Origin of the sequence: Burkholderia alba (assembly GCF_034721475.1) — a bacterium.
Taxonomy (GTDB): Bacteria; Pseudomonadota; Gammaproteobacteria; order Burkholderiales; family Burkholderiaceae; genus Burkholderia; species Burkholderia alba.
On sequence record NZ_JAWJWL010000014.1, the window covers coordinates 56562 to 113538 of the forward strand.

A 56977-nucleotide genomic window follows, 5' to 3' on the forward strand; every position below is an offset into this window, starting at 1 on the left:
GAGCGCAATTCGCCGGTCCAGCCGTGCCGCTCGCGCAGCAGCCGCGCGATGCTGTAGCCGCGGCCGTCGGCGAAACGCGGGAATTCGACGCCGATCAGCGTGATCCGGTCGAAATCCGCGACCAGGTCCGCCGGTTCGCTGTCGGGCGCGAGCCACACGCCGAGCTCGTCGCGCGGCTTCGCGGCGACGAGCGCGTCGCGCTCCGCCCGCCACAGCGCGAAAGGCACCAGCACCTTGCCGGCCGGCAGCGCCGCGACCGCGGGCAACGCGCCGTCCTCGGCCGCGCGAACGACCTGCCATGCATCGTCGATCACGGCGCGGTTCTTGATAATCGAAGCCATCTGCTAATTCCTTGTACCCGGTTGGTTACGCGTGCGCGGTCTGGCGCGCGGCGTAGACGCGGTCCTTGAACGGCGCCAGGCCGATGCGGTTGTATGTGTCGATGAAGCGCTCGCCGTCGGCGCGCGCGTCGACGAACGTGTCGATCAGCGTCGTGATCACGTCCGGCACCTCGTACGCGGAGAACGACGGACCGATCACGCGGCCGAGGCGCGCACCGTCCGCGCCGGTGCCCTGTTCGCCGCCGAGCGACACCTGGTACCACTCCGCGCCATCCTTGTCGACGCCGAGAATGCCGATGTTGCCGACGTGATGGTGGCCGCACGAATTCATGCAGCCCGAGATGTTCAACGACAGGTCGCCGAGGTCGTACACGTAGTCGAGATTGTCGAAGCGTGCCTGGATCGCCTGCGCGATCGGGATCGACTTCGCGTTCGCGAGCGAGCAGAAATCGCCGCCGGGGCACGCGATGATGTCGGTCAGCAGGCCGATATTCGGCGTCGCGAAGCCTTGCGCCTTCGCGCTCTCCCACAACGAGAACAGGTCGCGCTTCTTCACGTTCGCGAGAATCAGGTTCTGTTCGTGCGACACGCGCAGCTCGCCCAGCGAGTACACGTCAGCCCAGTTCGCGACCGCTTCCATCTGCGCGTCCGTCGCGTCGCCGGGGGCGATCCCCGTCGGCTTCAGCGACAGCGTGACGGCCGCGTAGCCCGGCGCCTTGTGCGGCGCCACATTGCGCTCGACCCAGCGCGCGAACGCCTTGTTGTCGAGCAGATGCTGCTCGAACGACGCATCGGTGTCGGCAAGCTTTTCGTACTGGGGCGGCTTGAAGTATTGCGCGACCCGGTCGAGCTCGGCCTGCGTGAGCGTCGACGGGCCGTCCTTCAGGTGCTGCCATTCTTCCTCGACCTGCTGCGCGAACTTCGCGGGCGACAGCGCCTTCACAAGGATCTTGATGCGGGCCTTGTACAGGTTGTCGCGGCGGCCGTAGCGGTTGTACACGCGCAGCACGGCCTCGCAGTACGTGAGCAGGTGCTGCCACGGGAGATTTTCGCGAATGATCGCGCCGACGATCGGCGTCCGGCCGAGACCGCCGCCCGCGAGAATGCTCGCGACCACGTCGCCCGCCTCGTTCTTCTTCAGGTACACCCCGAGATCGTGGATCTGCACGGCCGCGCGGTCTTCCCGCGAACCCGACACCGCGATCTTGAACTTGCGCGGCAGCCACGCGAATTCGGGGTGGAACGTCGACCACTGACGCAGGATTTCCGCCCACGGTCGCGGATCGATTTCCTCGTCCTGCGCGATGCCCGCGAACTGGTCGGCGGTGATGTTGCGGATGCAGTTGCCCGAGGTCTGGATGCCGTGCATCTGCACCGAGGCGAGCTTGGCGAGAATCTCGGGCGTTTCCTCGAGCTTGATCCAGTTGAACTGGATGTTCGAGCGCGTCGAGAAGTGGCCGTAGCCGCGATCGTGCTCGCGCGCGATCCGCGCCAGCATCCGGAGCTGGTCGCTGCGCAGATTGCCGTACGGAATCGCGATGCGGTGCATGTAGGCGTGGCGCTGCATGTACAGGCCGTTCTGCAGCCGCAGCGGGCGGAATTCCTCTTCGCTCAATTCGCCCGACAGGCGACGGCGAACCTGATCGCGGTACTGCGCGACGCGCTCGTCGACGATTGTCTGATCGTACTGGTCGTACTGATACATTCGGGGACCCCAGGGTTTCTTGTTGACCGCACGACGTCCTAGCCACGCCGCGCCCGAATCCTCTGCTCCGCCTTGCCCGAGCCGGCCTTCGGCCGCCCGCTCATTTGCTAATGACGAAAACAGATATCCATATTTGAAAAACTCTGGTGAATCGTAATAAACTCCCTATATATTTCAAACGACTAAAAAATTCTGTCTATATGCGGAAGGGTTATAAATGAACCTGCACCAATTTCGCTTTGTGCGCGAGGCCGTCCGTCAGAATTTCAACCTCACCGAGGCGGCGAAGGCGCTCTACACATCGCAACCGGGGGTGTCGAAGGCGATCATCGAGCTAGAAGACGAGCTGGGCGTGGAAATCTTCACGCGGCACGGCAAGCGGGTGCGCTCGTTGACCGAGCCGGGCCGGATCATCTTGGCCTCGGTCGAGCGGATCCTGCTGGAAGTGGAAAGCCTTAAAAGGGTCGGGAAAGATTACGCGGCGCAAGACCAGGGCAACCTGACGATCGCCGCGACCCACACGCAGGCCCGCTATTCGCTGCCGGCCGCGATCGCCGAATTCAAGAAGCGCTTCCCGAAGGTCCATCTGTCGATCCTGCAGGGCAGCCCGACCCAGGTCGCGGAGATGGTGATACACGACCAGGCCGACCTCGCGATCGCGACCGAAGCGATCGCCAACTACAAGGAACTGGTGTCGCTGCCCTGCTTCCAGTGGCACCACGCGGCCGTCGTGCCGGCCGATCACCCGCTGCTGGAGCGCAAGTCGCCGTCGCTCGACGATCTCGCCCAGTATCCGCTGATCACCTACGACGACGCGTTCGCGGGCCGCAAGAAGATCAACCAGGCGTTCGCGCTGCGCGGACTGTCGCCCGACATCGTGCTGGAAGCGATCGACGCCGACGTGATCAAGACCTATGTCGAACTGGGGCTCGGCGTCGGGATCATGGCCGACATCGCGTTCAACCCGGAGCGCGACCGCACGCTGCGCGCCATCCCGGTCGGCCATCTGTTCGGCAGCAACGTGACGCGGGTCGCGCTCAAGCAGGGCGCGTATCTGCGCAGTTATGTGTATACGCTCGTCGAGCTGCTGTCGCCGACGTTGAACCGCAAGCTGATCGAACAGGCGCTCAAGGGCGAGGCCGATACCTACGAACTGTGATGCGCCGGCGAACCGGCGTGGAGACTGCCGCATGACGCTTTCCCTGTTGCTGCGCCGCGCCGCCGCGGGTACGGCGCTCGCGCTCGCCTGTGCGAGCGCGTCGGCCGATCTGAAGGTCGGCATCGACCTGTCGACGACCGGCCCCGCCGCCGCGATCGGCCTCTCGAGCAAGAACGCGATCCTGATGTGGCCGAAGACGCTGGCCGGGCAGAACCTGCAGGTGATCCTGCTCGACGACGGTTCCGACCCGGGCGCCGCGGTGCGCAACATCCGCAAGCTGCTGAGCGAGGACAAGGTCGACGTGATCGTCGGGCCGAACATCACACCCGCCGCGCTGGCCGCGCTCGACCCCGTCGCCGATGCGCAGACGCCGATGCGCAGACGCCGATGGTGACGCTGATCGGCTCCGGCTCGATCGTCGAGCCGCAGGAAGGCAAGCGGGTGTGGGCGTTCAAGATGGCGCAGAGCGACCGCGCGATGGCCGATGTGATGACCCGCTACATGGCGAATCACGGTGTGAAGACGGTCGGGTTCATCGGCTTCGCCGATAGCTACGGCGACAGCTGGCTCAACGAATTCAGCCGTTTCGCCGACCTGCGCAAGATCCGGATCGTCGCGACCGAGCGCTTCAACCGCACGGATGCGAGCGTAACGGGCCAGGCGCTCAAGCTGATCGCGGCGAAGCCGGACGCGGTGCTGATCGCGGGCGCCGGCACGCCGACCGTGCTGCCGCAGCGCACGCTGATCGAACGCGGCTACAAGGGGCCGATCTACCAGACGCACGGGATCGCGACCCCGGAATTCCTCAAACTGGGCGGCAAGGATGTCGAGGGCACGCTGTTTCCGACCCAGCCGGTCGTGGTCGCGCGCACGCTGCCGGCCGATCATCCGGCGCGGCAGGCAGCGCTCGCGTTCGTTGCCGCATACGAGGCGAAATACGGCGCCGGCTCCGTCACGCAGTTCGCGGGCGACGCGGCGGGCGTCTACCCGCGCCTCGCGGATGCCGCGGCCCGGGCGCTGAAGACCGCGCAGCCGGGCACGCCGGCCTTCCGCGTCGCGCTGCGCCGTGAACTCGAGCGGGCGCACGAGCTGGTCGTGCCGAACGGCGTCGTGAACGCCAGTCCGTCGGACCACGTCGGACTCGACCAGCGGGCCAGCGTGATGGGCATCGTGAAAAATGGCGCGTTCGTCTATCTGAGCCAGTAGCCGGTTCGCGGGGCAGGCTTGCCCGCATGGGCGTTTTCAGCGATAATCCGCGTTTTCGCCGCGCACAACCGCATGCGCGACGCAGAGCAAGCCCAGGTGGTGAAATTGGTAGACGCAGGGGACTCAAAATCCCCCGCCGCAAGGCGTGCCGGTTCGATTCCGGCCCTGGGCACCAATACATAGTTCCGGGAAGCTCCCGGAAATCCCGAAACCCGCGACAGCACAAAGCTTCGCGGGTTTTTTCGTTCCGGTAAAGTCCCATGTGGTGCGTAGACAGCCGGGGCAATATAGGGGGCAACCGACTAGAAATTGCCTTACCCTCCAGGAATTGCCCCCGTGCCACTAACCGATACAGCCATCCGGAACGCCAAGCCTGCCGACAAGCCCGTGCGCCTGTTCGACGGAGGCGACCTCTATCTAGAAATCGCCCCGAGCGAGGGCAAGTGGTGGCGGCTCAAATACCGGTTTGGGGGCAAGGAAAAGCGTTACTCGCTCGGCGTCTACCCTGAAGTTACATTGGCGACCGCACGGAAGAAGCGCGACGAAGCCCGTGAAAAGCTCGCTGCCGGCATCGATCCGGGTGGGTTAAGACTCTGTGGAAATCAACACCTCACCACCCCAATGGCGGAAAAAGCGCCCAATGCCATGTTCGCCTGCCCGATGCGGCGGGAAAAAGCAGAACCACAGCCGACCAGCGCGGTTGCTCTCGTCAGCCTGATTGGCCGCTGCGAGGGTCACCAATGTCGCTCGGCAACTGGCCTGACGCGACCAGCGCATCGATGCGACGGCGCAGCATCGTACCGTCGGGCAGTTGCATGCCAGATCGGACGATCTGCGTGATCTCGACATCTGTGATGCGGGTGCAGTGCCAGCCGGTGATCGAATACGGCCTGAGCGCATCGCCTACGGCAAGGATCGCTCGGTCATAGTCCTGCGGGCTCACCTTCCACGGGGCAATCTGCCAGTTTAGAAACAATTCGTGGAGACCGCCCAGGAGAGACATCAGTGGAGCGGGCCACGCCTCCGGTTGGTCAAGCGTGAGTAGCACGCGGGTCATCAGGCCTTCTCTGGGTTCGTCGCTGTCGATATGGCAAGTTTCCTGATGAGCTTACCGTGCGCAAAGGCGCCAACGATTTGCCAGCCGGCTCGGATGTGTGGATGGCCGTTAAACACATCGAAGCAGCCGTAGAGCTGAGGCCGGGTTCAAGGTCCGGAGAGGGTCGTGTACGGAAATTCGAGGCCGCCGTGCGTCACGGTGTCCGCCGACCAGCTTCGATTTCCGGATTCGGCCAACTTCAGCCGCTCGCTTTCGGGCTCAATTGGCCATTGAAGTGGCCGCTCCGCTCAAACAGGAGCCGCCGGTCCCAGATGACGATGTCGATTTGTTGATTTCCACCGAGTCTTAACCCACCGGGGATGCGGCCATCAACACTCGTCATCGACTCGCCATCTCATCACCCGCCCTGGGGAGAAACCGACGTCGGCCAGCTCGCAAAGATTTTACGCAGGCTTGTCCAGATCATGATGTCACCCGCCGCAGCCGATATCGCCCGGCACCAGCTTGGCCGATGGAATCTCGCCGAACGTCGCCAGCGCTGGGCCTGCCAGACTTTCCGCATTGATGACGGTGTAAATGGCGCCCTGTCGCTTGCCGCGCCCGACTATCTGCGGCACCGGCAATGCGTCCTCGGACTGCTTGGCGATTACCTGCGTCTCGCGCCGGCAAACCGAGCACCGCTGGAGGAACTGACGACGTTAATCGCACGTGAAATCCCGATTTCGCAACTCGCTCGCTGGCCTGCAGCCGCAGTCGGCTGGGTGCCACCGGCATCGAACCTGTCACCACGTCCTCGAAGCCTGCCACGCGAGCGGCAACGAGCAAGAAAACCGGTAAGACCGCCTCCCCTGTTCAGCACGTGAGAGTCTGCGTGACGCTATACGACTTCCGCTCATTCGCAGTTTATTCGTTCATATTCGCAGTTATTTCGTTCTTCGACAGCAGGTGTCCGTGCGCGGCGGGTTTCAACCTGCGCAGGCTGCTGCGCGCGATCGCCCGCCTGGGCATCAAGCCCGTCTGCCTTCGTGCTTTGCTCGTCGTCGTCGCGGCCGTGGTTCATATGATTGTTGCCCTTAACCCAGACGCGGTCGAGTCGAGATCGACACGGACTTCACGACGCCGTACGCGTTGGTCTGCAAACCCGTGCAGTTCCGGATTCTGTCGACCAACGGCGAGCGCGTAATTTTGCATGGCCGACTCATTAGTTCATGGCCACCTTCCTATCTTTGGCTGAGCGCGCCCAGTCAGCAGCGATATTGCGCAGTGCCTGACAGATGAGCTTCATTGCTGCGTCGTTGGATGGAAAGCACCCCACGTTTTGATTGTCTTGCACAGTTGAGAATTGATATCTCTGAGTCGATCACGACCCGTGTCGATCATGACGGGAGTTCGACAAATATTTAATCTCCACATCATCGGAATGGAGTGCGATCACACTTATGCTGGGTGAGGATTTTGATATTTATATTACACGATGATGATATTAAAATTCTCTTCGCCAAGAACTGAGATATTTAATTTATATTGGAGTATGCCATGTATCTAAAAATCAGATCGGATTTGGTTGGTATGGCATTGAATTTCTATTTTCTCGTTGTCGGTGCGGTAGCAGTTGCCGGCCTGACTTACCCAGTCGCATCTTCGGCCAATCCAAATGATGTAATCACATCCCAAAAAGATTTGAAAGATGGATATAGCGGATACCACGGCGTAACCTACGGGAATGTCGATTCCGTATTGGGCGGCATAAAAAAAACGCCGACAGGAGGAAACGACAGTCCGGAATGGAAAGCTTGGTATTTGGGCGAGAGCCAGGATGTGGCGGCGGCATATGCTGGCGCACCAGACTCTATGTGGGAGACGGATCCCAAGAAAGCAGAGAAAGTCGCAGGAGCAGTAACGCAAGCAAAAATTCCTGGCAAGGTCAAGGAGATCACAATTAATGTGGATGCAAAAAATCCCGCTGATATCAAAAAGGCGTTGGGATTGGACGTCAACAAGCCATTGATGGATCAGCTTGGAGATAAAAATGTCCTGAGAAAATGGGGGGTAGATGCCGCGGTCCTGCGTATTCCGTTAGTCGACGGAGGATATGAAGTCGCCGTTCCGTGGTCCACTGCTGAAGGAATCAGGCCGACGGTGATCAAGCGATTCGATGGTAATGACATGACCGGCGGACGGGATCTTCAAAAGTACGTTCAAAGCCTCGACAAAAAATGCTGAACGGGACTGTGAATAATAATTCTGACTGAATTTCATCATTTTAATATTTCACATCGTAATGAGGCGCAAAATGAACGAGAAGTCAAATTCCAAACCATATATTTCTTCGAACAAAATCAAATACCTTGCGTGCACCGCCATCATTTTTTCATTATCCGGCGCCGCGATTGCTCAAAGTGATCCATACAAAATAGTAAAGAAATCCAGCAACGGCGATTGGATTGTGGGCGGGAAACTGCTCTCTCAGTGCACGATGTCGGCTGCAAATTGGGGATCCGGTACCGCAATATACGACGATTGCCCCGCAAAGGGCTATCAAGTAACAAGCCCGGCTTATAGAGATCCGTTCGTCAATACGGATGCTGAAGTAATGGATATTTTTAACGTGGTGACAGATGCTTTTTCAGTCGTGATGGGGATCGCGGAGGTTCCTGGTGCGATCAACCAAATTATGAATTCGAGCATCTCCACACGTGGCATCATTGCTCAGGCGGCCAACGCGGCAAGCAAGGGGAAGACAGCGGCTGGCGGTGCCGCAGCTGACGCAAATGCAGCCGCAGCGGCAATATTCGTGCGAGCTTCCAAGATTTCAAAGAAATCAATGGATGCTGGAACAACCCCACATAGCGTGGAGACCTCGATGAGACGAGCGGCCCTGAAGGGCTGCAGCTAGTCGGGAAATGAGATCCGCTTCGAGCGGATCTCATTTCGGATATTTTCCGCGCTGCTGCAAGAGCCTGAGCATCCCGATCGGAATTCGCCGGCACTGTTTTTTCCAATGGCTCAGGCAGACCACTGGGCTGGGCACGCCTGAGATTGAGGCCCGGCTATCGCTCACCGGGACGCCCGTTCATCTATTGACACTCAAGAATTGGACCCGATCGCAATCGCGCGTTCGCGGAAGTATCGGCTGACCTGCCGCTCTAGTTCGTCCCGTTCCGTCTCTGCGGGTGATCCCTTGTCGCGCTTCATGGATGCAGGGGCCTCTCGGCCGAGTAACTGGTTCGTCCAGTTGTACAGCGACACCCTGTCGACGTCCAGCTTTTGTGCCACCGCCTGTGCACTTCCTTGTCGTGTACAGAGTTCGTATACCGCGGCTTGCCTGGAGGCCAATGAAGCGGCCGGCCGACCTCGCTTGCCAACCACGTATTTCCTGCTTTCAGGTTAGCGCTCGCGAACCTACGCCGTCAGTACCTGGCGGCAGGGATAGCCTAATGTCCTGAGGGTGAAGCTGAAGCAGCGCCCGTGATTGACGTAATGCTCGAGTGCCAAGTTCTTCTGTTCTTCTGAGTACTTCGGCTTTACGCGAACACACTCTTTCTGCAGATTGCCACTCTTCTCGAATTCTTCACACCACGCCTTAAGAGAATTCTTCGTCGGGTAACCCAACTGGCGAATTGTCGCCTTGATGCGCTTCCCGAGTTTCAGGTATAGCTCGACCGCCCGAACGCGGTCTTCGTATGAATACATGGACTACCTCCAAAGTAGTCCAAGATTTTGTCCGCATCCCCGTTGGGTCAGTTCTGCACGGACATCAACAGGCAACGATATTGCCCGGCTGCTGAAGGACGCTCTCGTCGATGTACCGCACGCGTATAACTCGTGGGACGACTACGAACGGATCGCCAAGGACCGCATGCTCGCCCATCAACTGCAAGCCGAGCGGATTGACGGCATCAGCGGCGCGCGAGCTTGCCGTGGGGCATTGGTTCGAGGTCGAAGACCACCCCGTCGTCGCTACGCTGGGTTCCGACGAACGCCGGTTCGTCGCCACGTCGATTCACCACCGCGCCGATAACAACCTGCCCAAGGAACTGGAAGACCAGGTGCTGGCGCTTTTTGAGGCCAGCGCACCGTTGTTCGATGCGCCCACACCCTCGAGCGCGACACTGTCACCCGACACGCGCTACCAGAACACGTTTTCCTGCGTGCGCCGGGGCGTGCCGCTCACGCCCGCCTATGATCCTGCGGTCGATCTGCCGCCGGCGCATCTACTGACCGCGCTGGTCGTCGGCCCGGACGGCGAGGAAGTGTTCTGCGACGAACTCGGGCGCGTGCGGGTCCAGATACAGGGGCTCGATCCTGCCGACCACGCGCATGCGCAAGGGGCCGGCACCAACGGCAACGACGGCGACAGCGCCCCGGTCCGGGTCGCGTGCGCGCTCGCCGGGGCGGGCTTTGGCGCGAACATTCCCGTGCGCATTGGGATGGAAGTTCTCCTGGGCTGTATCGGGGGAGACCCCGACAAGCTCGTCATCATCGGGGTACTCGCGAGCGGCCCGAACTCGCCCGCGACGTTCAGCCATACAGGCGCCCTCCCCGGCAATCGTTATCTGTCTGGTATCAAGACAAAAGAGATAAAGGGGCAGAGATACAACCAAGTTCGCTTCGACGATACTTCGGGCGAAATCAGCAGCCAGATCGCCAGCGAACATGCCCATAGCCAGCTCAATCTAGGGTCCCTGACACACCCGCGTACCGATGGTCACGGCGAAGCACGGGGTGAAGGCACGGAGCTGCGCACTGATGCCGCCGCCGCGATCCGGGCGGCCAAAGGCATACTGTTGACCACCTACGCGCGGAATCAGGCAGCAGGCCACCAGCTCGACCGCGATGAACTGGAAAAGCTGCTCGGCGAATGCACCGAACTGTTCAAGGCATTGGGCGATTACGCCGGACAACATGGCGGGCAGGCGGGCGACACACAACCTCAAGCTCAGATCGCCGCGACGTTGAAGAACTGGGACCCCAGCACGCCTGCTGACTCCGGCACATCCAGCCTATCTGCCGGGCAGTCTGGCATCGTGGCGATTGGGGCGGAGGCCGGCACGGTCAACGTGACGCCCAAAACCCACATCACTTATGCAGGCGAGAACATCGATCAAGTGGCGCAGCAGCACGTGCAACTGACGAGCGGCCAGCGCCTGAATGCCTCTGCCGGACAAGGCATGCACCTGTTCACACGCGGCGAAGGCTTGCAGGCGGTGGCGGGCGAAGGGCCGATGCTGTTGCAGGCCCAGGCCGACAGCCTGACGGCGAATGCGCAGAAAGACATCACTCTAACGAGCAACGAGGGAACCGCGACCGTCACCGCGCGCACGATCCGCTTCGTAGCCGACGACGGCAGCTACATCGAGATCGGCAACGGCGTCACGATTGGCACCAACGGTGATATCAAGCTGTTGTCCGCTTCGCATCAATGGGGCGGCCCATCGACGCAGCAGGCATCGAAGACGCCCTTCAACAACCAGCCGACCGACCAGCAGTTTCGTCTACACTTCCCGGACCATACGTCCGACGCGCCAGCGCTGGCCGCCAATCAGAAGTACCGCATTGCGCTTAATGATGGCCGTATCCTGGAAGGCCACACCGATGCGAGCGGGCTCACAAACCTCGTGAAGGACGAGGTGATGCGCATCGCCAAGATCGATATTTTGAAGCCGTCGCTCTGAGGCGGCTGGGGAGAAACGTATGGCTGAAACCAACAGCGATTACCACGTGGCCGCCCAAGGCGCGGGCGTCACCATGTCGAACCGCCCCGACGCGAGAAACATTGCCCTTCCGGCAGATTTACCGGGCATCGTGATCTTCATTCACGGGGTGAACGATCCAGGCGCAGTGTATTCCGTTGTCGAACAGGGCTTGTGTCAGGGACTCAATGATCGGCTATCGCGAACCGATTTGAAGGGAGGTAGCTACGGTAATGCATATCGTGCAGCGGCGAAGAAACCCAAAGCCGATGTCCAGATCAATGACGCTCGATTACTGAATGACCCTGACTCCTATCTATATCAGCGCACCGAGATCGCCGATGTGACCAAGAGCCTATTCATCCCCTTCTATTGGGGTTTGCGTGCCGATAATAAGGACATCGCGAAACTGGACAATCCGGGGGGCGTGACGAGTCGGACCGCCGACACCAACGGCAACCTAATGACGCGTGGCCAGTATCAGGACGTCAAGGGCAATCGGCTTGATGCGCACTTCGGGAAGGCCGGTGGCTTCTTTGCGAATGCGACGAACAACATCCCCGATATGTATGGCGAAGGATTCAAGGCAGACGGGAAGACACAGTTCGTGACCAAGAATGCCCTCGGGGGCAACACGGTCTATGCCGCTGATGCCCCCGATCGCCGCTACTTCGTGTTGGCCGCTACTCGTCTGGCGAATTTGATCATGACGATCCGGACGATCAAACCCAAAGCGGTCGCCGAGGCCCACGGGATGAATCCCGCGAACGAAACGATCACGATCATGGGGCATAGCCAAGGCACGATTATTACGCTGCTGGCTCAAGCCATCCTGAAGCAGCAGGGGCAGCGCTGCGTGGACTGCATCATCATGGTCGATACGCCGTATAGTCTCTACGCGACTAATAAGTGTAATCAGACCGGCCACGCCAAACTCAAAACCTTGGTCGATATCGTCAATGTCGTGACGCAAGAGCCGTACACGATTCCTGACCTGGCCGAGATGCTGACCAGTCACGAGAAGCACGGCGGCCGAGCTGGCGCCGGTTGGACGAAGACGCAAGGCAAGCGTTTGGACGAGAGCGGCAAGCACTGGATCACGTTCGACGAGCGTGACAATCGCGGCAAGGTGTACCTGTATTTCTGTCCTGAAGATACTGTTGTAGGCCTGGCGGACATCCACGGGATCGGCACGTTCGGCGTCCCTGACGAAGTGCCGGCTGACGGTGCCGTACTCAAGGTCAGCCCCGGTAAAAAGACCATGCCCGCGATGACCGTGCTGGGACAGCAGAAATCGGGGCAGCGATTTTTACAGCGAATGTGGACGCGCATGGAGCGGGAGCAGAGCGGAAGCGGGAAATTCGAGAAGGTCAAGGTCGGTTTGGCTCCTGCTCGCGTGCCGGTGCGCGAGCAGTTTGAGCGATTGACGCCTGGCCCCGATACCGATGGTTCGATGTCCGGTACCGCAATTGAGATGGGCAAGAACGCGGCGCTTCAGTCGTCGTTCAAACGCAACGACATTCGGTTCATTAACGGCGAAGCACTCAAGCCGCCCTGCGAGCCTGATCTGTACGGTGGAGAAATCGTGCGAGGCGGCCCCCGGCCTGGTCATGCCGACGTCGCTGGCAAGATGGCCCCAGACGATGTGACGAAGAATGTCGCGCTAGGAAATCAGTACGCGAAGTTGAACTGGAAGACCGTAGAAGGCTTTGCGATGGACGCGCCTGGCGACCTGCCACGGCTCAAAGCGGAATTCAATGCCAACAAGGCGGTGGACGATCAATCGCAGAATTGGCGGCTTAAGCAAGCGACCGTCCCAATCTTGGGGCCACTCGGCCCCAAGGTGTCCTATGGGGTCGAGCGCGAAGAGACGCCGAACGAGGCCCGCGAGCGAATGAAAACCGACCGCGATGCCTATGAGGCGAACAATTACCATTCTGGCGTCCTGCATAGTGCCAAGAACCACCGCTGGGTCACGGCGATGGACGTCGCGATCGGTCAAGCCGTGACGCTTGACGATCCAATCTGGCGAGATCTGTTGATTTTGATGGCGGATTGGAAGATAACGCCCGAAACACTAACCAAGATAACGAAGAATGCGAATTACCATCGATTAACCTCGGACACCCAGGATTTCATTCAAGCCTGCAGCGACTACTATATGAGCGGCGTGTTTCCTGAAAAATACGTGTCCGCTACGCTCCCACCGCTGGTCACGAGCGAGTTGACGGCGAAGGCAGCGGCCGCTCAACAACAGGCTATAGACGACTACTACAAGCAAGAAGCGCAGAAAGCACAAATGATGTACGGGAACAAGACGATCGGAGAAGTCTTCCAAGGGATATCAAGATGATCGCAAAACCCCGTATTTGGCCGTATATAGTCGTGTTCTTGGGAGTCTCGATTGTCTGGGCCATCCTCGTGATCGCGAGACATTACAATTATTGGGAAACGACAGGTCAGGAGATGCCGCATATGGGTAGTAGTATTAGAAACGGAGTACTGACGGTAGCTGCGCTCGTTGTATTGGCGTATGGCCTGAGCGTGGCGTGGCTGCATCGGACGTCAACGTCAGCCCCCGCTACGCCTGATTCAACTACGAGCCAGCAAGAGAGTGCTCCGATGGCCGTGCAAGGCTTCAACGGCTCGCCCGCGATGCTGTCGCAAACGGGACAGAAATATGTCTTGGAGGTGCGGGGCATGGGCGTCGTTACAGGATGGGAAACCAATCAGGAAATTTGGCAAAAAATCGAAGCAAAAAAAGACAATCATGCGACGTATATGTCACGGAATCCTGATGATTATCCAGAAAGCGATGGAGATAGACTCGGTAATTTGGGTGTGGTCACCGGTACGAGCTTCAATCTTGCTGCCCGCCACGCTGTCGAATACTGGCCGATACCGGTTATTGTGTGGGGGCCCCCGAAAGATAAAGGAAGTGCCTTCCGGGCAGCAATGAGTATCGCAGGGGCGAGACAACAGGCCAGCTTGGGCGTAACGTTGTTGCTCTGGCAGGAGGACGCCAATACGAGCGATGGTGCGGGCATGATCGAAAAACTATTCACGTTTTTCGACACGCATCCGGACGTGCCGGCGGCACTGGTGTTCAGTCGCGACGGTTCAATGATGCGTTCGCTAGTAGAAGCTCCCGGTAGCGGCGGTGCGCCTCAGGCCGGGCACATTATCCCGGCACTGCCGGACAGCATCGGTGCAATTCTGGTTTCCCGCTCGGATCGAGTCGATAAGCTGATTCGTCCCTACGTTGTCGAGCAAACCAATCACATCAACAAAAACAGCACTGACTACGACATTATCAAGTTATGGAATTTCTTCTGGGACAAAAACGATGATCGTGGCTCAGAGAGTTTCAACGTACAGTTTCGGAAACAAGAAAAAGCTGCTGGCGTGAAGTACCCGTCGCCGCTCGGCGTGATGTCGTCGAGCTGGTGGCAAGCGCAATTGCCCGAGTTCTGGAAAACCATCGGCAACAAAGGGCCCGGCGAATTCACGCCCACACCGTACATCCCCGTGCGGTGGACCACCTGGCAACTGAAGCAGTTCGACGACGCGCCCCTGCTGGGTTATCTGCATCGTCCAGTGGACGTGAAGCTCACCGACGACCACGGCCAAGCCCTTAAAACAACCGCTCAGGTAATAGCGATGAAGGCCGGCTGGGAACAGGCGATGGCCACGCTGGCAGACGATCAGGAGCCGAAACGCGTGTTCTACGATACGACGGGCGACCCGCTCTCCGTGATCCCATTGAATCAAGCGCTGGCGCAGATTGGCCCCTCTGCGCCAAGCCTGAGTGAGATCAAGGAGGGTTACGACATCGGCGCGCGCATCGGCAACACGGGCGTAAGTTCGCCGCTCGTGCAAATCGGCCTGGGATTGATCGCGAGCTACCAGGACGGTGGGGCCAGCGCGACCGTGAACCAACGCCCTAACGGAACCGCGAGCATCATCATGGTTAGTCCGCCTGACACGACCATCAAGGCCGCATGGGACAAGAAAACCAACAGCATGAATCCATTCAAGTAAGTCAGCACTGTTGACCGGATATGGAAAAACCTAGTCTCGACGACGATCCTGGTGCAACGCCCCGTCGCGCGCATCCGGCCATCGCACGACGTGCGGTGGCTCGACCACGACAGCCTCCCCACCCCGCCCTGCGCGGCAACCCGGCCGTTGAGCAAGCCGCGCGATCGCCGGTCATCGGAAGCAGGCGCCCGGCCTCATCGACGCAACAACCATCCCCTACGCATCCCGCTCCACCGCGCCCCTCACCTGTTCGTCGAACCAGTCGATGAACGCATTGAGCCGGCGCGACCGGTGCCGGCGATGCGGATACAGCGCCGAGACCTCCATCGATTCCGCGCGATGCATCGGCAGCACCTCCACCAGCGCGCCGCCGTCGAGCAGATGCTGGACGTCGAAACGCGGAATCTGAATCAGTCCGAGCCCCGCCAGCGCCGACGCGATATACGTTTCCGCGTTGTTGACGACCACCCGGCTCGGCAGTGCGAGTTCGACCGCCTCGCCGTCGGCGACATACTCCCACGGCGTTTCGCGCCCCGTCGTCGGCGACGCGTACCCCACCGACCAGTGGCGCTGCTGCAGCAAATCCTCCGGCCGCGCGGGCACGCCATGCTCGCGCAGGTAGCCGGGACTCGCGCAATTGATCATCGCGATCCGGCCGATCGGCCGCACCACAAGACTGCTGTCGGTCAGCCGCCCGACGCGGATCGCGCAATCGACGCCCTCCTGCACCAGATCGATCGAGCGGTCGGTCGAGCCGAGCGACAGTTGCAGTTTCGGATAGCGGCGGAACAGCCCCGGCAGCGCCGGCGCGATCAGGCGGCGGGCGATCCGGCTCGGCACGTCGACGTTCAGGCGCCCCACGACGTCGCGCTCGCTGCCGCGGAACAGCCGGTCCAGCTCGTCCGCCTCCGCGAGCAGCCGCCGGCCGCGCTCCACCAGCAGCGCGCCGTCCGCGGTCAGCTGGACCTGCCGCGTCGTGCGATGCAACAGCCGCGCGCCCACGCCCGCCTCGAGCTGCTGCACGGCGGCCGACACGGTCGCGCGCGGCAGGCTCAACGCATGCGCGGCCTTGATGAAGCTGCCCATCTCCGCCACCTGCAAGAACACTCTGAGCTGTTCAAGCTTGTCCATGACACCGGCCTCCTTGCGGCGTCGCGCCGTGAATGGGCAAAACACGGCCGAGCACGGCCGGACAGGCAATCGCACGCCCCCGGAAAGAAACGTCGCGCCGCCGGCGACAAACCGCGTCGCGCGGCGCCGCCGCGCCGGTCGCTTACTTGGTCGTGTAGCCGCCATTGATGAGGATCGTCTGGCCGGTGATCCACCAGCCGTCCGTCACGAGATGGCGGATGAACGGCACGACGTCCTCGATGTCGGTGAGCCCGGTCTTGCTGCTCGGCGACAGCGCGGCGGCCGTCTTGTGATACGCGACCGCATCCGCGCCTTCCGCCGGATAGAAGAACGGCGTATCCATCGGGCCCGGACCCACCGCCGTCACCGAGATGCCGCGTGCGCCGTACTCCTTCGCCGCCGCCCGCGTGAAATGCTCGACGGGCGCCTTGCCGCCCGCATAGGCCGCGTAGAACGGCGTGAACGCGCCGAGCAGCGACGTGACGAGCGTCACCAGCTTGCCGTTGTCTTCCAGATGACGGCCGGCTTCCTTGATGAAGAAGAACGCCGTCTTGCTGTTGACCGCGAACATCTCGTCGTACTCCGCCTCGGTGATCTCCGTAAACGGCTTCTTGAGGACCTTGCCGACCGTATTGACCGCAATGTCGATCCGGCCGAAGCGGCGCTTCGCGTCGTCGAACAGCTGCTCGACCGCGGCCGCGGTCGTCAGGTCCGCCTGGAATGCGGCGGCGCCGGCGCCCGCCGCGTCGATCGCCGCGACCGTCTCGTCGGCCTGCGCCTTGCTCGACGCACTGTTGTAATGGACCGCCACCGCCTTCGCGCCGTGGCTCGCGAGATCGCGCGCGATCAGTCCGCCTAGATTCTTCGCACCGCCGGCGATCAGGACAACCTTGTCTTTGAGGGTATGCGCTGCCATCGTTCACTCCATCGCGTTGAAAGGAGTCCGTAGTGTAGGCATGCTTTCACGCGCCGGTCAGCCCTTGTCGACTGGATAGATTATCCAGAATTCGCATACAAACCAATGCGGCGAACAAACTCGCGGCAAACCCCGGCATTCGATCGCGGATGTCAGCAATACGGTTGAAATCCGTCCGTCAGGCGGCCCGTCCGGCCGCATCGATCTTGCCGAGCAGCCACTGCAAACCGGCCAGATGCTGCTGGTCGTGACTGCACAGATAGTGGACGAGGCCGCGCAGCGTCAGCACGCCGTAACCGTCGAATACGGCGGTCCGCTCGAACTGCGCGGGCGCGAGATTCGCGAGCAGGTCGAGCGTGGTGCGCCGCGCCGCGCGAAACGACGCGAACACGGCATCCGCGTCGGCATCGCCGTAGCGCCGTTCGACGGCAAGCGCCTCAGTGTCGAGCGACGCGAGGCTCGGATGCGTCTCGTTCAGCGTCCGGGCGAATCGCACGTGATACCCGTCCACCTCGATATCGCGCACGTGGCACACCTGCTCGATCGCGGACAGCGGCTCGCTCGGCATGCCCGCCCACGAGACCGGCTTCCAGTGCTTGAAGCCGGCGGGAACAGCGTCATAGTGCGCTTCGAGCAGCCGGGGAAAATCGGCGAGCGCATCCAGGGTGATGGGATTCATGCTCTTCCTTGTCGAGAACCGCGAGCGGCGCCGGCCCTTCGCGCGACGAATGATCCCGGGCGGCCCCGAAGGCCGGCCGCCCGGGGCCCGCCGGAAGACCTACTTCACGCTGAACGTGTAGCTGCCCTGCGTGCGGTGGCCGTCGGTGGCGACCGCCACCCACTTGACCGTATACGTCCCCGCCTCGAGCGGATTCAGCGCGACGGACATATGCTTGCGATCGGCGGTTCCGATCACAGCCTTGCCGCTCGCGGCCGGCTTGCCGCCCGCATCGACGACGACGATCGAACTGAACGCGGGCTCGAGCGTCTCGGTGAAATCGATCGACACGGCCTTCGGCGCAGTGGCGACGACGGCGTTCGCGGCCGGCTCGGTTTTTTCGGGTTTCGCATGCGCGAACGCGGCGGTCGACAGCGTGAATGCCAGCGCGGCGGCCGCGCCGTGCGTTGCCAGGGAAATCAGGGGGGAAGTCATCGAATGGCCTGCATCAGTTGAAAATCCGCGCGCGGCCAAACCGCGCGCGTCCGGTTCGGCAGCTTACCAGCCCGCCCGCCGCCGTGCTCGGCCGTCCCGCCGGGCCGGCCGGCCCGCGCGCGCTTGGTACAATGCGCGCGCCATGGATCTCGAAAGCATTCTCTTCAAACAAGGCTTCGGCTCGCGCCGCCAGTGCCGCGCGCTGATCGAAGCGGCGCGCGTCGCCGTCGACGGCGACGCATGCACCGACGCCGACGCGCCGTTCGATACGGCAGGCCTCGTGTTCCACGTCGACGGCGTCGCGTGGCCGTATCGCGAACACGCGTATCTCGCGCTGAACAAGCCGGCCGGCTACGAGTGCTCGCGCGATCCGCAGCATCACCCGAGCGTCTTCAGCCTGCTGCCGCCGCAGTTCGCCGCACGCGGCGTCCAGTGCGTCGGGCGGCTCGACCAGGACACCACCGGCCTCCTGCTGCTATCCGACGACGGCCAGTTCGTCCACGCGTACACGTCGCCGAAGCGAAAGGTTCCGAAAACCTATCTCGCAACCGTGCGCCATCCGCTCGACGACGCCCAGCTCGCCGCGCTGCGCGCCGGCGTCCTGCTGCACGGCGAGCCGAAACCGATCGCCGCGATCGCCGCGCACGCCCGAGAAGAACGACTCCTCGAAATGACCGTGCTCGAAGGCAAGTACCACCAGGTGAAACGCATGGTGGCCGCCGCGAGCAACCGGGTCGACGCCCTGCACCGCGAACGCATCGGCGGATTCAGGCTGCCCGGGGCGCTCGCGGAAGGGACGTGGTGCTGGCTCGCCGATACGGATCTCGCCGCCTTGCGCGACACGGCGAAAACCCTCTAAGGGAAAGCCCGGAAGCCTCGCCGGAGGCCGCGCGGCGCGTCTTGCGCCGCAGCATGGCAGAGTCGAAATCCCCCGCTATACTCAAATCAAAATCACAAGAGTTGTTGGGGAGACATCATGATCATCAATAGTCCGATTGAACTGTCGTCCGTGATGCTGGCGTTCGCCGCGCTTGGCGCAATCGTGATCGGCGCGCTGCTGACCGCCATGCATCTGAAGCACAAATATCATCCGAGCCTGATCGGGGCGATGATCGGCGCGCTGCTGTGCTTCCTGCTGATCGAAGCGCTGCCCGCGATCACCTGATCATGCACGGCCGATGCTGCGCAGGAAATCGTCGACGGTCGGGTAGCGCAGCGCGATGCGCAGCTCGCGCTTCATCCGCGCGTTCACGAGCCGCCGCGACTCCCGCATGAACGACAGCAGCGCCGGTTCGAGCCGCTGCTCGGCCTCGGCGCGCGTGATGCGCGGCGGCGGCGGCATGCCGAACGCGCGCGCAACCTGCTCGAAGTAATCCCCCATCTTAAGCTCGGTGTCGTCGGACGCGTGGACGACGCGGGCCGGCTTGCCGCGCGACACGGCTCGCCACAGGATCGATGCGAGATCGTCGGCGTGGATGTGGTTGGTGTACACGTCGTCGGCCGCATCGAGCGCCGGCGTGCCCTTGCCGAGCCGTGCAAGCGGCAGGCGGTTGCCCGCATAAATGCCCGGAATCCGCACGATGCGCGCCGACAGCGTGCCGCGCGCGGTCGCGGCGCGCAACTGGCGTTCCGCCGACACCCGCCGCCGCGCGCGCGGATTGGTCGGGCGTACCGGTCGGGTTTCGTCAACCCGCGCTCCGCCGCAGTCGCCGTACACCCCGCTCGTACTGGCATAGACCAGCGTCGGCGGCCGAAAGCCCTCGGGTACAATACGCGCTGCCCGAAACGGCGACCCGGCCGCAGCGGCCGCGGCCCGCGCCGCGCGCAGACGGCCGACGGCCGTCGCGGACTGCGGCGAGCGCCCCCGCGCCGGCGCCGACAGGGCGGCGATCAGCGCCCGCGTCCGCCGGTCCTCGGTGCCCGAGGCCTGCGGCGGCGCGAGATGCAGCACGACGCGCGCGAGCCCCGCGAGGCGCTCGAGCGTCCCCCGCCGGTCGAGATCGCCGACGATCGGGGTCGCCCCCGCCGCCCGCAATTCGGCTCGCCGGGCCGGCTGGCTCGTCAGGGCGACGATCCTCAGGTTTTTGCGCCGAGCGCGCAGCTGCTCGACGCAGCGCATGCCGACATCGCCGCAGCCGACGATCAGCACGCGCGACCGGCGCAAGATTCGTGTCGCAATCATGGTGTATGCGTAATTTGTAGCGGATGCATTGTAGCCGCCGTGCGCGATTGGCACGGTCCCCACATTTTGTTCTCAACGACTTTATGGCATTCAACGTAACCCTCAAGCAAAGCGGCCGGCAGTTCCAGGTCGAAGCCGACGAAACCGTACTGACGGCGGCGCTGCGCCAGAACGTACACCTGCCGTACGGCTGCAAGAACGGCGCATGCGGTTCGTGCAAGGGCACGATCGTGCAGGGCCGGATCGAGCAGGGGCCGCATGCGGCCTCGGCGCTGTCGAACGACGAGCGCACGCGCGGCTTCGCGCTGCTGTGCTGCTCGAAGCCGCAATGCGACCTGGAAATCGACGTGCGCGAAATCGCCGGGGTCGACGGCGTCCAGGTCAAGAAGCTGCCGTGCCGCGTGAACGCGCTCGAGCGCAAGGCCGACGACGTGGTCGTGCTGAAGCTGCAGTTGCCCGCCAACGAGCGCCTGCAGTACCTCGCCGGCCAGTACATCGAGTTCATCCTGAAGGACGGCTCGCGCCGCAGCTACTCGATGGCCAACGCGCCGCACGAGGACGGCCCGGTCGAGCTGCACATCCGCCACATGCCGGGCGGCAAATTCACCGACCACGTGTTCGGCGCGATGAAGGAGCGCGACATCCTGCGCTTCGAGGGCCCGCTCGGCACATTCTTCCTGCGCGAGGATTCCGACAAGCCGATCGTACTGCTCGCATCGGGCACCGGTTTCGCGCCGATCAAGGCAATCATCGAGCATGCGAAGCACCAGCAGCTCGGCCGGCCGATGACGCTCTATTGGGGCGCGCGCCGCAAGAAGGATCTGTATCTGCTCGAACTGGCGGAACAATGGTCGCGGGACGTGCCGAACTTCCGCTTCGTGCCGGTGCTGTCCGAACCCGACGACGGCGACGACTGGACCGGCCGCACGGGCTTCGTGCACCGCGCGGTGGTCGAGGATCTGCCGGATCTGTCCGGCTACCAGGTCTACGCCTGCGGCGCGCCCGTGATGGTCGAGTCGGCGCAGCGCGACTTCACCGCGCACCACGCGCTGCCCGCCGACGAGTTCTACGCGGACTCGTTCACGAGCGCGGCCGATCTCGCCCATCCGGTCTGAACGCGCCGGCCCGGGCGCCCCGCCGTGACATCAATTTGTTGCGTCACGGCGGTTTACTTGAAGCGGCGTGATGCCGTATGCTTGCGCACATGAACCGCTTCCTGTCCGTCCTCCGACGTCGCCGCTCGCCGCTCCTTCCGGATGCCGCCGGCTCGTCACGGACTCGCGCGTAACCCCGTCTCACCGGTTACGCACAAGCGGTTCGAACCACCAAGCCACGGCCTCCCGTGGCTTTTTTATTGTCCTGTTCCCTGACCGTCTGCTGGAGTTTGCCGCCATGCCCCTGAACGACTATCCGATCGACTCGCTGATGTACATCACGAACCGCCCCGACCTCGTGTTCACGCACGGCAAGGGCTCCTGGCTCTACGATCACACCGGCAAGCGCTATCTGGATTTCATCCAGGGCTGGGCGGTCAACAGCCTCGGTCACTGCGACGACGGCGTCGTCGAAGCGCTCAGAGCCCAGGCCGGCAGGCTGCTGAACCCGTCGCCCGCGTTCTACAACGAGCCGATGGCGAAGCTGGCCGGCTTGCTCACGCAGCACAGCGTGTTCGACAAGGTGTTCTTCACGAACAGCGGCGCCGAGGCGAACGAAGGCGCGATCAAGCTCGCGCGCAAATGGGGCCGCAAGTTCCGCAACGGTGCGTACGAAATCATCACGTTCGACCACAGCTTCCACGGCCGGACGCTCGCGACGATGTCCGCGAGCGGCAAGCCCGGCTGGGACACGATCTACGCACCGCAGGTGCCGGGCTTTCCGAAGGCCGAGCTGAACAACATCCATTCGGTCGAGAAGCTGATCACCGACAAGACCGTCGCCGTGATGCTCGAACCGATCCAGGGCGAAGGCGGCGTGATTCCCGCCACGCGCGAATTCATGCAGCAGCTGCGCGCCCTCACGAAACAGCACAACCTGCTGCTGATCGTCGACGAAGTGCAAAGCGGCTGCGGCCGCGCGGGTACCCTGTTCGCGTACGAGCTGTCCGGCATCGAGCCGGACATCATGACGCTCGGCAAGGGCATCGGCAGCGGCGTGCCGCTTGCCGCGCTGCTGTCGAAGGCGGATGTCGCGGTGTTCGAGGCGGGCGATCAGGGCGGCACCTACAACGGCAATCCGCTCATGACGGCGGCAGGCTACGCGGTGATCTCGCAACTCGTCGCGCCGGGCTTCCTCGAAGGCGTGCGCGCGCGCGGCGAGTACCTGAAACGCCGGCTGCTCGAGCTGTCGGAGGAGCGCGGTTTCGAGGGCGAACGCGGCGAAGGCCTGCTGCGCGCGCTGCTGCTCGGCAAGGACATCGGCGCGCAGATCGTCGAGAAGGCGCGCGACATGCAGCCCGACGGCCTGCTGCTGAACGCCGCTCGCCCGAACCTGCTGCGCTTCATGCCGGCGCTCAACGTCAGCAACGACGAGATCGACCAGATGATGGCGATGCTGCGCTCGATCCTCGATTCGCTCTGATCGGAAGCCCCGCCCATGGCTGCCCTCCACGGCGACGACGTCGCGATCCGTCCGTTCGAACCCGCCGACACCGATGCCGTGCTGGCGGTGTGGCGCGAGGCGTTCCCTCACTATTCGGCGGCGGACGCGCAGCCCCATCGCGATCCGCGACGCTCGATCGAGCTGAAGCTCGCGACCCAGCCCGAGCTGTTCTTCGTCGCGACCTGCGGCGGGCGGATCGCGGGCACGCTGATGGCCGGCTACGACGGTCATCGCGGCTGGCTGTATTCGCTCGGCGTCGGGCACGGCGCGCGGCGGCTCGGCATCGGCCGCGCGCTGATCGCCCATGCGGAAGCGGCGCTCGCCGCGCGCGGCTGCCTGAAGGTCAACCTGCAGGTACTGCCGGGCAACGACGATGCCTGTCGTTTCTACGAGACGCTCGGCTACCGCTTCGAGGAACGGATCTCGTTCGGCAAGCCCCTGCGGGCGGGCTGATCCCGCCCGGGCAGCGGGCCGGTCCGCGTCAACGCGCGATCGGCCCCGCCCCCGGCAGCGGATTGCCGAGCGAGTCGGTCGGCACCGCCTGCTGCTCGAACGCGGCGAAGTAAGCGGCCCATTGCGCGCCGCCCAGGTCGACCAGCAGCGCACCGTCCTGCCAGACGTCGTTATGGTCGTTGCCGTCGTCGCCGGCACGGTGCTGGAAATGCACGCCCGTCGACCCCTGGTTCATGTGCGTGTCGTGAATGCCATTGCCCTCCGCGTAGCGGCGGCCGAACACGTACAGGTCGAGGCCCTGCTGCTGCGCGGCGGTGACGAGCCGCATGACCGACGGAATCGGCTCCGGCTGCTCGCTGCCGTCCATCACGTCGCTCGGCCGCCACGCGCCCGTCCCGTTCAGGATGTCGCTGCGCATGAAGTCGAGCGCGGGCAGCGCATCGCGATTCGTCAGGTCGGTATAGCCTTCCGCCGCCTGGGCGAGCGTCTGCGTCACCGGATGCTGGAAATCGTAGACGAGCTTGTACGTGAGCAGATCGTCCGCGTCGTTGGTGCCGACGTTGATCGCGACGTCCCAGTCGCCCGTGGGCAGCGCAAGCGTGAGATGGACGTGATACTGGATTTCGCTGCCGCGCCCCACCGATCTGAGGCCCACGATCTGCTTCACCTTCGCTTTCGCGAAGCCGTAATCAAGACTCATCGCTGATTCGCTCCTTCGGGTAAGAGGGGTGCGCCGCGCACGATGCGGCGACGGTACCGCCCATGACGCGATCGCCGTCGCGCCACTCCGGCAGGATCGACGCGCCCCGTGTCCGCGCGATGACGGCCGGGTACGCGCTTCGCCTAGAACGGTTCGACGATCTGGCTGACGGCCGGCGCGGCGCCCGCCGCGTAGTCCAGCCGCACGATCAGATTGAAGACCTGCGGATTCCACGGGTCCGGATAGGTGCCGGACTCGGCGCCCAGCGCGGCAAGCAACTGCGGGATATGGCCGTGATGCCAGCAAACCACGATCCGCTTGCCCGCATACTTTTGCTTGCCCAGCAGATCGGTCGCGAGCTTGCCGTAGTCCTTGTCGTCGATCGATGCGTCAAGCGCGACGCCCACGTGCTGCGACAACGGCGTCACCGTTTCGACCGGCCGGGCGCTGTCTTTCGACGTCGCGGCCGCGAAGATGAAATCGGGTTGGCCGAACGTGTCCGGCACATAGGCCGCGACGGATGCGGCACGCGCATAGCCGGCGGGAGACAGGTTCGGGTCGCCGGCATCCTGAGGTTTCTCGGCGTGCCGCATGACGAGGATGAACTGGGGGGCGTGAGTCATGATGCGGGGCTCCAGGGCGCGACATCGACGATGAGCCGCGGCGCGGCGGCCGCGACGAACGGGAAGCGGAATGACCGGCGCAGCGCCGGCGTCTGAATTATAGGCAGCGCAACGCGGCACGACGCACAATGTGCGGGCGCTCTCGCGAGCCTGTCGCGCCGCCATGAAAAAACCGCCACGGCGCGAGCACGTGGCGGCTTCGGCAGAACGACCCGCCCGGCATCCGGAGCACCGCCCGACCACGGTCGGCGCACCCGGACCGCCAGGGTCACTCGCCCAGATACGCGGCGCGCACCTTCGGATCGTTCAGCATCTGCTTCGCGTCCCCCGACATCGTCACCGTGCCGGAGTCCATCACGTAACCGCGATCGGCGGCCTGCAGCGCAAGACGCGCATTCTGCTCGACGAGCAGCACCGTGAGCCCTTCCTTGGAGATCTCGCGCACGACTTCGAAGATCTTCTCGACCATGATCGGCGACAACCCCATCGACGGTTCGTCGAGCAGCAGCAGCTTCGGCTTGCTCAGGATCGCGCGCGCCATCGCGAGCATCTGCTGCTCGCCGCCCGACAGCGTGCCGGCCAGCTGCGTCGCCCGCTCCTTCAGGCGCGGGAAGAAGCCGAACATCCGATCGACGTCCTTCTTGATCCCGTCCGTGTCGTTGCGCAGATACGCGCCCATCTGCATGTTCTCGATGATCGACATCCGCGCGAAGATCCCGCGGCCTTCCGGCACCATCGCGAGGCCACGCTTGAGCAGTTCGTGAGTCGGCACGCCCTTGATCGACTGGCCGTCGTACTCGATGTCGCCCGCCGAATACGGCTTGAGACCCGTGATCGCCTTCATCGTCGTGGTCTTGCCGGCGCCGTTCGCGCCGATCAGCGTGACCAGCTCGCCCTGGCGGACTTCCAGATCAACGCCCTTGACGGCCTGGATGCCGCCGTAGTTGACCTGCAGGCCCTTGATTTTCAACATTGCCGCTGCCATCAGTGCACCCCTGCGCCGAGATATGCCTCAATCACCTTCGGATCCTTCTGCACGTCCTGCGGCAGACCCTCGGCGATCACCTTGCCGTAATCGAGCACCGTCATCCGGTTGCACAGACCCATCACGAGCTTCACGTCGTGCTCGATCAGCAGGATCGTGCGGCCGTCGGAACGGATCTTGTCGAGCAGACGCGTCAGCTCGACCTTCTCGGTCGCGTTCATCCCCGCCGCCGGTTCGTCGAGCGCGAGCAGCTTCGGATCGGTCGCGAGCGCGCGGGCGATCTCGAGCCGGCGCTGATGGCCGTAGGACAGGTTGCGGGCCGTGTAGTCCGCGTATTGCAGCACGCCGACATAATCGAGCAGCTCGATCGCGCGCTCCTTGATTTCGCGCTCTTCCTTGCGTTCGGCCGGCGTCTGGAACACCGCGCCGATCAGGCCGTGCTTGGTGCGCACATGGCGGCCCACCATCACGTTCTCGAGCGCGGTCATGCCGCCGAAGAGCCGGATGTTCTGGAAGGTCCGCGCAATCCCGGCCTTCGCGACCTGATGCACCGCCGTGGGGGTGTAATGCTCGCCGTCGAGCTTGAATTCACCGGAATCGGGCGTATAGAGCCCCGTGATCACGTTGAAGAACGTGGTCTTGCCTGCGCCGTTCGGGCCGATCAACCCGTAGATCTGCCCTTCCTTGATCTCGAGACCGACGTCGGACAGCGCCTGCAGCCCGCCGAAGCGCTTGTTCACGCCCTTGACGGACAGTCGAATTTGTTCGCTCATTGCATTGCTCTCCCGCATGCCGTTCGTTACGCGCGCGCCGGCTTCTTGCCGCGCTTCGCCAGTTTCGCGATCCTGTCCTCATGCTTCGGCGCCGGCCAGATGCCTTCCGAGCGATACAGCATGATGAGCACCATCGCGAGGCCGTACAGGCCCTGACGGATCACTTCCGTATCGATGATGTCGTGGCCGAACAGCGCGTGCTGCAGCGGACTCATCGTCGAGCGCAGGAATTCAGGGAACACCGCGAGCAGCACCGCGCCGAGAATCACGCCGGGGATGTGCCCCATGCCGCCCAGCACCACGCAGGCGAGCACGACGATCGATTCCCAGAACGTGAACGATTCGGGCGACACGAAGCCCTGGAACGCGCCGAACATCGCACCCGACAGGCCGCCGAACGACGCGCCCATCGCGAACGCGAGCAGCTTCACGTTGCGGGTGTTGATGCCCATCGCCTTGGCGGCCACCTCGTCTTCGCGGATCGCGGCCCACGCACGGCCGATGCGCGAGTGCTGCAGGCGCGTACACACCCAGATCACGCACAGCGCGGCGATCACGAACAGGTAGTAGTACATGTAGACCGACGGCAGCGTGAAGCCGAAGATCGTATGCGTCTGCGCCAGGTTGAAGCCGGCGATCGACACGGGATCGATCCCCGTCACCCCCTGCGGCCCGTTCGTGATGTTCACCGGCCGGTCCAGGTTGTTCATGAAGATCCGCACGATCTCGCCGAAACCCAGTGTCACGATCGCGAGGTAGTCGCCGCGCAAACGCAGCGTCGGCGCGCCGAGCAGGATGCCGAACAGCGCGGCCACGGCCATCGCGATCGGCACGATCACCAGAAACGGCACGTGCAGGCCGCCCGGCACCAGCTGCGCGATCCACTCGAAATTGTTCGTCAGGTGGGGCGAGCTGAGCAGCGCGGCCGTATAGGCGCCCACCGCGTAGAACGCGATGTAGCCCAGGTCGAGCAGGCCGGCGAAACCCACCACCACGTTGAGCCCCAACGCGAGCATCACGTACAGCATCGCGAAATCGAGCACGCGCACCCAGTAATTGCCGCCCGCCGCCCCGATCAGGAGCGGCGCGGCGACCACGAATGCGGCGACCAGAATGCCGACGGCATAGGTCTTCGCGCCTTTGCGTTCTTCCACGAGCGACGTCGACGTTTCGATCGGTTGAATGGATGTCATGTTGTTCTCCTTACGCACGATCGGCAACGCGTTCGCCCAGCAGGCCCGACGGGCGGAATACCAGCACGATGATCAGCACGATGAACGCGAACACGTCCTGGTAGTTGCTGCCGAACACGCCCCCCGTCAGATTGCCGATGTAGCCCGCGCCGAGCTGCTCGATCAGGCCGAGCAGCACGCCGCCCACCATCGCGCCGCCGAGGTTGCCGATCCCGCCGAGCACCGCGGCCGTGAACGCCTTCATGCCGGGGATGAAGCCCATGTAGAAGTGCACGTTGCCGTATTCGGACGCGATCATCACACCGGCCAGCGCGGCCAGCGCGGAGCCGATCATGAAGGTCGCCGAGATCACGAAGTTCGGATTCACGCCCATCAGGCTCGCCGTGTTCGGGTTCTCCGCGATCGCGCGCATCGCCCGGCCGAGCTTCGTCTTGTGGACCAGCAGCAGCAGCCCGGCCATCACGAGGAACGCCACCGCGATGATCACGATTTCGGTCACCGAGATCACCGCGCCCGGTGTCGTGTCGGTCGCATGAATCACGTTGATCGGATTGGTCGGCAGCAGTTGCGGAAACGGCAGCGGGTTGCGCGACCAGATCATCATCGCGGCCGTCTGCAGCAGGATCGACACGCCGATCGCGGTGATCAGCGGCGCGAGGCGCGGCGCGCGACGCAGCGGCCGGTACGCGACCCGTTCGATCGTGAAGCCGACGCACGCGCAGACGACGGCGGCGATACCCAGGCCGATCGTCAGCGTCGCGACGTTGCCAAGCTCGGGGAAATGGTTCTGCAGCACCGTGATCGCGGACAGCGCAACCATCGCGCCGATCATCAGCACGTCGCCGTGCGCGAAGTTGATGATGCCGAGAATGCCGTACACCATCGTATAGCCCAACGCGATGATGGCGTAGACACTGCCGAGCACCAGCCCGTTGAGGATCTGCTGGACGAAAATATCCATTTAAAGCTCCTTGGCCCGTGCAGCTGGATGAACGCTGCGCCCCGCCGATCAAGCGGCGGCATCGCGTCATCTCAACGACACTGCGGGTACTAATAAACCGGTAAGGGTAATGTCGCCCCGGCGCACGCCGCGCGGCCTGTATCGCCGCGCGCGCTACCGGAACGGATACAAAAACGGCACCACACTGGGTCCGGTGCCGTCGCGAGTCCCGTCGCTACTTCGTCACGACATCGAGGACGGTTTTCCTTGCCTCCTTGAAGTCGTAGAGCGTCTTCGCGCCATCGTTCCGCGAGTCCGCCGGATTGCCCGCGAGTCCGCCGAGCGCCGGCTGGCGTTCGGTGGACGGCATCCCGGACAATCCGGCGAACCCGCCGGCCGATGCGGCGCGCTTTCGTGCGTCGACGTTCACGCAAACAGCGTCTCGCATGAACGGCGCGACTGCTTGCGCCGGTGTAGGCAGGCGTGCTTCGTCGTACCGCATGACGTCCGCGCCGTTCGCCGTGCCCGGCAACGGGGATTCCCCGCCCGGCCGGCTCCGGTTCCGCCGCGCGAATGCCGCGCGCTCGACCACCCTGGCGGGCTTCACACCGCCGCCGCCAAGGATTTGTGCTCCGTTGCCGAGCGCCGCCCGCATGGCGGGCAAGCTGCTCGCGGCGCCCGCGCGGCCGGCATGGCCGGCGCGGGGCGCGCATTCGATGTCGTGTCGCGTGCAGACGAGCGCGCGCGCACGCGCGGATGCCAGTGCCGCATGATCGGGATGCATCGACGAGGATGAGGTTTGCACGATGTTCGAGTCGCTTTCGGTGTCCGACGCCGGGACCGGCGCATCCGCATGCAGATGTCCGACCGCTGCCGTCCCCCGGCTGTCCTGCCATTGCGTAGCAACTTGCGTGCCGGTCGGGATTCCCGCGGCGCGGCGGCGGCCCGCCCGCCGTGCATCGTCCGGCCGACGCGCGAGATGGCCGACGACGAAAACCGGCATTTGTGCATGGATCGCCGCACCCGGCCGAGCGCCATGGGCATTATTTGCGCCCACGTCGCGCCTGCCCGAGTCGGCCGCGCGCGTCCGGCCGATTCGGCCTGTGCCGGCGGCAGACACCCCGCGGATCCGCTCATTCGCGGCCGCCGATCCTTTCGATGCCGCCCCACTATTGCGGCAACCGGCAGGCATTGCAACCACAGCGGCAACGGGCCCGGCGTAAGCCAACTTCACATGCATCGAATAGGTCTCCCGCGCCTTGCAAAAACCACGTCTTATGGCCTCCGGGCCTGAAAACGGGCGCATTGTAACTCTATTTATAGAACGACCAATATTCCTGATTCGACAGGGTTTTCCTGCATTGCAACCTTTTTTGAGTCCTTGGTTTTGCCTTGAATAGCAACCCAGTTGCACCACTGAAAGGCTGCAGGGTTGCTCTCGTAAGAATTGTCGCCCAAAACAAAAGCGCGCCCAAGGCGCGCTTTTGTCGACGGAAAGGCAGATGAAAGGCGAAGTTAGGCGGCGGGCGGCAAGTTCAGACCACGCGGCAACGGGAACGACACGCTCTCTTCGATCCCCTCGAGCGCGCGCACGTTGCGCACGCCGAGTTCGCGCAAACGGGCGATCACGGCCTGCGCGAGCACTTCCGGCGCGGATGCGCCCGCCGTCACGCCGATCCGGCGCTTGCCGGCCACCCAGGCGGGGTCGATCTGATCCGGCGCGTCGACCATGTAGGCCGCGACGCCGCGCTTCTCGGCGACTTCGCGCAAGCGGCTCGAATTCGAGCTGTTGGGGCTGCCGACGACGATCACGACGTCGCACTGCGGCGCCATGAACTTGACCGCATCCTGGCGATTCTGCGTTGCATAGCAGATGTCCTGCTTCTTCGGCTCGCGAATCGCGGGGAATTTCCGCTTCAGTGCGCCGATGATCTCGGCCGCGTCGTCGACCGACAGCGTGGTCTGCGTGACGAGCGCGACGCGCTCCGGATCGGGCAACTCGAGTGCGACGACATCCTCGACACTCTCGACGAGGTGCATGCCGCGCTCGACCTGCCCCATCGTGCCTTCCACTTCCGGGTGGCCCTTGTGGCCGATCATCACGATGTCGACGCCGTCCTGGCGCATCTTCGCGACCTCGACATGCACCTTCGTGACGAGCGGGCAGGTGGCGTCGTAAATGCGCAGGCCCCGCACGTCCGCCTCGTCGCGCACCGCCTTCGAGACGCCGTGCGCGCTGAAAATCACCGTGTTGCCGGCCGGCACGTCCTCGAGTTCCTCGACGAAAATCGCGCCTTTTTTCTTCAGATCCTCGACCACGTACTTGTTGTGGACGATTTCGTGGCGCACGTAGATCGGCGCGCCGTGCATCGCGATCGCGCGCTCGACGATCTCGATCGCACGGTCGACGCCCGCGCAGAACCCGCGCGGCTGCGCAAGCAGGATTTCGGCGTCGGCCGCGACGGTCGGACCGGAAAGCGTATCCGTGGAGCTCATGATTACAGGATCCCGATGATTTTCACTTCGAACGCGAGCGCCTGCCCCGCGAGCGGATGGTTGAAGTCAAAGAGGGCGGAGGTTTCGCCGATTTCCTTCAGCACGCCCGCATAGCGGCCGCCGTCCGGCGCGTTGAACTCGATCAGGTCGCCCGGAGCGAACTCTTCGCCGACCATGCCGTTCTCGCGCAGCGTCGCCATCGACACGCGCTGAATCATGTCCGGATTGCGCGGCCCGAATGCCTGCTCGGGCGTTAGCTGAAAAGTCGAATGGTGGCCCGCCTTGAGCCCGATGAGAATGTCTTCCAGCGACGGCGCCAGTTGCCCGGCGCCGAGCAGCAGCGTAGCCGGCTTGTCGGCAAACGTGCTGACGATATCCGCGCCGTCGGCCAGTGCAAGCCGGTAGTGCAGCGTGACGTGGGAACCGGGCTTCACTTCGGAAATATCGATGAGGCTCATGAGTGACTCGTTCAATCAGCGCCTGAAACGGCCAAGCGGCCCAGCGCAAAACCCGTATTGTAAGTCACCTGAGCGATCGGGGCTGAGTACAGGGCGACATTCGCGTTGCGGCCGCGCAGAAATGGGAGAGAGGTCCGATGCAGATCCGTTCACCCGCGTGCGACGAAACCGCGCAGGCATCCCGCCTCGAGGCGGCAACCGCCGCCGAGCGAGGCCGCGACCTGCCGCGCGAGCGGCTGCTGGAGCGCGGCGCCGCGGCGCTGTCCAATGCGGAATTGGTCGCCCTGCTGCTCTGCACCGGCCTGCCCGGTCACGACGTATTCTGCGTCGCGCACGCGCTCCTCGACCGTTTCGGCTCGCTGCGCGCACTGCTCGACGCCACGCCCCGCGATTTCGGCGGGCTCCGCGGCATCGGGCCGGCACGCACGGCGATGCTCGTCGCGGTCATCGAACTGGCGCGTCGCGCGCTCGCCGAGAAGGCGCGGGAGTTGCCGCTGATCGATTCGCCCGGCGCGGTCGAGGACTATTTGCGGCTGCTGATCGGCACCCGGCCTCACGAGGTATTCGTCTGTCTGTTCCTCGACGCGCGGCACCGGCTCGTGCAGACGGAGGAAAGCGCGCGCGGGTCGCTGACGCGGATGGCCGTCTATCCGCGCGAAATCGTGCGCCGCGCGCTGTCGCTCAACGCGGCCGCGCTGGTCGTCGCCCATAATCACCCCTCCGGCGCGGTACGCCCCAGCGCCGAGGACCGGCGGCTCACCCGGGTGCTGCACGATGCGCTCGCGCTGGTCGACGTCCGCCTGCTGGATCATTTCGTGGTGGGCGCGCACGAAACCTTTTCGTTCGCGCAAGCCGGCTGGATGTAGTCGCGCGCGCGGCCCGGAAGCCCGCCCCAGGCGGCCCGGGCCGGACCGAGCGCGCAAGCGGGCGGCATGCCGAAATTGGGTTTGATTTTCCTGATGTTTTTCTGTTAGAATCGCCGTCTGACTTTTTTCCAACCAGTTCTGAAGCCACCGAAGGCCTTGTTATCCGTATCAAGGGCATTTCGAGCGCGACCAAGGATCACGTGGTCGTTCAAGGAAACCTTCACCGGCGGTCGAACCCCGAATTCAGCGTATTAGGAGTGCTCTCATGGCACGCGTATGCCAAGTAACTGGGAAAGCGCCGATGAGCGGCAACAACGTTTCCCACGCCAACAACAAAACGAAGCGCCGCTTCCTGCCGAATCTGCAAAACCGCCGGTTCTGGGTGGAGAGCGAAAACCGCTGGGTGCGTCTGCGCGTCTCGAACGCCGGCCTGCGCCTGATCGATAAGAACGGCATCGATTCCGTGCTCGCAGATCTGCGCGCACGCGGCGAAGCCTAAGCCTAAGGAGCTCAATCATGGCAAAAGGCGCACGCGACAAGATCAAGCTGGAGTCGACCGCTGGCACGGGTCACTTCTATACGACCACGAAGAACAAGCGCAACATGCCGGAAAAGATGGAGATCATGAAGTTCGATCCCGTCGTCCGCAAGCACGTGGCGTACAAAGAAACCAAGATCAAGTAATCTCCGGTTTCCACGCGCTTCACGACAAAAGCCCCGCCATCGCGGGGCTTTTTGTTTTGGCGAGCGCACGCCGTCCGGCCCGACGCGGTATGCTCTGCCCTTTCCGCTCATGGGTAGCGCACGGCGGGAAAGATAAGACGAAAAGCGCGGAAACGGAGATGCAGCATGGATTTCGATGTGGCTATCGTGGGCAGCGGCCTGGCAGGACTCTCGGTCGCGCTTAACCTGGCCGAAACGCGGCGGGTCGCGTTGATCGCGAAGCGATCGATCATGGAAGGGGCAAGCGATCACGCGCAAGGCGGTATCGCCGCGGTGCTCGATTCGACCGATAGCGTGGAGAACCACGTCCGCGATACGCTGATCGCGGGGGCCGGCCTCTGCGACGAAACCGCCACGCGTTTCATCGTCGAGCACGGCCGAGGCGCAATCGAATGGCTGATCTCGCAGGGCGTGCCGTTCACCCGGGACGACGCCGCCGAGCTCGGCTTTCACCTGACCCGCGAAGGCGGCCACAGCCATCGCCGCATCATCCACGCCGCCGACGCGACCGGCCACGCTGTGCTCGCGACGCTGAGCGAACGCGCGCGACGCCATCCGAACATCACGTTCTTCGAAGACCATCACGCGATCGACCTGATCACGTCGGACCGGCTCGGCCTGCCCGGCCACCGCTGCCTCGGGCTCTACGCGCTCGATGTGCAAAGCGGCCGCACCGTTACCATCGAAGCGCCGCATACGGTGCTTGCGACAGGCGGCGCCGGCAAGGTCTATCTGTATACGACGAACCCCGACACCGCGACCGGCGACGGCATCGCGATGGCCTGGCGGGCCGGCTGCCGCGTCGCGAACATGGAGTTCATCCAGTTCCATCCGACCTGCCTGTTCCACCCGTACGCGAAGTCGTTCCTGATCTCCGAAGCAGTGCGCGGCGAAGGCGGCCTCCTCAGACTGCCCGACGGCACCCGCTTCATGCCCGCGCACGACGAGCGCGCGGAGCTTGCGCCACGCGACATCGTCGCGCGGGCGATCGACTTCGAAATCAAGAAGCGCGGGATCGACTGCGTGTTCCTCGACATCAGCCACCAGCCGGAAGCGTTCCTGCGCGAGCATTTCCCGACGATCCACGCGCGCTGTCTCGAGTTCGGCATCGACATCGCGAAACAGCCGATCCCGGTCGTGCCGGCCGCGCACTACACCTGCGGCGGCGTCGTCACGGATCTGGCCGGACGCACCGATCTGGCAGGCCTGTACGCGGTGGGCGAAACGTCATACACCGGTCTGCACGGCGCGAACCGCCTGGCCAGCAATTCGCTGCTCGAATGCCTGGTGATCGGCCGCGCGGCGGCCGAGGCGATCGAGCAAGCGGGCTATGAGTCGGCCGCGCACGGACCGCTGCCCGCGTGGGACGAAAGTCGCGTCTCCGATCCGGACGAGGAAGTCGTCGTCGCACACAACTGGGACGAACTGCGCCGCCTGATGTGGAACTACGTCGGCATCGTGCGCACCGACAAGCGCCTGGAACGAGCACGGCACCGCCTCACGCTGCTGCGCGACGAGATCCACGAGTACTACGCGAATTTCCGGGTGAGCCGCGATCTGCTTGAACTGCGCAATCTGGTCGACGTCGCCACGCTGATCGTTGACGGCGCGCAGGCACGGCGCGAGAGCCGTGGGCTGCACTTCAGCCGCGACTGGCCGTTGCCGCTGCCGAAGACCCTGCCGACCGTACTGTCGCCGCGCGGTCCGAACGGGTAAGCGGCATCACGCCGGTCCAGGCGTCTGCGCGCTGCGCAACAGAAAAAAGCCGTTGGCCACGCATCGCGCCAACGGCTTTTTCATGGGGTCGGGGGCTCCCGGCCCGATCGCTCGGCCTAATCGACGATCCGCATCGAGAAGTCCGTCGCGCGCACGTCCTTCGTCAGCGCGCCGATCGAGATCCGGTCGACCCCGGTTTCCGCAATCGCGCGGACCGAATCGAAATTGACGCCACCCGATACTTCGAGCACCGCCCTGCCGCCCGCGACGCGCACCGCATCGCGCATCATGTCGAGCGTGAAATTGTCGAGCAGCACCGATTCCGCACCGTGCGCGAGCGCCGTATCGAGTTGCCCGAGCGTCTCGACCTCGACCTGTACCGGTACGCCGGCCCGCAACGCGAACGCCGCATCGAGCGCCTCGCCCACGCCGCCCGCCGCGGCAATGTGGTTCTCCTTGATCAGGATGCCGTCGTAGAGCGCCAGACGCTGGTTCGCGCCGCCGCCCACGCGCACCGCGTACTTCTGCGCCAGCCGCAGGCCCGGCAAGGTCTTGCGGGTGTCGAGGATGCGCGCGCGCGTCCCCGATATCCTGTCGATGTAGCGACGCGTCGCGCTCGCGACGCCCGACAGCAGCTGCAGGAAATTGAGGCCGTTGCGTTCGCCCGTCAGCAGCGAACGCGCAGGGCCCCGCAGTTCGCAGACGGTCGAACCCGCCGCCATCCAGTCGCCTTCGCGGTACTGCCATTGCACGTCGATCGCCGGATCGATCGCGCGCATCACCGCACCGAACCACGGCACGCCGCACAGCACCGCGTCCTCGCGCACGATGATCCGCGCGGTGCGCGCCGCGCCGTCGGGCACGAGGCGCCCGGTCTGATCGCCGCTGCCGACGTCTTCCGCCAGCGCATCGGCCACGTTGCGCGCGAGCGCCGCCTCGAATGCCGCGCCGTACTGCTGCGTGATTTCCGCGTACAGCGGAGAAACCGCGTCCTTCATGCCGCCCCCACGTTGGAAAACAGTTGCGCGTCGCGCTGCAGATCGCCGCTCGCCTGAACACGCTGCTTGTGGCGCGCGGCGAAATCCAGCATCCGGTCGATCGGCACGCGAGCCCGCTGGCCCAGCGCCGGATCGACGAAGATCTCGTTGTGGCCGCGCTCCAGCACGTCGGCCAGATTCGTCAGCCCGTTCATCGCCATCCACGGGCAATGCGCGCAGCTCTTGCAGGTCGCGCTGTTGCCGGCCGTCGGCGCTTCGATGAAGGTCTTGCCGGGCGCCGCGAGGCGCATCTTGTGCAGGATGCCGAGATCGGTGGCGACGATGAAGTGCGACGCGTCGAGCCTGACCGCCGCATCGATCAGTTGCGTCGTCGAACCGACCACGTCGGCGAGCGCAACCACGTTCTCCGGCGACTCCGGATGCACGAGCACCTTGGCATGCGGGTGCTCGGCGCGCAGCAGTTCGAGTTCGATGCCCTTGAATTCGTCATGGACGAGGCACGACCCTTGCCACATCAGCATGTCCGCGCCGGTTTTCTTCTGGATATAGCCGCCGAGATGGCGGTCCGGCGCCCAGATGATCCTTTCGCCGCGCGCATGCAGATCGGCAATGATCTCAAGGCCGATCGACGACGTGACCATCCAGTCGGCGCGCGCCTTCACGGCTGCGCTGGTATTCGCGTAGACGACCACCGTGCGATCGGGATGCGCATCGCAGAACGCGGAAAACTCATCGACCGGGCAACCGAGATCCAGCGAGCACGTCGCATCGAGATCGGGCATCAGAATCCGCTTGCCGGGGCTCAGGATCTTCGCTGTCTCGCCCATGAAGCGCACACCGGCGACGATCAGCGTCTGCGCGTCGTGATCGCGGCCGAAACGCGCCATCTCGAGCGAATCCGCCACGCAGCCGCCCGTCTCGTCGGCCAGCTCCTGCAGATCCCCGTCGACATAATAGTGCGCGACCAGCACCGCCTTTTCGCGCTTGAGCAGCGCCTTGACACGCGCTTTCAGCGCATCGCGCTGTGCGGCGGACGGCGTATCGGGCACCTTCGCCCACGCCTGTCCGACGCCGCACACCGCCCCCGCCGAGAGCGGCCGGTCGTATTCGACGGGTTTGATCGCCGATTGCATTGTGATCTCCTCAGCCCTGCTGATCGGCCGCCCGCCTGTGGGAAACGGACGGCCCAAATGAAAAAACCCCGCCAACGCGGGGTTTGTGACGTCCTGAAATTCTAATCGATTTCAGATCAGGCGTAGCGCCGCAGGCGCGTCGCGAATTCCTGCAAAGCCTTGATGCCGCTTTGTTCGGCGCGGTGACACCAATCCTGCAATTGAGCGAGCAGCTGTTCGCGCGACGCGTTCGAACGATCCCAGATCGCGGCCAGATCCTTGCGCAGCTGGAAGTAGGTGTGCAGCTTCTGGCTGTTCGCGAAGATTTCCGGCAGCAGACGCTTCTGCGGCTCGTCAAGGCCCGCCTCGTCCTTGTGGAACCACTTGCGCGCGCCGTGCATCAGCTGATACTTCTCGCGAGCGCCCAGTTCCTTCAGATGCGCGAGCTCCTGGCGATACGCGCGCTTCACGGCCTTGCCGTAACGCGCCATCACTTCATAGCGGTTCGACAGCACGGCTTGCAGCGTTTCCTGGTCCAGCACCGCCTTGCGCGCGGCGAGGCGCGGCGTCGGCGCGATCTTCTTCACCTTCGCGAGCCGGAACGCCGACATGATACGGATGTACATCCAGCCGATGTCGAACTCATACCACTTGTTCGACAGCTTGGCCGACGTCGCGAACGTATGGTGATTGTTGTGCAGTTCTTCGCCGCCGATCACGATACCCCAGGGGAAAATGTTGGTGCTCGCATCGGCCGCGTTGAAGTTGCGATAGCCCCAGAAGTGCGCGAGACCGTTGACGACACCCGCCGCCCAGAACGGGATCCACACCATCTGCACCGCCCAGACGGTCAGGCCGACGAGCCCGAACAGCGCGACGTCGATCACCATCATCAGGCTGATGCCGAGGATCGGGTACTTCGAATACAGATTGCGTTCGATCCAGTCGTTCGGCGTGCCGTGGCTGAACTTGCGCATCGTCTCTTCGTTCTTCGCTTCCGCGCGGTACAGTTCCGCCCCTTCGAGCAGCACCTTCCAGATGCCGCGCGTTTGCGGGCTGTGCGGATCTTCCTCGGTCTCGCACTTCGCGTGATGCTTGCGATGGATCGCCGCCCACTGGCCGGTCAGCATGCCCGTGGTAGTCCACAGCCAGAAGCGGAAGAAGTGGCTGGCGACCGGATGCAGGTCGAGCGCACGGTGCGCCTGGCAGCGATGCAGATAAACGGTGACGCCGATGATGGTGATGTGCGTCACGACCAGCGTAAACAGCACGATCTGCCACCACGAGAAGCGCAGCAGCCCGTTAGCCAGGAAATCGAGCAGGGAATTCAACAAGGCAGTTACCTGTGAAAGTTGCGACGCCGGGACGAACCGCCCGCGTCAAGAAAATGAAAGCATATCGCTTATCAGGACGAAATTTTACTGCATCTGTTCCAAGTCTTTGTAAAAAATGAACATTTTTTGCCGCAACGCAATACGGTTCCAGTCCGCTCCCGGACTGGAACCGTCATTTCGTCCCGTTGCGCAGGTCAGTTTTGCCGGATTCCCGGCCCGGCGATGTCTCCGGGCGCCTTGCCGGACGGGGCAAAGCCTTCCGGCAGGCCGACCACGCGCACTTCGCGCTGCGGAAACGGGATCGAAATCCCGTGTGCGGCAAAAAGCCGCCAGATGTTGCGGTTGACCGACGAGCGCACGCCCGCCGTCCCCTTCGCCGCGTCGGCGATCCAGAAGCCGAGTTCGAGATCGACGCCGTCCGCGCCGAAGCTCGCCAGGTACGGCGTCGGTGCCGGTTCGGCGAGCACCCGGTCGACGCCTTTCGCCGCGTCGGCCAGCAGCGTCATCGCATACTCGACATCGGTCGTGTACGCGACCTGCACCGCCACCTTCGCGTACCCGCGCGTCAGGTAGGACGACTGGTTCTGCACGACGTCGGTGATCAGCTTCTCGTTCGGGATCAGCGTCTCGTTGCCGTCGAGACCGCGCACGACCGTGTAGCGCGTGCGGATCTGCGTCACCACCCCCTGCAGGCCGCCGACGTTGATCGCGTCGCCGAGCCGGAGCGACCGGTCGAGCAGGATGATGAAACCCGACACGTAGTTGCTGGCGATCTTCTGCAGCCCGAAGCCGAGCCCCACGCCGAGCGCGCCCCCGAACACCCCGAGCACCGTCACGTCGATGCCGACGAGCGACAGGCCGATCAGGACCGCCGCGACGATCAGCAGCGCGCGACCGATCCGCGACAGCACGACCTTCAGGTTCGCGTCGAGCGTCTGCGCGCGCATCAGGCGCTCTTCCATGACGGAGCCGAGCCACATCGCCACGATCAGCGTCACGCACACCCACAGCATGCCGGACACCAGCGAGAGCAGCGTCAGGTGCGCATTCGCGACGCGGAACTGCACGCTGTCGAGCCAGTTCAGCACGTCGCGCTGAATGCCGAGCACCGTCAGCACCATGCCCGCCCACACGATGATCGACGCAACCTTCTCGACGACCGACAGCCACGCATGGGTATGCCCGTCGCGCGCGAATACCCGCCGCGCGACGAAGAACAGGATGTAGATGAGGCCGATGCCGAACAGCGGCACGAGCGCGAGCTGCAGCAGCGAGGTCGAGATGACGTCGTCGAGGGCGAGCTGGACCAGCCATGCGGCGATCCCGCCCATCAGCGGGAACAGCGCGCGATTCAGGCTTTGCGCGCCGGCGCCCGGCGAGCGGCCGGCCGCGCGCCGGCGCGCATCGAGCCGCCCGCGCAGATAACGCGCCGCGAACCACGCGACGCCCAGCGCGCCCACCAGCGCGAGGGCCTGCCAGAGCATCACCGGCTGGCCGAAGTCGCGGATGACGCTTTCGAGCCGATGGGACAGCAAACGGTTCGGAACCATGCGCCGGGCCGCCGCTTATTGCGCGCGCCGCTCGAGGACCGCCGCGAAAAAGCCGTCGGTCGCGTGGCGGTGCGGCCAGAGCGACAGGTAGTCGCCCATGTCCAGCTCGATGCGCTGGTCGGCCAGCACCTGCCCCGCCGGCACGAGCACGAACTCGGGGTGATCGGCGAGGAACTGCGTGACGATCGCTTCGTTTTCCGCATCCAGCACGCTGCAGGTCGCGTACACGAGGCGCCCGCCCTTCTTCACGAGGCGCGCGGCGCTGGCCAGGATCGATGCCTGCTTCGGCGCCAGCTCCGTGATCGACTCGCTCGACTGGCGCCATTTCAGATCGGGATTGCGGCGCAGCGTGCCGAGGCCGCTGCACGGCGCGTCGACCAGCACGCGGTCGATCTTGCCCGCGAGCCGCTTGATCTTCGCATCGTGCTCGCTGTCGATCAGGACCGGATTCACGTTGGACAGGCCGCTGCGCGCGAGGCGCGGCTTCAGCTTCGCGAGCCGCTTCTCGGAGATGTCGAACGCATACAGCCGCCCCGTCGAGCGCATCATCGCGCCGAGCGCGAGCGTCTTGCCGCCCGCGCCCGCGCAAAAATCGACCACCATCTCGCCGCGCCGCGGCGCGACGAGCGAACACAGCAGCTGGCTGCCTTCGTCCTGCACCTCGATCATTCCTTCTTCGAACAGCTTGAGCTTCGTCAGCGCGGGCTTGCCGGTCACCCGCACGCCGGTCGGCGCGAACGGCGTCGCGCCGGCATCGATACCGGCCGCCCTCAGGCCGTCGATCACCTGCTCGCGCGTCGCCTTCAGCGTGTTCGCCCGCAAGTCGAGGGGCGCCGCATAGTTGACCGCGGCAGCCAGCTGCGCCAGTTCGTCGGCGTCGAAGCGCTGCGCGAGCGCCTGGTGGATCCAGTCGGGCAGATTGGTGCGCACCCGCAGCGGCAGGCTCGCCGGGTCGATCTTCGCGACGTGATCGAGCCACGCCCATTCGCTGTCCGACGTGTACGGCTTGAGCGCCGACCGGCCGGCCGTCTGCATCAGGCCAAGCAGCGTCAGGCGTCGGGCCGGGCTGCCGGTGCCGCTCTCGGCCAGGTGCCCGTACTCCATCTTCCGGCGCAGCACCGCGAATACCGCTTCGGCGATCACGCCGCGCTCGGCGTGGCCCAGCTTCGGATGCGCGCGGAAGAAGCGGCTCGTCGTCGCGTCGGCCGGGCCGGCGAATTTCAGGACCTCGGCGAGCAGCGCCTCGGTTTGTCCAATCAGAAAGCCGTGCAGCTTCATACACCCTCACCCGTCGTTGTCGTATTCATGTCATCCGCGAAAAATCCGCGCGCTTCGTCCGGCGCGACCACCGCCCGTCCGCCTTCGAGCCTCAGTCGCCCGTCCACGAACCAGCGCACCGTGCGCGGATACAGTTCGTGCTCGACCGCCAGCACGCGGCCGGCCAGCGCCGCCGCATCGTCGCCCGCGCGCACCGGCACCGCCGCCTGCGCGACGATCGCGCCGCTATCCAGCTCCGGAATCACGAAATGCACGGTCGCGCCATGCAGCGCGACACCCGCATCGAGCGCCTGCTGGTGCGTATGGATGCCCTTGAAGCTAGGCAGCAGCGAAGGATGGATATTGAGCATCCGGCCCTCATATCGCTTGACGAAGGCCGGGGTCAGGATTCGCATGAAGCCCGCGAGCACGACGAGATCGGGGCTGAACCGGTCAATCTCGGCCGCGAGGGCCGCATCGAAGCTGTCCCGGCCGTCGAACCGGCGGTGGTCGACCACCGCGGTCGCGATACCGTGCGACGCGGCGAACGCCAGGCCGCCCGCATCGGGCCGATTGGCGATCACGGCGGCAATCTCGGCCGGCCAACCGTCCCGCGCGCACGCGCTGACGATGGCCTCCATGTTGCTGCCGCGACCGGAAATCAAGATAACAAGTTTTTTCATCCGCGAATTTTACCATTCGGCCTCCCTGAACCCGGCGTCCCGAGCCGCCCGGCCGCCCGAACGTTTATAATCTTCTGCTTTGCGGCTTCCGCCCGCGTCATCCCCACGCTGCCACCCGCTATCGTGAAAGTCTTCCGCGGCCTGCCCAACGCCGAGAGCCGCGCCCCGTGCGCGCTGACGATCGGCAATTTCGACGGTGTCCATCGCGGCCACCAGGCGCTGCTCGCGCGCGTGCGCGCGGCGGCGGACGCGCGCGGGCTGCCGGTATGCGTGATGACCTTCGAGCCGCATCCGCGGGAATTCTTCAACCCGGCCGGCGCACCGCCGCGCATCGCGATGCTGCGCGACAAGCTGGAAGCGCTGCGCGACCACGGCGTCGATCGCGTGGTCGTCGAGCATTTCAACCACACCTTCGCAAGCCAGTCGCCCGACGCGTTCGTCGAGCGCACGCTGGTCAATGGTCTGCACACCCGCTGGATGATGGTGGGCGACGATTTCTGCTACGGCGCGAAGCGCGCGGGCGATTTCGCCTCGCTGAAGGCGGCGGGCGTCCGTCACGGCTTCGAGGTCGAACAAATGGCGACGCTCGCCGATCCGAGCGGCGCGCGCATCTCCAGTTCCGGCGTGCGCGCGGCGCTCGCCGCGGGCGATCTCGACGCCGCCGCGCAGGCGCTCGGCCACGGCTATGCGATCAGCGGCCACGTCGCGCACGGGCTGAAGCTCGGCCGCGATCTCGGCTTTCCGACGCTGAACCTGCCCATCGCGCACAAGCGGCCCGCGCTCAAGGGCATCTTCGTCGTCCGGGTACACGGCCTCGCGCCGGGTCCGCTGCCCGGCGTCGCGAGTCTCGGCGTGCGGCCGACGGTCGACGATTCGGGCCGCGTGCTGCTCGAGGTGCACCTGCTCGACTGGCACGGCGACGCCTATGGCAAACTCGTGCGGGTCGAGTTCCTGAAGAAGCTGCGCGACGAAGCGAAATTCAGCGATCTCGAAGCGCTGTCGCGAGCCATCGCACAGGACGTCGCCGACGCGCGCGCGTATTTCGCCGCGCATGGCGATATACCGGGCAGCCGCGCCACCGGCTTCGCCACGTCGGCCACCGACCGAATTAGCTGATCCGCCCGGCGCGCCCGCCGTGCCTTCCTTCGCGCCGCCCGATGCCGGTGCTGCGACCCCGACTCACGACGCGCGAGCGTCCCAGAATTCACAGCGATCCCACCATGAGCAACAAGAAAGCCGATTCGAAACCTCAGGCCAAGTATCCGGTCAACCTGCTGGACACGCCGTTCCCGATGCGCGGCGATCTGCCGAAGCGCGAGCCGCAATGGGTCCAGGAATGGGAAGCGGACGGAATCTACGCCAAGATCCGCGCGGCGAGCGCCGGCCGGCCGAAGTTCATCCTGCATGACGGCCCGCCGTATGCGAACGGCGACATCCACCTGGGCCACGCGGTCAACAAGATCCTGAAGGACATGGTCGTCAAGTCGCGCAACATGGCGGGCTTCGACGCGCCGTACGTGCCCGGCTGGGACTGCCACGGCATGCCGATCGAGATCCAGATCGAGAAGCAGTTCGGCAAATCGCTGCCGGCCGCCGAAGTGATGAGCAAGGCCCGCGCGTACGCGACCGAGCAGATCGAGAAACAGAAGGTCGGCTTCAAGCGGCTCGGCGTGCTGGGCGAATGGGACAACCCGTACAAGACGATGAACTTCGTCAACGAGGCGGGAGAACTCCGCGCGCTCGGCAAGATCCTCGAAAAAGGCTATGTGTATCGCGGCCTGAAGCCCGTCAACTGGTGTTTCGACTGCGGCTCCGCGCTCGCCGAGGCGGAAGTCGAGTACAAGGACCGCACCGATCCGACGATCGACGTGCTGTTCCCGTTCGCCGAACCCGAAAAAACCGCGCGCGCATTCGGCCTCGCGGCCCTGCCGCGCGCCGACGGCGGGATCGTGATCTGGACCACGACGCCGTGGACCATCCCCGCGAACCAGGCGCTCAACCTGCATCCGGAAGTCGTGTACGCGCTCGTGGACACCCCGCGCGGCCTGCTGATCTTCGCCGAGGAACGCGTCGCCGCCTGCCTGGAAGACTTCCACCTGACGGGCAAGGTCATCGCGACCACGACGGGCGAGAAGCTTGCGAACCTGCGCTTCCATCATCCGCTCGCGGGCGCGCACCCCGGCTACAAGCGCACCTCGCCCGCCTATCTCGGCGACTACGTCACGACCGACACCGGCACGGGCGTCGTCCACTCGTCGCCCGCCTACGGCGTCGAGGATTTCGTGTCGTGCAAGGCGCACGGCATGACCGATGCCGACATCATCAACCCGGTGATGGGCGACGGCCGCTACGTCGAATCGCTGCCGCTGTTCGGCGGGCTGTCGATCTGGGATGCGAACCCGAAGATCGTCGCGGCGCTCGACGCGGCGGGCACGCTGCTGCGCAGCGAGAAGTACCTGCACAGCTACATGCACTGCTGGCGCCACAAGACGCCGATCATCTTCCGCGCGACGTCTCAATGGTTCGCCGGCATGGACGTGACGCCGAACGACGGCAAGCGCACCCTGCGCGAAACCGCGCTCGAAGGCATTGAGGCCACCGCGTTCTATCCGGCGTGGGGCAAGCAGCGCCTCTTCAGCATGATCGCGAACCGGCCCGACTGGACGCTGTCGCGCCAGCGCCAATGGGGCGTGCCGATGGCGTTCTTCGTTCACAAGGAAACCGGCGAGCTGCATCCGCGCACGCTCGAACTGCTGGAGGCCGTCGCGCAACGGGTCGAACAGGGCGGCATCGAAGCCTGGCAGACGCTCGATCCGCGCGAACTGATCGGCGACGACGCGAACCTGTACGAAAAGAATCGCGACACGCTCGACGTGTGGTTCGATTCCGGCACCACGCACTGGCATGTGCTGCGCGGCTCGCACAAGAACGAGCTGCAATTCCCGGCCGACCTGTACCTCGAAGGCTCGGACCAGCACCGCGGCTGGTTCCACTCGTCGCTGCTGACCGCGTCGATGCTCGACGGCCGCGCGCCGTACAAGGGCCTGCTCACGCACGGCTTCACGGTCGACGGCGAAGGCCGCAAGATGAGCAAGTCGCTCGGCAACGGGATCGATCCGCACGAAGTCGCAAACCGCCTCGGCGCGGAAATCATCCGCCTCTGGATCGCGTCGACCGACTACTCGGGTGAACTCGCGATCTCCGAGGAAATCCTGAAACGCGTGACGGAAGGCTATCGCCGCATTCGCAATACGCTGCGCTTCCTGCTCGCGAACCTGTCCGACTTCGACTACGCCGAACACGCGCTGCCGCCGAGCGAATGGCTGGAGATCGACCGCTACGCGATCGCCTTCTCCGCGCAGTTGCAGACGGAACTGCTCGCGCACTACGAGAAATACGAATTCCACCCGGTGGTCGCCAAGCTGCAGACGTATTGCTCGGAAGATCTCGGCGGTTTCTACCTCGACGTGCTGAAAGACCGTCTGTACACCAGCGCCGTCGATTCGAACGCACGCCGCTCCGCCCAGACGGCGCTGTACCACGTGACGCAGGGCCTGCTGCGCGTGCTCGCGCCGTTCCTGTCGTTCACCGCCGAGGAAGCGTGGAAGGTGTTCCAGCCGGGCCGCGAGACGATCTTCACCGAAACCTACCACGCGTATCCCGACGTCGCGGACGCCGACGCGCTGGTCGCCAAGTGGACGACGCTGCGGGAAGTCCGCGGCAACGTGACGAAGGCACTCGAGGAAGCCCGCACCGCGAACCGCATCGGCTCGTCGCTGCAGGCGGAGCTCACGCTGCGCGCGAGCGGCGCGCGCTACGACGCGCTGACGAGCATCGGCGACGATCTCAAGTTCGTGCTGATCACCTCGGCCGCGACGGTCATCAAGGTCGACGACGAGGCGCAGGAAGGCGTCGACGTGATGGCGTCGACGTACCAGAAATGCGAACGCTGCTGGCACTACCGCGCGGACGTCGGCGCCCACGCCGACCATCCGACGCTGTGCGGCCGCTGCTTCTCCAATCTCTTTGAAAACGGCGAAACCCGGAGCGCTGCGTAATGGCCAAAACCCTGTCGAAATCCCCGAGCGGTTCGCTCGCGCCCTGGCTTGGCATTTCGCTGATCGTCATCCTGTTTGATCAACTGACGAAGATCGCGGTGCTGAAGACGTTCGCGTACGGCGTGCTGCATCCGGTCGCGCCTTTCTTCAATCTGACGCTGATCTACAACCGCGGCGCCGCGTTCGGCTTCCTCGCGACGGCAGGCGGCTGGCAGCGCTGGGCGTTCACCGCGCTCGGCATCGGGGCGACCCTCGTGATCTGCTACCTGTTGAAGCGCCACGGCCACCAGCGGCTGTTCAGCACGTCGCTCGCGCTGATCCTCGGCGGCGCGCTCGGCAACGTGATCGACCGGCTGGTCTACGGCCACGTGATCGATTTCCTCGACTTCCACGTTGCCGGCTGGCACTGGCCCGCGTTCAACCTCGCCGATTCGGCGATCACGATCGGCGCGATCCTGCTGATCTACGACGAATTGCGCCGCGTGCGCGGCGCGCGCTGAACGCATACACTGCGCGCAGGGCCGGTGCGCATGCGCCGGCCGCCACGTGCTTTCGGAGGCCTCAGTTGGCACACGCAGAACTCGCAGGAAAACATCTCGTCCTCGGCCTGACGGGCGGCATCGCCTGCTACAAGATCGCCGAGCTCACTCGCCTGCTCACCAAGGCGGGCGCGACCGTGCAGGTCGCGATGACGGAAGCCGCCACCCGGTTCATCACGCCCGTGACGATGCAGGCGCTCTCCGGCCAGCCGGTCTACACCAGCCAGTGGGATCCGCGCGTCGACAACAACATGGCGCACATCGACCTGTCGCGCGAAGCGGATGCGATCGTGATCGCGCCCGCCTCCACCGATTTCCTCGCGAAGCTCGCGCACGGCTTCGCGGACGATCTGCTGTCGACGCTGTGCGTCGCGCGCGATTGCCCGCTGCTCATCGTTCCCGCGATGAACCGCCAGATGTGGCAAAACCCGGCAACGCAGCGCAACGTCGCGCAGTTGCGCGCGGACGGCGTCGCAGTGCTCGGCCCGGATTCGGGCGCGCAGGCCTGCGGCGAGGTCGGCGACGGCCGGATGCTCGAACCGGAAGCGATCTACGAAGCGATCGCCTCGCATTTCCAGCCGAAGGTGCTCGCGCATCGCCGGGTGCTGATCACGGCCGGCCCGACCTTCGAGCCGCTCGATCCGGTGCGCGGCCTGACGAACCGCTCGAGCGGCAAGATGGGCTTTGCGCTCGCCCGTGCCGCCCAGCAGGCCGGCGCCGAGGTGCATCTGGTGGCGGGCCCGGTTGGGCTGGCGACGCCGTGGGGCGTCTACCGCGAGGACGTGCAGACCGCGCAGCAGATGCATGACGCGGTGATGAACGCGGTGCCCGACGCCGATCTCTTCATCGCGGTGGCCGCCGTCGCCGACTGGCGCGTCGCGCAGCCCGCCGAGCACAAGATCAAGAAAACCGCCGACCGCAAGATGCCCACGCTCGCGTTCGTCGAGAATCCGGACATCCTCGCGACCGTGGCGGCCCTGCCCCATCCGCCGTTCTGCGTCGGCTTCGCCGCGGAAAGCGGCGATCTCGACGTGCATGGCGAGGAAAAGCGCCTGCGCAAGAAAGTACCGCTGCTGATCGGCAATCTCGGCCCGCTGACCTTCGGGCTCGACGACAACGAAGTCGTACTGTTCGAAGCCGCCGGCTCGACGCGTCTGCCGCGCGCCGACAAGACGACGCTCGCGCACACGCTGATCGGCGAAATCGCGAGACGTCTGCCGGATACGCGCCTCATCTGACACCCTGCCCGGCCGCGCGAAACGCGGCCGGGCCCTTTTTCCGCCACTGGTTCACGCCGCATGAAACTCGACCTGAAGATCCTCGACGCGCGGATGCGCGACTACCTGCCCGCCTATGCGACCACCGGCAGCGCGGGCCTCGACCTGCGCGCCTGCCTCGACGAACCGGTCACGCTCCGTCCGGGCGAGACGACGCTCGTGCCGACCGGCCTCGCGATCCACCTCGCCGACCCCGGCTACGCGGCACTGATCCTGCCGCGCTCGGGTCTCGGGCATAAGCACGGCGTCGTGCTGGGCAATCTGGTCGGATTGATCGACTCCGACTACCAGGGTCAGCTGATGATCTCGACGTGGAATCGCGGCCAGACCGAATTCACGCTGAATCCGTTCGAGCGGCTCGCACAGCTGGTGATCGTACCGGTCGTGCAGGCGAGCTTCAATATCGTCGACGACTTTGCCGACAGCGAACGCGGCGCGGGCGGCTTCGGCAGCACCGGCCGGCACTGACGCCCCTTTCGTCGCAGCGGGCCGCCATGGCCCCGCCGCGCGCCATTCCACACATCGCGGACGGCTTGGCTGCACGGCACTCGATCGTCGCGGCGCGCGGCCGAACGTCAAGCGCCGGCGGGACATGCCCGCTCGCCGAACTTCCGACGAAGCCGCATTGCCCGATCAGCGCTGGCGGCGCAGGATACCTGCCGGGCTTGCATTGCCGATGAAACAATCGCGCTCGACGACCACCAGATAGTCGCGCAAGCGCTGCAGATCGAGATCGCAGGTGCCGTCCGTCATCTGGGCGCGCGACAGCTTCGCTTCCCGCTCCGATACCTGCTTGAACCTCAGCAACATGCCGAGCCGGACCGGCGGCGCCCCATCGCTCAGATAAGCGTAGCTGGCACGGTCGCCGCGCACGATCAGTTGCCTCGCGTGGTCGCTGCTTCGCCAGCGTCCGTCCCACCCCGCCGGCACGATCGGCGCCGGTGCGATCCGTCTCAGCGCCGTGCGTTCGATCCATCCCGCGGTCGCGACGCCGTGCGGGCCGATATAGGTCGCGTACAGTTTCCCGTCGAGCCGAAGATCGCCCTGCGCGGATTCGCCCACGACCACTTCGCTACCTTGCGCGATCGTGTGGCCGCTGTCGCGAAACCGGGGCGACGTGTCGTCGGCATCGGTCTGCGTGAGCACGCGCGCGTTACCGGCCACGACGCTCGCGAGCCAGGGCGTCGTATCGGGCAGCGGCACCGCCGTGTCGGCGGCTAGCACACCCCGGGCAGCGATGGCGATACCGGCCGCCGCGATCCAGCCGAGCGGCGCGATCCGCGCGGCGGCCGATTTGCTTTTGTTCATCGTCTCGGTGTCTCCCCGGAGCCGCGCGAATCCGGCGCGCCCGCACGCCGTGCCGCCATGCTACGCGCACCCGCGCCGACGCGGCTATGCGAGGTGCCGCGCGCGGTAATGAAATCGATAGGCCAACGACAGCAGCACGATGAACACGATCCCGACCTTCATCGTCATCCCGAATTCGCGCGTGAAGGCGGTCGTCGCCAGCACCGCGCCGACCAGCACCGCCCCCAGCACGCTGCCGACCGGGTGCAGCCACATCCGGAATGCGGGTGTCGGACCGCGATAACGGGCGCGAAAGAAGAGATGCGTCACGAAGATCATCAGCCACGTGAACAGCGCCCCGAACATCGCGATCGCCATCATCAGCGTGAACGCGGTATCGGGATAGAGCGCCACCAGCACGGTCGCCACCGCAACACCGCTGGTCGATACGAACAACGCCGCGAGCGGCACTCCGTTCGCGCCGACCCGGCCGAACACCGCCGGCGCGAGTCCCGCGCGCGACAAGCTGAACATCATCCGAGACGTCACATAGAGCTGGCTGTTCATCGCCGACAGCGCGGCCACCAGCACGACGAAGTTGATCACGCCTGCCGCATACGGCACGTGGGTCGCGGCCATCACCTTCACGAACGGACTTTCGTCGGTCCCCGCCTGCCCCCACGGCACGATCGCGAGCATCAGCGACAGAGTCAGCAGGTAGAACAGCACCAGGCGGAACACCGTCGAACGGAACGCGCGCGTCACCGCTTGCTGCGGATCGCGCGCTTCACCGGCCGCGATCGCGACCGTCTCGATGCTCATGTAGCTGAAGATCGCGACGATCACCGCGACCCAGGTACCCCACGGCCCTTTCGGGAAGAATCCGCCGTGCGCGGTGTAGTTGGCGAAACCCGGCCCGGCACCGGCCGGCGCCGACCAGACGAGATACGCGCCCAGCACGATGAAGACGACGATCGCCGCGATCTTCAGCAGCGAGAACGCGTATTCGACGACGCCATAGAGCGTGACGCTTGCCATGTTGACGGCGATCAGCACCGCCGAAAACGCGATGACCCAGTACCAGCCCGGCACGGCCGGGAACCAGTACTTCATGAACACCGCGATCGCGCTGATCTCGGTACCGACCGCGAACACGACCGCGAACCAGTACGCATAGCGGACGAGGAAGCCCGCGAGCGGTCCGACATAGTGCTCCGCATAGGCGCCGAACGACCCGGAGGTCGGATGCACGGCCGTCATTTCGGCGAGCGCGCCCATCAGCAGCAGCGCGATCAGCGCGCCGATCGCATACGACACCAGCACGCTCGGTCCCGCGAGGCCGATCGCGAAACCGCTGCCGAGGAAGAGCCCCGTCCCGATCGCGCCGCCGATCGCGATCATCGCCATCTGGCCGGAGCTCAGGCCGCGGCGCAGGCCCTTTTCGCGCTCGACAATCGAGTCGAACGTCCGTTGTTGTTGTGTCAAAACCGGCTCCCTACATCCCTTGCTTGGCATGCGTTGAATAAAACGAAACGGCGCGGAGGACATCCCGCGCCGTTGGAGTGAAGCGTTGCTGCAGCCGACTATTCGACTTCCACCGTCTCCTCGCTGGGCTTGCTCGGCGGCGTGGCGGTCTTGTCGAACGACAGCTGTACCTTGTCGCTCTCGTCGACATCGACCGTGACGTGCCCGCCGTTGACCAGCTTGCCGAACAGCAGCTCGTCGGCAAGTGCGCGGCGAATCGTATCCTGGATCAGGCGCTGCATCGGACGCGCGCCCATCAGCGGATCGAAACCGTGCTTGGCGAGATGTTTGCGCAACGCGTCGGTGAAGAGCGCGTCGACCTTCTTCTCGTGCAGTTGCTCTTCGAGCTGGATCAGGAACTTGTCGACCACGCGCATGATGATTTCCTCATCGAGCGAGCGGAAGCTGATCGTCGCGTCGAGCCGGTTGCGGAACTCGGGCGTGAACAGGCGCTTGATGTCGACCATCTCGTCGCCCACTTCGCGGCGCGTGGTGAAGCCGATCGTCGCCTTCTGCATCGATTCCGCGCCGGCATTCGTCGTCATGATGATGATGACGTTACGGAAATCCGCCTTGCGGCCGTTGTTGTCGGTCAGCGTACCGTGATCCATCACCTGCAGCAGGACGTTGAAGATGTCCGGATGGGCTTTCTCGATTTCGTCGAGCAGCAGCACGCAATGCGGCTTCTTCGTCACGGCTTCGGTCAGCAGGCCGCCCTGGTCGAATCCGACATAGCCCGGCGGCGCGCCGATCAGGCGGCTCACCGCATGGCGCTCCATGTACTCGGACATGTCGAAGCGGATCAGCTCGATGCCGAGCGTGAACGCAAGCTGCCGCGCCACTTCGGTCTTGCCGACACCCGTCGGGCCGGAGAACAGGAACGCGCCGATCGGCTTGTCCATCTTGCCGAGACCCGCGCGCGCCATCTTGATCGACGCGGCCAGCGCATCGATTGCCGGATCCTGGCCGAACACGACGCTCTTCAGGTCGCGATCGAGCGTCTGCAGCTTGCTGCGATCGTCCTGCGACACGCTCTGCGGCGGCACGCGCGCGATCTTCGAGATGATTTCCTCGATCTCGCTCTTGCCGATCGTCTTCTTCTGCTTCGACTTCGGCAAAATGCGTTGCGCGGCACCCGCTTCGTCGATCACATCGATTGCCTTATCCGGCAAATGACGGTCGGTAATGAAACGCGCGGACAGTTCAGCGGCCGCCGACAGCGCGCCCGACGAATACTTGACGCCGTGATGCTCCTCGAAGCGCGACTTGAGACCGCGCAGGATCGCGACCGTCTGCTCGACGGACGGCTCCGTGACATCGACCTTCTGGAAGCGCCGCGACAGCGCCGCGTCCTTTTCGAAGATGCCGCGATACTCGGTGAAGGTGGTTGCGCCGATGCACTTGAGCGTGCCCGACGACAGCGCCGGCTTGAGCAGGTTCGACGCGTCGAGCGTTCCGCCCGATGCCGCGCCGGCCCCGATCAGCGTGTGGATCTCGTCGATGAAGAGAATCGCGTGCGGGCGCTCCTTCAGCTCTTTCAGCACCGTCTTCAGACGCTGCTCGAAATCGCCGCGGTACTTGGTGCCCGCGAGCAGCGCGCCCATGTCGAGCGAGTACACCTGCGCGTTCGCGAGAATGTCCGGCACCTCGCCGCGGGTGATCCGATACGCAAGGCCTTCCGCGATGGCGGTCTTGCCGACACCGGCTTCGCCGACGAGCAGCGGATTGTTCTTGCGGCGGCGGCACAGCACCTGGACCACGCGCTCGACCTCGGACTCGCGCCCGATCAGCGGATCGATCCGGCCGTCCTTCGCCGCCTGATTCAGATTCTGCGTGAACTGCGCGAGCGGCGTTTCCTTCTGCGTGTTCGCCTCGTCCGTTTCCGCGCCCGTGTCGCTCGACTTCGCGGCTTCGCCGCTGCTGGTCTTCGCGATGCCGTGCGAAATGAAGTTGACGACGTCGAGGCGCGTCACGCCCTGCTGTTGCAGGTAGTACACCGCGTGCGAATCCTTCTCGCCGAAGATCGCCACCAGCACGTTCGCGCCCGTGACTTCCTTCTTGCCGTTCGACGTCGACTGCACGTGCATGATCGCGCGCTGGATCACGCGCTGGAAACCGAGCGTCGGCTGGGTGTCGACGTCGTCGGTGCCCGGCACGGTGGGCGTATTGTCGTGAATGAAATTGCGCAGGTTCTGACGCAGATCCTCGATGTTGGCCGCACACGCGCGCAACACCTCGGCTGCTGTCGGATTGTCCAACAGAGCCAGTAAAAGATGCTCGACCGTAATGAACTCATGCCGCGCCTGGCGCGCTTCCATGAACGCCATGTGCAGGCTGACTTCCAATTCCTGGGCAATCATGCTTCCTCCATCACGCACTGCAGCGGATGCCCTGCCTGCCGCGCATGGGTAACGACTTGCTCGACCTTGGTCGACGCGATGTCCCGCGTATAGACCCCACAAACACCCCGCCCTTCGCGATGCACTTTCAACATAATCTGCGTAGCTGTTTCGCGATCTTTCTTGAAATATTCCTGCACGACCATCACGACAAACTCCATCGGCGTGAAATCGTCGTTCAGGAGCACCACCTTGAACATCGAAGGCGGTTTGAGTTTCTGTTCCTTGCGTTCCAGGACGGTGCTGTCCTGCTTGTCCGGGATAATCGCCATACACCCATTCTAAACAACTCGGACAGGCCCGCAATCCTGTCATTAACCGACTCGCGCCGGCACCCTCCCTGGCTCCGCGAACCGCCGAAGCGCCCTTCTCGCACTGCATGAAAGCCGGCTGCGGTGCCGGCTTTCATGCAGTGCACAGACCTGCGGGCAAGTGTGTCGCCTGCGGTGCCTGCGTCGAGTATCCCACAACCTGAGGAACCGCGAACGCAGGTCACGTGAGCCTGGTATATGAGCCGATTATGCGACTTTTCAAGCCCGCTCGCTCGCTCGGCGGCAGCGAAGCAAAGCGGGATAAACCCTGAAAATGGGTTCTTTACAACGCCCCCGAATACGTCTAAAAATTTTCTTGACACTCAATTAAAGAGCGCCAACAATCAAGCTGGCACTTTTTTCAATTTGTCTTTTTGACAAAGAAAAGGCCGAGGTGAGCTTGTGAGGGGGGAACGGCTGCATTGCCGGTCGTTTAGCTTTTCGAGCGTGCTCGTGGTAAGTAGCGACTGTGTGACAGGGGAAGTAGGTATGGCAACTGGTATTGTCAAATGGTTCAATGACGCGAAGGGCTTTGGCTTCATCACGCCCGACGAGGGCGGCGAAGATCTGTTTGCACATTTCTCGGCTATCAACATGCAGGGCTTCAAGACCCTGAAGGAAGGCCAGAAAGTGAGCTTCGAGGTCGTGCAAGGACCCAAAGGCAAACAAGCGTCGAACATCCAGGCCGCTTAACGGCACTTGGAGTGTGAATAGAGAAACCCGGCTTCGAGCCGGGTTTCTTTTTTTGCGGCGCACGGCGCAAATTTCAAATCACTTTCAGCGTGCCCATCATGCCGAGATCCTCGTGCTCGAGGATGTGACAATGAAACATGCGTTCGCCGCGCTCGGGCTGCATGGTCAACACTCGCACGATTTCATCCCGGCCGACATTCACCGTGTCGCGCCACGCGCGATACGGTTCGCTCACCGTCTTGCCGGCCCGTTCGCGTTCGACGACCTGGAACTGCGTGCCGTGCAGATGGAACGGGTGATCCATGTCGGTTTCGTTACGGATCGTCCATAACTCGACATCGCCGCGGCGGCTCGTCAGGGTCGCGCGGTGCGGGGCGAAGATCTCGCCGTTCACCATGAAACGCATACCGGCGGGACGGCCGTTCGCGGGCGAACGCATCATCGCGTCCATGTCCATGGACTCGCCGAACGCGACTTCCTTGCGGGCGACCGGTTCGCCCAGCGCGGCGACGGGCCGCAAACGCGCCGGCAGCGCGCGCGCGGCGGCCGGACGGAACGACACGTCGGCAAGCGGCAGCGACGGATCGGGCGGCAGACTGCCGTGGCCATCGTCCGACATCGCCATCTTGCTGCGGTCGTATTCGCCCGCCGTCAGCACCGCGCGCGCGGGTCGATCTCCCGCCCGCACCAGCACTTCGGCCCGCTCGCCCGGCGCGAGCCGCAGCGTCGTGACGTCGCGCGGCGTCTCGAACAATCCCCCGTCGGTGCCGACGTGCACGAACGGACGGCCGTCGTCGAACGTGATGCGCAGATAACGCGCGCTGCACGCGTTCCACAGACGCCAGCGCTCGTCGCCGCCGACCTCGAACCGCGGCCGGCGCGCGCCGTTGACCAGCACGAACTGCCCTTCGCGCCCGTTCATCCAGTCCATCAGGTCATTCGGCGGAATCGAGCCGTCGCGCGCGAGCTTGAGATCCGAGAAGAACAGCTTCCGCTCCGGCCAAGCGGCGAGCGGATCGTCGGCGGCACGCACGATGAACGGCCCGGCCAGCCCGCGAAAGACCTGCTCCGCCGTCATCATGTGCGGGTGCGGGTGATACCAATAGGTGCCCGCGCTCCCCTTCGGCAGCGTGAAGCGATAGGTCCGGGTCGCGCCGGGCGCGACCTCATCGGACGGATTGCCGTCCTGATCCGGCGGCACGGGCAGCCCGTGCCAATGGATGGTCGACGGCTGCTTCAAGTGATTGACGAAGCGGATCTCGACCGTATCGCCTTCACGCACGTCGATCAACGGACCGACCACCGGCCCCCGGCGATCCGCGCCGTACTGCCAGAACGTCGTCGATGCGGTATTCGCCAGCAGCGGGCGCGGCACCGGCTGTGCAGTCAGGGTCGCGCGGAACACCCCGGGCTCGCGGCTTTCGTTCGCCAGCACGCGCAACGACGCGAGCGGCGCGCCGGCCGGCAGCGCGTCGGCAGCGGCGAGCGGCAGCGGTACGGCCGCTCCGCCTTGCATGCCGGACATGTCGCCCATGCCACCCATGTCCTGCATGCCGTGCATCGCGTGTCCTTGCGCGAATGCCGTGCGCATCGTCAGTGAGCCGACGGCCGCACCGAGCGTGCCGACCAGAAATTGCCTGCGAAGCATCGATCGATTCCTATCTGCCAAGTAGTCAAGACGAAGGTTCCGACGATACACCACGCGGCATGTGCATGCCGTCCCGCGCGCAGATTCGCCGCAACGCGTCCCGGCCGGCCGGCCGACGCACCGCTGCACCGCCGCCCGCCACGTGGGCAGCGACCCGGGTTCGTCCCCCGACAACCCTGCGCCGCACAATCCCGGGCGACCTGCCCGAAGCGCACAACGCTTATGCAAACACCCGTATTCCGTAAAATTTCACGATGTGGCATGCGCGATTGCACTGTAAAAAAATTTGGTGCATGGCACAAATTCGCGGTTTCGCAATGCCGCATTTCATTCCGCAATACGGAATAAGAAAAATAAGTTCATGTTTATAAAACAAATTTTTTGTTTCGAGCAGCGCTTCTACGTTTCCCTTCCGAGCGGGCCGCGAACGTAGACTTTGTCACATGCACCGGCGTAAAGCGGCGGACCGGGAAGCGGAGAAGAAACATCGCACCGCGACCGGCGCGGCGGCCAGCCGGCCCACCCCGCGCGGCAAGCGGGGGCGCAACGGAAGCGCGTTTGGTTTGATCAGAAAGGGAGAACGGAAATGAAGGGATTTCGCTTTGGTTCTGAGCAAGGATCGTTCTACATCCTGCCGAGCAACGACGGCTGGGAGGCGACGTTCGGCAACACGTCGCTGGGCGCATTCCCCACCCCCGAGCATGCCGCCGATCATCTCGCCCGCGGCGCATGCTGTCCGGACCTGTCGGAACTGGACACGGCCACGCTCGAAGTCCCTGAACAGATCGCGGACTGGGAAATCGTCCACGTCTGATCGACGGCGGCAGGCGCGAACGATCGCGCCGCCGCCCCGTCGGCATGACGGGCAGGCCGGACAACAAAGCGGGCAGGCGCGCGGCGGAACGTCTTGATCCGCGTCGCGTTACCGGTTCGTTGAACGGCCCTCCCGGCGAATAGCGTCAGGCGATCGCGTCGATGACGCCGTTCAGCGTCCGGCTCGGACGCATCGCCTGGCTCGTCAGGCCGACGTCCGGGCGATAGTAGCCGCCGATTTCCACCGCGTTGCCCTGCGCCGCGCCCAACTCCTCCAGAATGCGCGCCTCGCTGTCGCCCAGCGCCTTCGCGACGCCCGCGAACTGCGCCTGCAACGCCGCATCGCCGGTCTGTTCCGCGAGCGCCTGCGCCCAGTACAGGCACAG

At 64.4% G+C, this 56977-nt stretch carries 51 protein-coding genes, 1 tRNA gene and 4 pseudogenes (2 of these 56 only partly in view); 26 read left to right on the forward strand and 30 right to left on the reverse strand.

Annotated elements, in window-relative coordinates:
- Both RZR99_RS17305 and RZR99_RS17310 read right to left on the reverse strand, forming a co-directional pair.
- Positions 1 to 341, reverse strand: the 5' portion of a protein-coding gene (locus RZR99_RS17305) for a DUF934 domain-containing protein (protein ID WP_323120991.1). It extends 184 nt beyond the left edge of the window; only the first 341 of its 525 coding nucleotides appear in the window; its start codon is at positions 339 to 341; its stop codon lies off the left edge, out of view.
- Positions 342 to 366: 25 nt separating this feature from the next.
- Positions 367 to 2046, reverse strand: coding sequence for a nitrite/sulfite reductase (locus RZR99_RS17310; RefSeq protein ID WP_323120992.1), 1680 nt, complete (start codon positions 2044 to 2046; stop codon positions 367 to 369).
- A 217-nt stretch (positions 2047 to 2263) separates the two neighbouring features.
- On the opposite strand from RZR99_RS17310, the gene RZR99_RS17315 reads away from it, so the two are divergent.
- The 5 genes and pseudogenes from RZR99_RS17315 (at position 2264) to RZR99_RS17335 (ending at position 6331) form a co-directional block, all read left to right on the forward strand.
- Positions 2264 to 3205 (forward strand): CysB family HTH-type transcriptional regulator, encoded by a 942-nt coding sequence (locus tag RZR99_RS17315; protein ID WP_323120993.1) that lies wholly within the window; start codon positions 2264 to 2266, stop codon positions 3203 to 3205.
- 31 nt (positions 3206 to 3236) lie between these two features.
- A pseudogene (locus RZR99_RS17320) lies at positions 3237 to 4411 on the forward strand (ABC transporter substrate-binding protein).
- Positions 4412 to 4501: 90 nt separating this feature from the next.
- Positions 4502 to 4586: transfer RNA gene (locus tag RZR99_RS17325), tRNA-Leu, on the forward strand.
- A 161-nt stretch (positions 4587 to 4747) separates the two neighbouring features.
- Positions 4748 to 4993: pseudogene (locus RZR99_RS17330) on the forward strand (Arm DNA-binding domain-containing protein); the annotation flags it as partial.
- A gap of 939 nt (positions 4994 to 5932) precedes the next feature.
- Complete coding sequence (locus RZR99_RS17335) at positions 5933 to 6331, forward strand: hypothetical protein (protein WP_323120994.1); 399 nt, start codon at positions 5933 to 5935, stop codon at positions 6329 to 6331.
- A gap of 29 nt (positions 6332 to 6360) precedes the next feature.
- Here the strand turns inward: RZR99_RS17335 and RZR99_RS17340 are convergent, their stop codons facing one another.
- The gene (locus tag RZR99_RS17340; RefSeq protein ID WP_323120995.1) at positions 6361 to 6528 is read right to left on the reverse strand and encodes a hypothetical protein; all 168 of its coding nucleotides are present in this window, start codon (positions 6526 to 6528) and stop codon (positions 6361 to 6363) included.
- Between the two features lie 476 nt (positions 6529 to 7004).
- Here RZR99_RS17340 and RZR99_RS17350 point away from each other — a divergent pair, with 476 nt between their 5' ends.
- Together RZR99_RS17350 and RZR99_RS17355 are read left to right on the forward strand one after the other, a co-directional pair.
- Complete coding sequence (locus RZR99_RS17350) at positions 7005 to 7691, forward strand: hypothetical protein (RefSeq protein WP_323120996.1); 687 nt, start codon at positions 7005 to 7007, stop codon at positions 7689 to 7691.
- 70 nt (positions 7692 to 7761) lie between these two features.
- Positions 7762 to 8364, forward strand: coding sequence for a hypothetical protein (locus RZR99_RS17355; RefSeq protein ID WP_323120997.1), 603 nt, complete (start codon positions 7762 to 7764; stop codon positions 8362 to 8364).
- A 221-nt stretch (positions 8365 to 8585) separates the two neighbouring features.
- On the opposite strand, the pseudogene RZR99_RS17360 reads toward RZR99_RS17355, so the two are convergent.
- A pseudogene (locus RZR99_RS17360) lies at positions 8586 to 9161 on the reverse strand (IS3 family transposase); the annotation flags it as partial.
- A gap of 70 nt (positions 9162 to 9231) precedes the next feature.
- On the opposite strand from RZR99_RS17360, the pseudogene RZR99_RS17365 reads away from it, so the two are divergent.
- From RZR99_RS17365 to RZR99_RS17375, 3 genes and pseudogenes are all read left to right on the forward strand, one after another.
- A pseudogene (locus tag RZR99_RS17365) lies at positions 9232 to 11143 on the forward strand (DUF2345 domain-containing protein); the annotation flags it as partial.
- 19 nt (positions 11144 to 11162) lie between these two features.
- Entirely contained in the window at positions 11163 to 13514 is a 2352-nt protein-coding gene (locus RZR99_RS17370) for a DUF3274 domain-containing protein (RefSeq protein WP_323120998.1), read from the forward strand.
- A complete protein-coding gene (locus RZR99_RS17375) occupies positions 13511 to 15202 on the forward strand; it encodes a type VI lipase adapter Tla3 domain-containing protein (RefSeq protein ID WP_323120999.1) in 1692 nt (563 codons plus the stop codon). The genes RZR99_RS17370 and RZR99_RS17375 overlap by 4 nt, the downstream gene beginning before the upstream one ends.
- Positions 15203 to 15418: 216 nt before the next feature.
- Here RZR99_RS17375 and RZR99_RS17380 read toward each other — a convergent pair whose 3' ends face one another.
- From RZR99_RS17380 to copC, 4 genes are all read right to left on the reverse strand, one after another.
- The gene (locus tag RZR99_RS17380; RefSeq protein ID WP_323121000.1) at positions 15419 to 16333 is read right to left on the reverse strand and encodes a LysR family transcriptional regulator; all 915 of its coding nucleotides are present in this window, start codon (positions 16331 to 16333) and stop codon (positions 15419 to 15421) included.
- A 142-nt stretch (positions 16334 to 16475) separates the two neighbouring features.
- Positions 16476 to 17249 carry an SDR family oxidoreductase gene (locus RZR99_RS17385; RefSeq protein ID WP_323121001.1) on the reverse strand — a complete coding sequence of 258 codons (774 nt, stop codon included), beginning with the start codon at positions 17247 to 17249 and terminating at the stop codon, positions 16476 to 16478.
- 178 nt (positions 17250 to 17427) lie between these two features.
- Positions 17428 to 17928 (reverse strand): DinB family protein, encoded by a 501-nt coding sequence (locus tag RZR99_RS17390; protein ID WP_323121002.1) that lies wholly within the window; start codon positions 17926 to 17928, stop codon positions 17428 to 17430.
- Positions 17929 to 18027: 99 nt separating this feature from the next.
- Positions 18028 to 18402, reverse strand: a complete 375-nt coding sequence (gene copC, locus RZR99_RS17395) for a copper homeostasis periplasmic binding protein CopC (RefSeq protein ID WP_323121003.1) — start codon at positions 18400 to 18402, stop codon at positions 18028 to 18030.
- Positions 18403 to 18544: 142 nt separating this feature from the next.
- Between copC and RZR99_RS17400 the strand changes: the two genes are divergently transcribed.
- Both RZR99_RS17400 and RZR99_RS17405 read left to right on the forward strand, forming a co-directional pair.
- Entirely contained in the window at positions 18545 to 19261 is a 717-nt protein-coding gene (locus RZR99_RS17400) for a pseudouridine synthase (RefSeq protein ID WP_323121004.1), read from the forward strand.
- Between the two features lie 117 nt (positions 19262 to 19378).
- Positions 19379 to 19567 (forward strand): hypothetical protein, encoded by a 189-nt coding sequence (locus tag RZR99_RS17405; protein WP_252984418.1) that lies wholly within the window; start codon positions 19379 to 19381, stop codon positions 19565 to 19567.
- Here the strand turns inward: RZR99_RS17405 and RZR99_RS17410 are convergent, their stop codons facing one another.
- Positions 19568 to 20638: an NAD-dependent epimerase/dehydratase family protein gene (locus tag RZR99_RS17410; protein WP_323121005.1), complete on the reverse strand. Its 1071-nt coding sequence runs from the start codon at positions 20636 to 20638 to the stop codon at positions 19568 to 19570.
- Positions 20639 to 20667: 29 nt separating this feature from the next.
- Between RZR99_RS17410 and RZR99_RS17415 the strand changes: the two genes are divergently transcribed.
- The 3 genes from RZR99_RS17415 (at position 20668) to RZR99_RS17425 (ending at position 23635) form a co-directional block, all read left to right on the forward strand.
- A complete protein-coding gene (locus tag RZR99_RS17415) occupies positions 20668 to 21699 on the forward strand; it encodes a CDP-6-deoxy-delta-3,4-glucoseen reductase (protein WP_323121006.1) in 1032 nt (343 codons plus the stop codon).
- Positions 21700 to 21976: 277 nt separating this feature from the next.
- Complete coding sequence (locus tag RZR99_RS17420; protein ID WP_323121007.1) at positions 21977 to 23161, forward strand: acetylornithine transaminase; 1185 nt, start codon at positions 21977 to 21979, stop codon at positions 23159 to 23161.
- Between the two features lie 15 nt (positions 23162 to 23176).
- Positions 23177 to 23635 carry a GNAT family acetyltransferase gene (locus tag RZR99_RS17425; protein WP_323121008.1) on the forward strand — a complete coding sequence of 153 codons (459 nt, stop codon included), beginning with the start codon at positions 23177 to 23179 and terminating at the stop codon, positions 23633 to 23635.
- Between the two features lie 28 nt (positions 23636 to 23663).
- On the opposite strand, the gene RZR99_RS17430 is transcribed toward RZR99_RS17425, so the two are convergent.
- The 9 genes from RZR99_RS17430 to RZR99_RS17470 all read right to left on the reverse strand — a co-directional run bounded on the left by RZR99_RS17430 (position 23664) and on the right by RZR99_RS17470 (position 31803).
- Positions 23664 to 24335, reverse strand: coding sequence for a DUF2278 family protein (locus RZR99_RS17430; protein WP_323121009.1), 672 nt, complete (start codon positions 24333 to 24335; stop codon positions 23664 to 23666).
- Positions 24336 to 24478: 143 nt separating this feature from the next.
- A complete protein-coding gene (locus RZR99_RS17435; protein WP_323121010.1) occupies positions 24479 to 24958 on the reverse strand; it encodes a histidine phosphatase family protein in 480 nt (159 codons plus the stop codon).
- A gap of 268 nt (positions 24959 to 25226) precedes the next feature.
- Positions 25227 to 25943, reverse strand: coding sequence for an ABC transporter ATP-binding protein (locus tag RZR99_RS17440; protein WP_323121011.1), 717 nt, complete (start codon positions 25941 to 25943; stop codon positions 25227 to 25229).
- On the reverse strand, positions 25943 to 26716 hold the full coding sequence (locus tag RZR99_RS17445; protein ID WP_323121012.1) for an ABC transporter ATP-binding protein: 774 nt from the start codon (positions 26714 to 26716) through the stop codon (positions 25943 to 25945). Before RZR99_RS17445 ends, RZR99_RS17440 begins: the two co-directional genes overlap by 1 nt.
- Positions 26717 to 26742: 26 nt before the next feature.
- On the reverse strand, positions 26743 to 27909 hold the full coding sequence (locus tag RZR99_RS17450) for an ABC transporter permease subunit (protein WP_323121013.1): 1167 nt from the start codon (positions 27907 to 27909) through the stop codon (positions 26743 to 26745).
- Between the two features lie 10 nt (positions 27910 to 27919).
- Positions 27920 to 28870 carry a branched-chain amino acid ABC transporter permease gene (locus RZR99_RS17455; protein WP_323121014.1) on the reverse strand — a complete coding sequence of 317 codons (951 nt, stop codon included), beginning with the start codon at positions 28868 to 28870 and terminating at the stop codon, positions 27920 to 27922.
- 214 nt (positions 28871 to 29084) lie between these two features.
- Positions 29085 to 30155, reverse strand: a complete 1071-nt coding sequence (locus RZR99_RS17460) for a hypothetical protein (protein WP_323121015.1) — start codon at positions 30153 to 30155, stop codon at positions 29085 to 29087.
- A 209-nt stretch (positions 30156 to 30364) separates the two neighbouring features.
- A complete protein-coding gene (gene ispH / locus RZR99_RS17465) occupies positions 30365 to 31345 on the reverse strand; it encodes a 4-hydroxy-3-methylbut-2-enyl diphosphate reductase (protein WP_323121016.1) in 981 nt (326 codons plus the stop codon).
- Between the two features lie 2 nt (positions 31346 to 31347).
- Positions 31348 to 31803 (reverse strand): FKBP-type peptidyl-prolyl cis-trans isomerase, encoded by a 456-nt coding sequence (locus tag RZR99_RS17470; RefSeq protein WP_323121017.1) that lies wholly within the window; start codon positions 31801 to 31803, stop codon positions 31348 to 31350.
- A 137-nt stretch (positions 31804 to 31940) separates the two neighbouring features.
- Here RZR99_RS17470 and radC point away from each other — a divergent pair, with 137 nt between their 5' ends.
- From radC to nadB, 4 genes are all read left to right on the forward strand, one after another.
- Positions 31941 to 32669, forward strand: coding sequence for a RadC family protein (radC, locus tag RZR99_RS17475; RefSeq protein WP_323121018.1), 729 nt, complete (start codon positions 31941 to 31943; stop codon positions 32667 to 32669).
- A gap of 265 nt (positions 32670 to 32934) precedes the next feature.
- A complete protein-coding gene (rpmB, locus tag RZR99_RS17480) occupies positions 32935 to 33168 on the forward strand; it encodes a 50S ribosomal protein L28 (protein WP_004186391.1) in 234 nt (77 codons plus the stop codon).
- A 17-nt stretch (positions 33169 to 33185) separates the two neighbouring features.
- Positions 33186 to 33353 carry a 50S ribosomal protein L33 gene (gene rpmG / locus RZR99_RS17485; RefSeq protein ID WP_007586229.1) on the forward strand — a complete coding sequence of 56 codons (168 nt, stop codon included), beginning with the start codon at positions 33186 to 33188 and terminating at the stop codon, positions 33351 to 33353.
- A 165-nt stretch (positions 33354 to 33518) separates the two neighbouring features.
- Positions 33519 to 35108 (forward strand): L-aspartate oxidase, encoded by a 1590-nt coding sequence (nadB, locus tag RZR99_RS17490; protein ID WP_323121019.1) that lies wholly within the window; start codon positions 33519 to 33521, stop codon positions 35106 to 35108.
- A 116-nt stretch (positions 35109 to 35224) separates the two neighbouring features.
- On the opposite strand, the gene nadC is transcribed toward nadB, so the two are convergent.
- The 6 genes from nadC to purN form a co-directional block, all read right to left on the reverse strand.
- Positions 35225 to 36106: a carboxylating nicotinate-nucleotide diphosphorylase gene (gene nadC, locus RZR99_RS17495; RefSeq protein ID WP_323121020.1), complete on the reverse strand. Its 882-nt coding sequence runs from the start codon at positions 36104 to 36106 to the stop codon at positions 35225 to 35227.
- A complete protein-coding gene (nadA, locus tag RZR99_RS17500) occupies positions 36103 to 37239 on the reverse strand; it encodes a quinolinate synthase NadA (RefSeq protein WP_323121021.1) in 1137 nt (378 codons plus the stop codon). The genes nadC and nadA overlap by 4 nt, the downstream gene beginning before the upstream one ends.
- A gap of 116 nt (positions 37240 to 37355) precedes the next feature.
- Positions 37356 to 38552 carry a DesA family fatty acid desaturase gene (locus RZR99_RS17505; protein ID WP_323121022.1) on the reverse strand — a complete coding sequence of 399 codons (1197 nt, stop codon included), beginning with the start codon at positions 38550 to 38552 and terminating at the stop codon, positions 37356 to 37358.
- 194 nt (positions 38553 to 38746) lie between these two features.
- Complete coding sequence (locus tag RZR99_RS17510) at positions 38747 to 40102, reverse strand: mechanosensitive ion channel family protein (RefSeq protein WP_323121023.1); 1356 nt, start codon at positions 40100 to 40102, stop codon at positions 38747 to 38749.
- 15 nt (positions 40103 to 40117) lie between these two features.
- Positions 40118 to 41380, reverse strand: coding sequence for an RsmB/NOP family class I SAM-dependent RNA methyltransferase (locus tag RZR99_RS17515; RefSeq protein ID WP_323121024.1), 1263 nt, complete (start codon positions 41378 to 41380; stop codon positions 40118 to 40120).
- A complete protein-coding gene (purN, locus tag RZR99_RS17520) occupies positions 41377 to 42042 on the reverse strand; it encodes a phosphoribosylglycinamide formyltransferase (protein WP_323121025.1) in 666 nt (221 codons plus the stop codon). The genes RZR99_RS17515 and purN overlap by 4 nt, the downstream gene beginning before the upstream one ends.
- A 123-nt stretch (positions 42043 to 42165) precedes the next feature.
- On the opposite strand from purN, the gene RZR99_RS17525 reads away from it, so the two are divergent.
- The 5 genes from RZR99_RS17525 to dut all read left to right on the forward strand — a co-directional run bounded on the left by RZR99_RS17525 (position 42166) and on the right by dut (position 48384).
- Entirely contained in the window at positions 42166 to 43158 is a 993-nt protein-coding gene (locus RZR99_RS17525) for a bifunctional riboflavin kinase/FAD synthetase (protein ID WP_323121026.1), read from the forward strand.
- Between the two features lie 104 nt (positions 43159 to 43262).
- Positions 43263 to 46100, forward strand: a complete 2838-nt coding sequence (ileS, locus tag RZR99_RS17530) for an isoleucine--tRNA ligase (RefSeq protein WP_323121027.1) — start codon at positions 43263 to 43265, stop codon at positions 46098 to 46100.
- Positions 46100 to 46600: a signal peptidase II gene (gene lspA, locus RZR99_RS17535; RefSeq protein WP_323121028.1), complete on the forward strand. Its 501-nt coding sequence runs from the start codon at positions 46100 to 46102 to the stop codon at positions 46598 to 46600. Before ileS ends, lspA begins: the two co-directional genes overlap by 1 nt.
- A 65-nt stretch (positions 46601 to 46665) precedes the next feature.
- Positions 46666 to 47877, forward strand: coding sequence for a bifunctional phosphopantothenoylcysteine decarboxylase/phosphopantothenate--cysteine ligase CoaBC (coaBC, locus tag RZR99_RS17540; protein WP_323121029.1), 1212 nt, complete (start codon positions 46666 to 46668; stop codon positions 47875 to 47877).
- A 60-nt stretch (positions 47878 to 47937) separates the two neighbouring features.
- Positions 47938 to 48384: a dUTP diphosphatase gene (gene dut, locus RZR99_RS17545; protein ID WP_323121030.1), complete on the forward strand. Its 447-nt coding sequence runs from the start codon at positions 47938 to 47940 to the stop codon at positions 48382 to 48384.
- Between the two features lie 165 nt (positions 48385 to 48549).
- Here dut and RZR99_RS17550 read toward each other — a convergent pair whose 3' ends face one another.
- The 4 genes from RZR99_RS17550 to clpS form a co-directional block, all read right to left on the reverse strand.
- Positions 48550 to 49224, reverse strand: a complete 675-nt coding sequence (locus RZR99_RS17550; protein WP_323121031.1) for a hypothetical protein — start codon at positions 49222 to 49224, stop codon at positions 48550 to 48552.
- Between the two features lie 84 nt (positions 49225 to 49308).
- On the reverse strand, positions 49309 to 50688 hold the full coding sequence (locus RZR99_RS17555; protein WP_323121032.1) for an amino acid permease: 1380 nt from the start codon (positions 50686 to 50688) through the stop codon (positions 49309 to 49311).
- A gap of 98 nt (positions 50689 to 50786) precedes the next feature.
- Complete coding sequence (clpA, locus tag RZR99_RS17560) at positions 50787 to 53087, reverse strand: ATP-dependent Clp protease ATP-binding subunit ClpA (RefSeq protein WP_323121033.1); 2301 nt, start codon at positions 53085 to 53087, stop codon at positions 50787 to 50789.
- Positions 53084 to 53398: an ATP-dependent Clp protease adapter ClpS gene (gene clpS / locus RZR99_RS17565; RefSeq protein WP_252981867.1), complete on the reverse strand. Its 315-nt coding sequence runs from the start codon at positions 53396 to 53398 to the stop codon at positions 53084 to 53086. The genes clpA and clpS overlap by 4 nt, the downstream gene beginning before the upstream one ends.
- 528 nt (positions 53399 to 53926) lie before the next feature.
- Here clpS and RZR99_RS17570 point away from each other — a divergent pair.
- Entirely contained in the window at positions 53927 to 54130 is a 204-nt protein-coding gene (locus tag RZR99_RS17570; protein ID WP_004196460.1) for a cold-shock protein, read from the forward strand.
- Positions 54131 to 54203: 73 nt separating this feature from the next.
- Here RZR99_RS17570 and RZR99_RS17575 read toward each other — a convergent pair whose 3' ends face one another.
- Entirely contained in the window at positions 54204 to 55778 is a 1575-nt protein-coding gene (locus RZR99_RS17575) for a multicopper oxidase family protein (protein ID WP_323121034.1), read from the reverse strand.
- A gap of 586 nt (positions 55779 to 56364) precedes the next feature.
- Here RZR99_RS17575 and RZR99_RS17580 point away from each other — a divergent pair.
- Positions 56365 to 56592: a hypothetical protein gene (locus RZR99_RS17580; protein ID WP_323121035.1), complete on the forward strand. Its 228-nt coding sequence runs from the start codon at positions 56365 to 56367 to the stop codon at positions 56590 to 56592.
- Between the two features lie 145 nt (positions 56593 to 56737).
- On the opposite strand, the gene RZR99_RS17585 is transcribed toward RZR99_RS17580, so the two are convergent.
- On the reverse strand, positions 56738 to 56977 hold the 3' portion of the coding sequence (locus RZR99_RS17585; RefSeq protein ID WP_323121036.1) for an NADP-dependent isocitrate dehydrogenase. It continues 1989 nt past the right edge of the window; only the last 240 of its 2229 coding nucleotides appear in the window; its start codon lies off the right edge, out of view — the gene reads right to left on this strand; its stop codon occupies positions 56738 to 56740.

What these genes read in the sequence shown, in the direction of transcription:
- dut (WP_323121030.1), top strand. Translation starts at nt 47,938, where the DNA reads ATGAAACTCGACCTGAAGATCCTCGACGCGCGGATGCGCGACTACCTG.
- ileS (WP_323121027.1), top strand. Translation starts at nt 43,263, where the DNA reads ATGAGCAACAAGAAAGCCGATTCGAAACCTCAGGCCAAGTATCCGGTC.
- RZR99_RS17550 (WP_323121031.1), bottom strand. Translation starts at nt 49,224, where the DNA reads ATGAACAAAAGCAAATCGGCCGCCGCGCGGATCGCGCCGCTCGGCTGG.
- radC (WP_323121018.1), top strand. Translation starts at nt 31,941, where the DNA reads ATGCAGATCCGTTCACCCGCGTGCGACGAAACCGCGCAGGCATCCCGC.
- RZR99_RS17370 (WP_323120998.1), top strand. Translation starts at nt 11,163, where the DNA reads ATGGCTGAAACCAACAGCGATTACCACGTGGCCGCCCAAGGCGCGGGC.
- RZR99_RS17405 (WP_252984418.1), top strand. Translation starts at nt 19,379, where the DNA reads ATGATCATCAATAGTCCGATTGAACTGTCGTCCGTGATGCTGGCGTTC.
- RZR99_RS17390 (WP_323121002.1), bottom strand. Translation starts at nt 17,928, where the DNA reads ATGAATCCCATCACCCTGGATGCGCTCGCCGATTTTCCCCGGCTGCTC.
- RZR99_RS17315 (WP_323120993.1), top strand. Translation starts at nt 2,264, where the DNA reads ATGAACCTGCACCAATTTCGCTTTGTGCGCGAGGCCGTCCGTCAGAAT.
- RZR99_RS17450 (WP_323121013.1), bottom strand. Translation starts at nt 27,909, where the DNA reads ATGACATCCATTCAACCGATCGAAACGTCGACGTCGCTCGTGGAAGAA.
- RZR99_RS17440 (WP_323121011.1), bottom strand. Translation starts at nt 25,943, where the DNA reads ATGGCAGCGGCAATGTTGAAAATCAAGGGCCTGCAGGTCAACTACGGC.
- purN (WP_323121025.1), bottom strand. Translation starts at nt 42,042, where the DNA reads ATGAAAAAACTTGTTATCTTGATTTCCGGTCGCGGCAGCAACATGGAG.
- copC (WP_323121003.1), bottom strand. Translation starts at nt 18,402, where the DNA reads ATGACTTCCCCCCTGATTTCCCTGGCAACGCACGGCGCGGCCGCCGCG.
- RZR99_RS17355 (WP_323120997.1), top strand. Translation starts at nt 7,762, where the DNA reads ATGAACGAGAAGTCAAATTCCAAACCATATATTTCTTCGAACAAAATC.
- RZR99_RS17580 (WP_323121035.1), top strand. Translation starts at nt 56,365, where the DNA reads ATGAAGGGATTTCGCTTTGGTTCTGAGCAAGGATCGTTCTACATCCTG.
- RZR99_RS17415 (WP_323121006.1), top strand. Translation starts at nt 20,668, where the DNA reads ATGGCATTCAACGTAACCCTCAAGCAAAGCGGCCGGCAGTTCCAGGTC.
- RZR99_RS17340 (WP_323120995.1), bottom strand. Translation starts at nt 6,528, where the DNA reads ATGAACCACGGCCGCGACGACGACGAGCAAAGCACGAAGGCAGACGGG.
- RZR99_RS17445 (WP_323121012.1), bottom strand. Translation starts at nt 26,716, where the DNA reads ATGAGCGAACAAATTCGACTGTCCGTCAAGGGCGTGAACAAGCGCTTC.
- RZR99_RS17460 (WP_323121015.1), bottom strand. Translation starts at nt 30,155, where the DNA reads ATGCGCCCGTTTTCAGGCCCGGAGGCCATAAGACGTGGTTTTTGCAAG.
- nadB (WP_323121019.1), top strand. Translation starts at nt 33,519, where the DNA reads ATGGATTTCGATGTGGCTATCGTGGGCAGCGGCCTGGCAGGACTCTCG.
- RZR99_RS17435 (WP_323121010.1), bottom strand. Translation starts at nt 24,958, where the DNA reads ATGACTCACGCCCCCCAGTTCATCCTCGTCATGCGGCACGCCGAGAAA.
- RZR99_RS17515 (WP_323121024.1), bottom strand. Translation starts at nt 41,380, where the DNA reads ATGAAGCTGCACGGCTTTCTGATTGGACAAACCGAGGCGCTGCTCGCC.
- RZR99_RS17455 (WP_323121014.1), bottom strand. Translation starts at nt 28,870, where the DNA reads ATGGATATTTTCGTCCAGCAGATCCTCAACGGGCTGGTGCTCGGCAGT.
- clpS (WP_252981867.1), bottom strand. Translation starts at nt 53,398, where the DNA reads ATGGCGATTATCCCGGACAAGCAGGACAGCACCGTCCTGGAACGCAAG.
- nadA (WP_323121021.1), bottom strand. Translation starts at nt 37,239, where the DNA reads ATGCAATCGGCGATCAAACCCGTCGAATACGACCGGCCGCTCTCGGCG.
- RZR99_RS17380 (WP_323121000.1), bottom strand. Translation starts at nt 16,333, where the DNA reads ATGGACAAGCTTGAACAGCTCAGAGTGTTCTTGCAGGTGGCGGAGATG.
- clpA (WP_323121033.1), bottom strand. Translation starts at nt 53,087, where the DNA reads ATGATTGCCCAGGAATTGGAAGTCAGCCTGCACATGGCGTTCATGGAA.
- RZR99_RS17430 (WP_323121009.1), bottom strand. Translation starts at nt 24,335, where the DNA reads ATGAGTCTTGATTACGGCTTCGCGAAAGCGAAGGTGAAGCAGATCGTG.
- rpmG (WP_007586229.1), top strand. Translation starts at nt 33,186, where the DNA reads ATGGCAAAAGGCGCACGCGACAAGATCAAGCTGGAGTCGACCGCTGGC.
- RZR99_RS17425 (WP_323121008.1), top strand. Translation starts at nt 23,177, where the DNA reads ATGGCTGCCCTCCACGGCGACGACGTCGCGATCCGTCCGTTCGAACCC.
- RZR99_RS17350 (WP_323120996.1), top strand. Translation starts at nt 7,005, where the DNA reads ATGTATCTAAAAATCAGATCGGATTTGGTTGGTATGGCATTGAATTTC.
- RZR99_RS17575 (WP_323121034.1), bottom strand. Translation starts at nt 55,778, where the DNA reads ATGCTTCGCAGGCAATTTCTGGTCGGCACGCTCGGTGCGGCCGTCGGC.
- RZR99_RS17375 (WP_323120999.1), top strand. Translation starts at nt 13,511, where the DNA reads ATGATCGCAAAACCCCGTATTTGGCCGTATATAGTCGTGTTCTTGGGA.
- RZR99_RS17570 (WP_004196460.1), top strand. Translation starts at nt 53,927, where the DNA reads ATGGCAACTGGTATTGTCAAATGGTTCAATGACGCGAAGGGCTTTGGC.
- rpmB (WP_004186391.1), top strand. Translation starts at nt 32,935, where the DNA reads ATGGCACGCGTATGCCAAGTAACTGGGAAAGCGCCGATGAGCGGCAAC.
- RZR99_RS17400 (WP_323121004.1), top strand. Translation starts at nt 18,545, where the DNA reads ATGGATCTCGAAAGCATTCTCTTCAAACAAGGCTTCGGCTCGCGCCGC.
- RZR99_RS17470 (WP_323121017.1), bottom strand. Translation starts at nt 31,803, where the DNA reads ATGAGCCTCATCGATATTTCCGAAGTGAAGCCCGGTTCCCACGTCACG.
- RZR99_RS17335 (WP_323120994.1), top strand. Translation starts at nt 5,933, where the DNA reads ATGATGTCACCCGCCGCAGCCGATATCGCCCGGCACCAGCTTGGCCGA.
- ispH (WP_323121016.1), bottom strand. Translation starts at nt 31,345, where the DNA reads ATGAGCTCCACGGATACGCTTTCCGGTCCGACCGTCGCGGCCGACGCC.
- lspA (WP_323121028.1), top strand. Translation starts at nt 46,100, where the DNA reads ATGGCCAAAACCCTGTCGAAATCCCCGAGCGGTTCGCTCGCGCCCTGG.
- RZR99_RS17310 (WP_323120992.1), bottom strand. Translation starts at nt 2,046, where the DNA reads ATGTATCAGTACGACCAGTACGATCAGACAATCGTCGACGAGCGCGTC.
- RZR99_RS17385 (WP_323121001.1), bottom strand. Translation starts at nt 17,249, where the DNA reads ATGGCAGCGCATACCCTCAAAGACAAGGTTGTCCTGATCGCCGGCGGT.
- RZR99_RS17510 (WP_323121023.1), bottom strand. Translation starts at nt 40,102, where the DNA reads ATGGTTCCGAACCGTTTGCTGTCCCATCGGCTCGAAAGCGTCATCCGC.
- RZR99_RS17420 (WP_323121007.1), top strand. Translation starts at nt 21,977, where the DNA reads ATGCCCCTGAACGACTATCCGATCGACTCGCTGATGTACATCACGAAC.
- nadC (WP_323121020.1), bottom strand. Translation starts at nt 36,106, where the DNA reads ATGAAGGACGCGGTTTCTCCGCTGTACGCGGAAATCACGCAGCAGTAC.